At 67.3% G+C, this 56,933-nt stretch carries 49 protein-coding genes and 2 pseudogenes (1 of these 51 running past the window's edge); 18 read left to right on the forward strand and 33 right to left on the reverse strand.

What is annotated here, in order from left to right:
- Positions 1–130: 130 nt before the first annotated feature.
- Together O0J73_RS03135 and O0J73_RS03140 are read left to right on the forward strand one after the other, a co-directional pair.
- A complete protein-coding gene (locus O0J73_RS03135; protein ID WP_308307967.1) occupies positions 131–1,186 on the forward strand; it encodes an ATP-binding protein in 1,056 nt (351 codons plus the stop codon).
- Positions 1,179–1,820 carry a response regulator gene (locus O0J73_RS03140; protein WP_308307968.1) on the forward strand — a complete coding sequence of 214 codons (642 nt, stop codon included), beginning with the start codon at positions 1,179–1,181 and terminating at the stop codon, positions 1,818–1,820. The genes O0J73_RS03135 and O0J73_RS03140 overlap by 8 nt, the downstream gene beginning before the upstream one ends.
- A 63-nt stretch (positions 1,821–1,883) precedes the next feature.
- Here O0J73_RS03140 and O0J73_RS03145 read toward each other — a convergent pair.
- The 3 genes and pseudogenes from O0J73_RS03145 to O0J73_RS03155 form a co-directional block, all read right to left on the reverse strand.
- Positions 1,884–2,225 (reverse strand): annotated as a pseudogene (locus O0J73_RS03145) (EamA family transporter); the annotation flags it as partial.
- An 86-nt stretch (positions 2,226–2,311) separates the two neighbouring features.
- Positions 2,312–3,484 (reverse strand): low temperature requirement protein A, encoded by a 1,173-nt coding sequence (locus O0J73_RS03150; protein WP_308307969.1) that lies wholly within the window; start codon positions 3,482–3,484, stop codon positions 2,312–2,314.
- A gap of 9 nt (positions 3,485–3,493) precedes the next feature.
- On the reverse strand, positions 3,494–3,760 hold the full coding sequence (locus O0J73_RS03155; protein WP_006447934.1) for a hypothetical protein: 267 nt from the start codon (positions 3,758–3,760) through the stop codon (positions 3,494–3,496).
- A 203-nt stretch (positions 3,761–3,963) separates the two neighbouring features.
- On the opposite strand from O0J73_RS03155, the gene O0J73_RS03160 reads away from it, so the two are divergent.
- From O0J73_RS03160 to blaL1, 4 genes are all read left to right on the forward strand, one after another.
- Positions 3,964–4,488 carry an RNA polymerase sigma factor gene (locus O0J73_RS03160; protein ID WP_197563192.1) on the forward strand — a complete coding sequence of 175 codons (525 nt, stop codon included), beginning with the start codon at positions 3,964–3,966 and terminating at the stop codon, positions 4,486–4,488.
- On the forward strand, positions 4,485–5,336 hold the full coding sequence (locus tag O0J73_RS03165) for a FecR domain-containing protein (protein ID WP_197563194.1): 852 nt from the start codon (positions 4,485–4,487) through the stop codon (positions 5,334–5,336). The genes O0J73_RS03160 and O0J73_RS03165 overlap by 4 nt, the downstream gene beginning before the upstream one ends.
- Positions 5,337–5,416: 80 nt before the next feature.
- Entirely contained in the window at positions 5,417–7,840 is a 2,424-nt protein-coding gene (locus O0J73_RS03170) for a TonB-dependent receptor (RefSeq protein ID WP_308307970.1), read from the forward strand.
- Between the two features lie 95 nt (positions 7,841–7,935).
- Positions 7,936–8,808: a L1 family subclass B3 metallo-beta-lactamase gene (blaL1, locus tag O0J73_RS03175; RefSeq protein WP_308307971.1), complete on the forward strand. Its 873-nt coding sequence runs from the start codon at positions 7,936–7,938 to the stop codon at positions 8,806–8,808.
- A gap of 45 nt (positions 8,809–8,853) precedes the next feature.
- On the opposite strand, the gene O0J73_RS03180 is transcribed toward blaL1, so the two are convergent.
- The 3 genes from O0J73_RS03180 to O0J73_RS03190 form a co-directional block, all read right to left on the reverse strand.
- The gene (locus O0J73_RS03180) at positions 8,854–9,393 is read right to left on the reverse strand and encodes a DUF411 domain-containing protein (protein WP_308307972.1); all 540 of its coding nucleotides are present in this window, start codon (positions 9,391–9,393) and stop codon (positions 8,854–8,856) included.
- Between the two features lie 115 nt (positions 9,394–9,508).
- Positions 9,509–9,844, reverse strand: coding sequence for a hypothetical protein (locus O0J73_RS03185; RefSeq protein WP_308307973.1), 336 nt, complete (start codon positions 9,842–9,844; stop codon positions 9,509–9,511).
- 25 nt (positions 9,845–9,869) lie between these two features.
- Positions 9,870–12,155 carry an FdhF/YdeP family oxidoreductase gene (locus O0J73_RS03190; protein WP_308307974.1) on the reverse strand — a complete coding sequence of 762 codons (2,286 nt, stop codon included), beginning with the start codon at positions 12,153–12,155 and terminating at the stop codon, positions 9,870–9,872.
- Positions 12,156–12,400: 245 nt separating this feature from the next.
- Between O0J73_RS03190 and fdhD the strand changes: the two genes are divergently transcribed.
- Positions 12,401–13,249 (forward strand): formate dehydrogenase accessory sulfurtransferase FdhD, encoded by an 849-nt coding sequence (gene fdhD / locus O0J73_RS03195; RefSeq protein ID WP_197563204.1) that lies wholly within the window; start codon positions 12,401–12,403, stop codon positions 13,247–13,249.
- Positions 13,250–13,288: 39 nt separating this feature from the next.
- On the opposite strand, the gene O0J73_RS03200 is transcribed toward fdhD, so the two are convergent.
- Positions 13,289–13,825, reverse strand: coding sequence for a carboxymuconolactone decarboxylase family protein (locus tag O0J73_RS03200; RefSeq protein WP_197563206.1), 537 nt, complete (start codon positions 13,823–13,825; stop codon positions 13,289–13,291).
- Between the two features lie 106 nt (positions 13,826–13,931).
- On the opposite strand from O0J73_RS03200, the gene O0J73_RS03205 reads away from it, so the two are divergent.
- Positions 13,932–14,822, forward strand: coding sequence for an AraC family transcriptional regulator (locus tag O0J73_RS03205; RefSeq protein ID WP_197563208.1), 891 nt, complete (start codon positions 13,932–13,934; stop codon positions 14,820–14,822).
- 192 nt (positions 14,823–15,014) lie between these two features.
- On the opposite strand, the gene O0J73_RS03210 is transcribed toward O0J73_RS03205, so the two are convergent.
- From O0J73_RS03210 to O0J73_RS03245, 8 genes and pseudogenes are all read right to left on the reverse strand, one after another.
- The gene (locus O0J73_RS03210; RefSeq protein ID WP_006448274.1) at positions 15,015–15,572 is read right to left on the reverse strand and encodes a TetR family transcriptional regulator; all 558 of its coding nucleotides are present in this window, start codon (positions 15,570–15,572) and stop codon (positions 15,015–15,017) included.
- Positions 15,573–15,576: 4 nt separating this feature from the next.
- Positions 15,577–17,109, reverse strand: coding sequence for an MFS transporter (locus tag O0J73_RS03215; protein ID WP_308307975.1), 1,533 nt, complete (start codon positions 17,107–17,109; stop codon positions 15,577–15,579).
- Between the two features lie 152 nt (positions 17,110–17,261).
- A complete protein-coding gene (locus O0J73_RS03220; RefSeq protein ID WP_006448363.1) occupies positions 17,262–18,008 on the reverse strand; it encodes a hypothetical protein in 747 nt (248 codons plus the stop codon).
- Entirely contained in the window at positions 18,008–18,634 is a 627-nt protein-coding gene (locus O0J73_RS03225; RefSeq protein WP_308307976.1) for a DUF3299 domain-containing protein, read from the reverse strand. The genes O0J73_RS03220 and O0J73_RS03225 overlap by 1 nt, the downstream gene beginning before the upstream one ends.
- The gene (locus O0J73_RS03230) at positions 18,624–19,184 is read right to left on the reverse strand and encodes a DUF3299 domain-containing protein (RefSeq protein WP_197563212.1); all 561 of its coding nucleotides are present in this window, start codon (positions 19,182–19,184) and stop codon (positions 18,624–18,626) included. The genes O0J73_RS03225 and O0J73_RS03230 overlap by 11 nt, the downstream gene beginning before the upstream one ends.
- Positions 19,185–19,186: 2 nt before the next feature.
- Positions 19,187–20,439, reverse strand: a pseudogene (locus tag O0J73_RS03235) (ABC transporter permease).
- A complete protein-coding gene (locus O0J73_RS03240; RefSeq protein ID WP_308307977.1) occupies positions 20,432–21,127 on the reverse strand; it encodes an ATP-binding cassette domain-containing protein in 696 nt (231 codons plus the stop codon). Before O0J73_RS03240 ends, O0J73_RS03235 begins: the two are co-directional and overlap by 8 nt.
- Positions 21,124–21,657 carry a DUF2796 domain-containing protein gene (locus O0J73_RS03245; RefSeq protein ID WP_197563218.1) on the reverse strand — a complete coding sequence of 178 codons (534 nt, stop codon included), beginning with the start codon at positions 21,655–21,657 and terminating at the stop codon, positions 21,124–21,126. The genes O0J73_RS03240 and O0J73_RS03245 overlap by 4 nt, the downstream gene beginning before the upstream one ends.
- A 32-nt stretch (positions 21,658–21,689) precedes the next feature.
- On the opposite strand from O0J73_RS03245, the gene O0J73_RS03250 reads away from it, so the two are divergent.
- Positions 21,690–22,166, forward strand: coding sequence for a MerC domain-containing protein (locus O0J73_RS03250; RefSeq protein ID WP_308307978.1), 477 nt, complete (start codon positions 21,690–21,692; stop codon positions 22,164–22,166).
- A gap of 41 nt (positions 22,167–22,207) precedes the next feature.
- Here the strand turns inward: O0J73_RS03250 and O0J73_RS03255 are convergent, their stop codons facing one another.
- On the reverse strand, positions 22,208–24,340 hold the full coding sequence (locus O0J73_RS03255) for a TonB-dependent receptor (RefSeq protein ID WP_308307979.1): 2,133 nt from the start codon (positions 24,338–24,340) through the stop codon (positions 22,208–22,210).
- Between the two features lie 188 nt (positions 24,341–24,528).
- On the opposite strand from O0J73_RS03255, the gene O0J73_RS03260 reads away from it, so the two are divergent.
- On the forward strand, positions 24,529–25,377 hold the full coding sequence (locus tag O0J73_RS03260; protein ID WP_308307980.1) for an AraC family transcriptional regulator: 849 nt from the start codon (positions 24,529–24,531) through the stop codon (positions 25,375–25,377).
- Between the two features lie 65 nt (positions 25,378–25,442).
- Here the strand turns inward: O0J73_RS03260 and O0J73_RS03265 are convergent, their stop codons facing one another.
- The 4 genes from O0J73_RS03265 to O0J73_RS03280 all read right to left on the reverse strand — a co-directional run bounded on the left by O0J73_RS03265 (position 25,443) and on the right by O0J73_RS03280 (position 32,050).
- Complete coding sequence (locus tag O0J73_RS03265) at positions 25,443–26,336, reverse strand: LysR family transcriptional regulator (protein ID WP_308307981.1); 894 nt, start codon at positions 26,334–26,336, stop codon at positions 25,443–25,445.
- A 229-nt stretch (positions 26,337–26,565) separates the two neighbouring features.
- Positions 26,566–29,637, reverse strand: a complete 3,072-nt coding sequence (locus tag O0J73_RS03270) for a CusA/CzcA family heavy metal efflux RND transporter (RefSeq protein WP_308307982.1) — start codon at positions 29,635–29,637, stop codon at positions 26,566–26,568.
- Entirely contained in the window at positions 29,634–30,806 is a 1,173-nt protein-coding gene (locus O0J73_RS03275) for an efflux RND transporter periplasmic adaptor subunit (RefSeq protein ID WP_308307983.1), read from the reverse strand. Before O0J73_RS03275 ends, O0J73_RS03270 begins: the two co-directional genes overlap by 4 nt.
- Positions 30,803–32,050: a TolC family protein gene (locus tag O0J73_RS03280; RefSeq protein WP_308307984.1), complete on the reverse strand. Its 1,248-nt coding sequence runs from the start codon at positions 32,048–32,050 to the stop codon at positions 30,803–30,805. Before O0J73_RS03280 ends, O0J73_RS03275 begins: the two co-directional genes overlap by 4 nt.
- A 62-nt stretch (positions 32,051–32,112) precedes the next feature.
- On the opposite strand from O0J73_RS03280, the gene O0J73_RS03285 reads away from it, so the two are divergent.
- From O0J73_RS03285 to O0J73_RS03295, 3 genes are all read left to right on the forward strand, one after another.
- Complete coding sequence (locus O0J73_RS03285) at positions 32,113–32,787, forward strand: response regulator (RefSeq protein WP_308307985.1); 675 nt, start codon at positions 32,113–32,115, stop codon at positions 32,785–32,787.
- Positions 32,780–34,162, forward strand: a complete 1,383-nt coding sequence (locus O0J73_RS03290; RefSeq protein WP_308307986.1) for a sensor histidine kinase — start codon at positions 32,780–32,782, stop codon at positions 34,160–34,162. Before O0J73_RS03285 ends, O0J73_RS03290 begins: the two co-directional genes overlap by 8 nt.
- Positions 34,163–34,376: 214 nt before the next feature.
- Positions 34,377–35,348, forward strand: coding sequence for an SUMF1/EgtB/PvdO family nonheme iron enzyme (locus tag O0J73_RS03295; RefSeq protein WP_308307987.1), 972 nt, complete (start codon positions 34,377–34,379; stop codon positions 35,346–35,348).
- A gap of 58 nt (positions 35,349–35,406) precedes the next feature.
- Here O0J73_RS03295 and O0J73_RS03300 read toward each other — a convergent pair whose 3' ends face one another.
- From O0J73_RS03300 to O0J73_RS03315, 4 genes are all read right to left on the reverse strand, one after another.
- Complete coding sequence (locus O0J73_RS03300) at positions 35,407–38,496, reverse strand: DNA repair protein (protein WP_308307988.1); 3,090 nt, start codon at positions 38,494–38,496, stop codon at positions 35,407–35,409.
- A 27-nt stretch (positions 38,497–38,523) separates the two neighbouring features.
- Positions 38,524–41,160 (reverse strand): type VI secretion system Vgr family protein, encoded by a 2,637-nt coding sequence (locus tag O0J73_RS03305; protein ID WP_308308003.1) that lies wholly within the window; start codon positions 41,158–41,160, stop codon positions 38,524–38,526.
- A gap of 9 nt (positions 41,161–41,169) precedes the next feature.
- The gene (locus tag O0J73_RS03310; protein WP_308307989.1) at positions 41,170–41,331 is read right to left on the reverse strand and encodes a hypothetical protein; all 162 of its coding nucleotides are present in this window, start codon (positions 41,329–41,331) and stop codon (positions 41,170–41,172) included.
- A gap of 345 nt (positions 41,332–41,676) precedes the next feature.
- Positions 41,677–44,028: a GH92 family glycosyl hydrolase gene (locus tag O0J73_RS03315; protein WP_308307990.1), complete on the reverse strand. Its 2,352-nt coding sequence runs from the start codon at positions 44,026–44,028 to the stop codon at positions 41,677–41,679.
- A gap of 348 nt (positions 44,029–44,376) precedes the next feature.
- On the opposite strand from O0J73_RS03315, the gene O0J73_RS03320 reads away from it, so the two are divergent.
- The 3 genes from O0J73_RS03320 (at position 44,377) to O0J73_RS03330 (ending at position 48,076) form a co-directional block, all read left to right on the forward strand.
- Positions 44,377–46,743, forward strand: coding sequence for an autotransporter outer membrane beta-barrel domain-containing protein (locus O0J73_RS03320; RefSeq protein ID WP_308307991.1), 2,367 nt, complete (start codon positions 44,377–44,379; stop codon positions 46,741–46,743).
- 414 nt (positions 46,744–47,157) lie between these two features.
- Positions 47,158–47,403: a hypothetical protein gene (locus tag O0J73_RS03325; protein ID WP_008267939.1), complete on the forward strand. Its 246-nt coding sequence runs from the start codon at positions 47,158–47,160 to the stop codon at positions 47,401–47,403.
- Between the two features lie 76 nt (positions 47,404–47,479).
- Positions 47,480–48,076 (forward strand): NUDIX hydrolase, encoded by a 597-nt coding sequence (locus tag O0J73_RS03330; protein ID WP_308307992.1) that lies wholly within the window; start codon positions 47,480–47,482, stop codon positions 48,074–48,076.
- Between the two features lie 18 nt (positions 48,077–48,094).
- On the opposite strand, the gene O0J73_RS03335 is transcribed toward O0J73_RS03330, so the two are convergent.
- Positions 48,095–48,418 carry a thioredoxin family protein gene (locus O0J73_RS03335; protein WP_308307993.1) on the reverse strand — a complete coding sequence of 108 codons (324 nt, stop codon included), beginning with the start codon at positions 48,416–48,418 and terminating at the stop codon, positions 48,095–48,097.
- 5 nt (positions 48,419–48,423) lie between these two features.
- Complete coding sequence (locus O0J73_RS03340; protein WP_006448593.1) at positions 48,424–48,840, reverse strand: host attachment family protein; 417 nt, start codon at positions 48,838–48,840, stop codon at positions 48,424–48,426.
- Between the two features lie 182 nt (positions 48,841–49,022).
- On the opposite strand from O0J73_RS03340, the gene O0J73_RS03345 reads away from it, so the two are divergent.
- The gene (locus O0J73_RS03345; RefSeq protein ID WP_258010884.1) at positions 49,023–49,151 is read left to right on the forward strand and encodes a hypothetical protein; all 129 of its coding nucleotides are present in this window, start codon (positions 49,023–49,025) and stop codon (positions 49,149–49,151) included.
- Between the two features lie 190 nt (positions 49,152–49,341).
- Positions 49,342–50,829 (forward strand): glycine betaine/L-proline transporter ProP, encoded by a 1,488-nt coding sequence (gene proP / locus O0J73_RS03350; RefSeq protein WP_006448595.1) that lies wholly within the window; start codon positions 49,342–49,344, stop codon positions 50,827–50,829.
- Between the two features lie 37 nt (positions 50,830–50,866).
- On the opposite strand, the gene O0J73_RS03355 is transcribed toward proP, so the two are convergent.
- The 7 genes from O0J73_RS03355 to O0J73_RS03385 form a co-directional block, all read right to left on the reverse strand.
- The gene (locus O0J73_RS03355) at positions 50,867–51,493 is read right to left on the reverse strand and encodes an AAA family ATPase (protein WP_006448597.1); all 627 of its coding nucleotides are present in this window, start codon (positions 51,491–51,493) and stop codon (positions 50,867–50,869) included.
- A 3-nt stretch (positions 51,494–51,496) separates the two neighbouring features.
- Entirely contained in the window at positions 51,497–51,838 is a 342-nt protein-coding gene (locus O0J73_RS03360; protein ID WP_006448599.1) for a type II toxin-antitoxin system prevent-host-death family antitoxin, read from the reverse strand.
- Between the two features lie 71 nt (positions 51,839–51,909).
- Positions 51,910–53,496 carry a PAS domain-containing protein gene (locus O0J73_RS03365; protein ID WP_308307994.1) on the reverse strand — a complete coding sequence of 529 codons (1,587 nt, stop codon included), beginning with the start codon at positions 53,494–53,496 and terminating at the stop codon, positions 51,910–51,912.
- A 9-nt stretch (positions 53,497–53,505) separates the two neighbouring features.
- Positions 53,506–53,910 (reverse strand): response regulator, encoded by a 405-nt coding sequence (locus tag O0J73_RS03370; protein WP_006448602.1) that lies wholly within the window; start codon positions 53,908–53,910, stop codon positions 53,506–53,508.
- Positions 53,911–54,027: 117 nt separating this feature from the next.
- A complete protein-coding gene (locus O0J73_RS03375) occupies positions 54,028–55,482 on the reverse strand; it encodes a porin family protein (protein WP_308307995.1) in 1,455 nt (484 codons plus the stop codon).
- Positions 55,483–55,572: 90 nt separating this feature from the next.
- Complete coding sequence (locus tag O0J73_RS03380) at positions 55,573–56,337, reverse strand: Slam-dependent surface lipoprotein (RefSeq protein WP_006448604.1); 765 nt, start codon at positions 56,335–56,337, stop codon at positions 55,573–55,575.
- Positions 56,338–56,390: 53 nt separating this feature from the next.
- On the reverse strand, positions 56,391–56,933 hold the 3' end of the coding sequence (locus tag O0J73_RS03385) for a TonB-dependent receptor (RefSeq protein ID WP_308307996.1). Its footprint extends 2,580 nt past the window's final position; the window shows 543 of its 3,123 coding nt (coding positions 2,581–3,123); its start codon lies off the right edge, out of view; it ends in the stop codon at positions 56,391–56,393.

The following is a 56,933-nucleotide window of genomic DNA, read 5'->3' on the forward strand; positions in this document are numbered from 1 at the left end:
GCCGCTGGCCGGCAACCTCATGAACTCCGGGGAGACCCTGCAGATGCCGGCCAGCGGCCGGCACTACCGGTCGGCAACCGACCCATGCCCGCTTTGCTATCCTTTCCGCCCACGCCAGGGAGCTGTCCCGATGCCATCGCTGTCACCTCGTCGCCCGCTGGTGCTGCTGGCCTTGATCGTCGTGATGGCGGCGATCTTCCTGATCGACACCGTCACCGACTACGCCGTTGCGGCGGCGTGTTTCTACGCAGCGGTCATCCTCGCCGCCTCGCGCGTGCTGAGCGCACGTGGGCTGATCGCGCTGGCTCTTGCCTGCATCGCGCTGACCGCTCTCAGCTTCTTCCTGACCCGCTTCGGCACCTACCGCATCGGCCTGGTCAATTCGGTGATCGGCATGCTGGTGATCGGCATCACCACCTACCTGGCCTTGAACATGGAAGCGGCCAAGGCGGCGGTGCAGGAAGCACAAGGGCGATTGCTGCGGGTCGCGCGCGCGTCCACCGTGGGCGAGCTGACCACCTCCATCGCGCACGAGGTGAACCAACCGCTGGCGGCCATCGCCAGCAGTGCCGAGGCCTGCCAGCGCTGGCTGGCGCAGGACCCGCCGAACGTAGACAAGGCGCGGCAGACCGTGGCCCGCATCCTGGCCGATGCGCACCGCGCCGGCGACGTGATCGCGCGCATCCGCGGCCTGACCCAGGGTGCTGCGCCGGAGCGACGTGCCTTCGATCTGAACCAGGCGGTGGAAGAAATGCTGGCACTGTCGCGCAGCGAGCTGGATCGGCATGGCGTGGCGGTGGCGCTGCTGCTGGATGCCGACCTGCCACCGGTGCAGGCCGACCGGGTGCAGGTGCAGCAGGTGATCGGCAACCTGATCCTCAATGCCGTCGACGCGATGGAAACAGTGCCTGCCGCTGACAGGCGCCTGTCGCTGCTGACCCAGCGCGACGGCCAGCGGATCAGCCTCAGTGTGCGCGATCGCGGTGTCGGCCTCCCCGCCGACCATCCCGAGCGTGTGTTCGATGCGTTCTGGACCACCAAGTCGCACGGTCTTGGCCTCGGCCTCAGCCTCAGCCGTTCGATGATCGAAGCCAACGACGGCCAGATCCGCGCCGAGCGCCCGAGCGGCGGCGGGGCCTGCTTCGTCTTCGACCTGCCCATCGCCACGGATGTCGCTCATGCGTAAGCCCACTGCCCCGGTTGCCGATCCGACACCGATCGTCTACGTGATCGACGACGACCCCTCGGTGCGCGCGGCGCTTGAGGATCTGTTGGCTTCGATGGGACTGCAGGTAAGGGCCTTCGCCTCCAGCCAGGCGTTCCTGGACCACGAACTGGATGATGCACCGGCCTGCCTGGTGCTGGATGTGCGCATGCCCGGCCAGAGTGGGCTGGAGTTCCATCGCAGCATGGGCACGTATGGCCTGCAGCTGCCGGTGGTGTTCATCACCGGCCACGGCGATATTGCGATGGGCGTGAACGCGATCAAGGACGGCGCCATCGAGTTCCTGACCAAGCCGTTCCGTGACCAGGAGCTGCTGGATGCGATCCACAAGGGCATCGAGATCGACCGCCAGCGCCGCCGTGACGGCGAGGCACTCGATGCCCTGCAGCAGCGCTGGAACACGCTCAATGCCGGTGAGCGCGAGGTGGTCGATGGCGTGGTGCGCGGGCGGCTCAACAAGCAGATCGCCGGCGACCTGGCGGTCAGCGAGATCACGGTGAAGGTGCGTCGCGCACAGGTGATGCGCAAGATGGGCGCGCGCAATCTGGTCGATCTGGTGCGGATGTACGACCGCTTGCAGGCGGGCACGCCCTGACCCCGCAGCAAGGCAGGGCGGTCGGCAGCATCGCCCCGGATTCCGCCTGCGCTATTTCCGGGTGGCCAGCACGATCACCAGCACGACGCTGAACTTGTCGACCACCGCGACCTTGGCCAGTTCACCACTCTGCAGCGCGCGGAAGTAGACCAGCCATGAGGCGCCGGTCGCCAGGGAGGAGAGCACCCGGAACAGCTGGGTGCGCCCCGGCAGCAGCAGCGGGTTGGACCACTTGCCGGTGACCACCACCAGCGGCAGGATCACCGCCGCCACGATCAGGGTGCGGATGGCCATGGCAAGGTCCGAGTCGACGCCCTTGACGCCGATCTTGGCGAACAGCGCGGTCAGCGCCGCGAAACACGCCGACAATCCGGCCCAGACCAGCCACTGGGGAACATTCTGCATGTCGCGCCACTCCCGCGTCGAAGAGCCCTGCCGACAACGCTACTCCCATCGCCTGCCGGCGCAAGCCGTGCCGTACCAGCTGTGGATCAGGTGCGCTGCAGGCGGCGCTTCACGCGTGCATCCATCAGCCCCACCGCCAGCAGCACCGCGCTGGTCAGCCAGCCGGCGGCCAGCAGAGGGGTCTGCGGCAACAGTACGCCCAGCACGCCGAGCGCGACGGCACCGAACAGGTGCGAACGCGGCGCGTGCCCGTAGACCACGCGCTTGTATAGCGCGCTGCCCAGCAGATAGATCAGCGGGCCCGCCACCATCACGGTGGCGTACACCGTGGTGACGGCCGCCGCCGGGTGGTCCATCACCAGGTCGTTGCCCACTGCGGTGGCGATGATGCCGGCGATCAGCAGCGCGTGCACGTAACGGAAGTTGGCGCCCATCCGCCCGGGGTCTTCGGCATGGGTGATGGCCTCGGTGGCATCGCGGCTGGAGATGCCGAAGTACAGCCACCACATGGCAATCGTGCCGGCGAACGTGGCCAGCACCGCCGAGACCACTTCGCCGCTCCAGTGCTCGACTTCACTGAGCACGCCGCCGGTGGCCAGCAGGGTTTCGCCCAGCGCCACGATGACGAACAGCTGGCAGCGCTCGGCCAGATGCCCGCCCTCGATGGTCCAGTCGCGGGTGTGCGAGCGGCCCATGCCCGGAAACGCGAAACCGAACATCGGCGAGATGTACTCGCAGGCCACCGCCACCGCCCACAACGCCAGGCGCAGAGCGCCATCGGCCGCGGCACCGGCCAGCCAGAAGCACGCCGAAACGCTGACCCAGGCCAGCATGCGGCGGAAGTTGGGGGCCAGCGGATGGTTGCTACCGACCTCGAACAGGACGAAAGCCGTGCGCCCCACCTGCATCGTGGCGTAGGCCCCCGCGAACATCCAGGCCCGGTCGGCAAACGCCTCGGGAATGGACGAAGACATCAGCAGCGCCAGCAGCATGGTGGCAAACAGCAGGCCGCGGATGCGCGGCGCCTGCGGGTCGAACCAGTTGCTGACCCAGCAGGCGTACTGCCAGCCCAGCCAGACCGCGAACCAGAGCACCAGGGTCTGCAGCACGCCGGCCAGATCAAGGTGGTGCAGCAGGTGGTGGCTGAGCTGGGTGACCGCAAACACATAGACCAGGTCGAAGAACAGTTCTTCGTAGGTCACGCGGGCATGGTGGCCATCGCGATGGCGCAGCGCGGGCAGGCGCAGTCGGGTGCTCATGGCCGGCCTTCAGCGCGCCAGGCGCCAGTACAGCAGGCCCGCCAGCAGTGCCGGCACGGCGAACACCAGCAACAGGATCGGCAGTTCCTCGCGCACGCTGTAGCCGGCCTTGCTGACCCCTATCCACATGTTGACCACCGATACCAGCAGCCAGGTGGCGATGAACGCGATCAGCGCGGCAGGCAGCTGCGGGCTGCCCACGCTCCAGAGCCGGCCGAACAGCAGGAACACGCCCAGCAGCAGGACGCCGGCGGTGATCACCAGAAGCACATGCATATAACGATCTCCTTGGGCCTGCAGGCAGGCTAGCCCGCGCCGATTCTGCGCTCCAGCCGATGATCGTGGTTTCACTCTCCAGCCGCTGCGAACAATCAATGGCTGCCGGCACATAGCAAACGCGAACAGTTCCCATTAGTATTGCGTCATCGTGCAGGGATGCCCTCCCTGCGGCCGCCCTTCACCCCCTGTTGCCGGTCCGGATGTCCCAGCTGCCCTCGCCTCACCCGCCCGCGCTGCCGCTGGTGTCTTCGCTGGTGCGCCACTACGAGGAACTGGTGGACTACCTGCGCCGCCGCTTCCGCTCGCCCGGGCTGGCCCGCGAGGTGGTGCACGACGTCTGCGTGCGCCTGCTGGAGCGCCCGCCGCTGCACGATGCACGGCAGCCGATCGCGCTGCTGCGCCGGATCGCGCATGACGCGGCGGTTGATCGCTGCCGCGCCGAGGATCTGCGCCGGCACTGGGTGGAAGCGCGAGCCGAGCTGCCGGACGATGCCTGCCCCCGGCCCGGGCCCGAGCAGCAGGCCCAGGGCCTGCAGGCGCTGCAGCAATTGAGCGCGACCATCGAGCGCATGCCGTGCCGGCGCCAGCAGGTGTTCATCCTGCACAAGATCCACGCACTGCCCCAGGCCGAGGTCGCGCTGCGGATGGGTATCGGCCTGAAGGCGGTGGAACGCCACCTGCGCCTGGCCATGGCCGACTGCCGCCGGCAGGCCATGCAGCAATGAGGCGTACACCCGGGCCTCCCACGCGGCCGCAGCCGTCGCAGGCTGCCACCACCGATGAACTGCTCGACCAGCATCGCGATGCGCTGAAGGAACGGTTTCCGCTGCCGGATCCGAAAACGCTGCAGCGTCGTCGCGGCGGCCGTGCCGCCAAGGTCGTGCTGCCCGCACTGGCGCTGATGGCCGGCGCGCTGTTGCTGGTCGATCCGGCCTGGCAGGTGCAGGACCATCGCACGGCGGCAGGCGAACGCCGCGCTCTCGATCTGGCCGACGGCAGCCACCTGCTGCTCGATGCCGGCACCCACCTGCAGGTGCGTCGCCACCTGCGTTCACGGCAGGTGGTGTTGATCCAGGGGCGCGTCCGCTTCCAGGTGCAGCATTCCGCATGGCGACGCTTCGAGGTCGATGCCGGGCCCGTGCACGTGCGCAACTACGGCACGGTGTTCGATGTGGATCGCCAGGGCGATCTGAGCGAAGTGACCCTGTGGCGCGGCGAGGTGGGGGTACGCGCCGAGGGCAGCGATGCCGAGCAGCGCCTGAAGCCCGGCCAGCGCCTGCTGGCGCAGCCGGGGTCGATCTCTCCGCCCGAGGCGATCGACACCGACCCGGCCGACTGGACCACCGGGCGGCTGCAGTTCGATCGGCTGCCGCTGGTGGAGGTGTTGCGGATCCTGCAGCGCTATCACGACCGTCCGATCGTGCTGGATGACCCCACCCTGGGCCCGCTGCAGGTGTCCGGCGTGTTCGACGCCGACCGCGCCGACACCGCCGTGGCACTGCTGCCGGAGATCCTGCCGGTACAGGTACACGCCGCCGCCGATGGCAGCCTGCACCTGCGCAGGCGCGATTGATCGCGATTGATCACCTCGGCAAGGGTGGGTTGCGCGCCGCCCCATCCGGCAGGTGCGTGAACCCCTCAGAAGGACCCCGCATGACCCGCCCTGTTTCGCCCGCCGCACTGCGTCGGCTGGCGCCCTCCCTGCTCGCCGCCTGCCTCTGCGCTGCCCTGCCCACTGCCACACACGCCGCCGCGCCTGCACCGATGGAGCTGCATCTGCCCGCCGGCCCGCTGCAGTCCTCGCTCAACACACTGGCGCGGCAGAGTGGCATCCAGCTGCTGTTCGCCGCCGACAGCGTGAGCGGCCGCACGGCCCCGGCGCTGGATGGCCGCTACACCCCGCGCGACGCCCTGCAGCGGCTGTTGGCGGGACAGGGCCTGGCCCTGCAGGAACGTTCGCCGGGCGTCTTCGTGGTCAGCGCCGCGGCAGCGCCAGCGCCGGCAAAGGCCAATGCCCCGGCGCGCGCGCCTGCGGCTGCGACACCGACCTCACTGGCCCGCGTCACGGTATCGGCCTCGACCGCGCGCATGCCGCAGGGCGAGACCGCCATGCCCAACACCATCACCGTGCTGACCCGCGAAGACATCGTGCAGCAGCTGGCGCTGGGTTCGGACGTCTCGCGCGTGCTGTCCTCGCAGATTCCGGCCTTCGCGCCGGCGCGCGAGAAGATGTCCAACTACGGCGAAACGATGCGTGGCCGCGGCATCCTGTACATGGTCGATGGCGTACCGCAGTCGACGCCGCTGCGCGATGGCTCGCGTGACTCGCACACCATCGACCCGGCGATGATCGAACGCATCGAGGTCATCCATGGTGCCAACGCGCTGCAGGGCATCGGCGGCACCGGCGGCATCGTCAACATCATCACCCGCAGCGCGCCCAGCGAGCCCGGTGCATTCCTGCTTGACACCCACATCAGCTACAGCAGCGCCCTGCCCAGCCGCCGCGATGACAGTGGCCAGCGCGGTTCTGCGCTGGTCGGTGTGCGCGGTGAGCAGTTCGACCTGGTCGCCGGCCTGGCCTATGAGAAACAAGGCCTGTTCCATGATGGCGAGGGCCGTTCGATCGGCACCAATGCACAGGGCGAGCTGATGGATTCGACCTCGTCGAACGTGTTCGCCAAACTCGGCTGGACCATTGCCGAGGGCCATCGGCTGCAGGTGATGGCCAACCGCTACGAACTGCGCGGGCTGGACAACTACCTGGCGGTCAACGGTGATTACCGCACCGGCCGGCCGACGATTTCGGTGCGCGGTGACACGCCGCTGGAGCCGCCGATGAACCGCTCGCGCTCGCTGACCCTGGACTACAGCGCTGCCGACCTGCTCGGTGGCCGCTTCCAGGCGCAGGCGTTCGCGGTCGATTTCGAAGGCCGCTATGGCGCCAGCCAATGGGACCCGTGGGGCAACACCGGCGCCAACGCTGCGTGGGACCAGACCCAGAACGAATCGGACAAGCGCGGCTTCAAGCTGACCCAGAGCTGGACCCGCATCGCCGATACCACGCTGGACGTGACCCTGGGCCTGGACGGCCTGCGCGACCGCACCCACCAGGTGCTGCTGGCCAGTGGCATGAACTGGGTGCCGCAGACCACTTACCAGAGCCTGTCACCGCTGCTGCAGCTGCATTGGTGGCCGACCGACCACCTGATGCTGTCCGGCGGCGTGCGCTATGAAAAGGGCGAGCTGGACGTCGGCGACTACACCACCCTGCCCCGCTATGGCGCGCGCAAGGTGGCCGGCGGCAAGCCGTCCATGAGCGAGACCCTGCCCAACTTCGGCGCGGTCTGGTACCTCAATGATCGCCTCAATGCGTACGCCTCCTACTCGGAGGGTTACACGGTGGCCGACGTCGGCCGCGTGCTGCGCGCGATCAACCGTGACGGCCAGCGCGTGGACAGCCTGATCGACCTGTCCCCGGTCGTGTCGGACAACCGCGAAATCGGGCTGGAGTACGACGATGGCCGCTTCAGCGGTGACATCGCCTACTACACCTCCGAATCGAAGCTCGGCTCGGTACTGGTCTACGACCCGGGCATCGACGCCTACGCGGTGCAGCGCCAGGCCACCCGCGTGGAAGGCTTCGAGACCAACCTGCGCCTGCGCCTCGGCGACAGCCGCCTCGGCCTGGGCTACGCACGCGCCAACGGCCGCTACGATGCCAACCTCGATGGCCGCCTCGACAGCGATCTGGCCGGCGTCAACATCGCGCCGAACCGGCTGACCGCGTTCTGGGAGCAGAACTGGACGCCGCAGCTGAGCACGCGACTGCAGGCCAGCCGCGCAGTCGACCGCGACTTCGACCTGCAGGGCGCGCGGGTAGCCGAGTTCAAGGGCTACACCACCGTGGACCTGGTCGCGCGCTATGCGCTGGACAAGCACAGCTTCACCCTGGGCGTGCAGAACCTGGCCAACAGGCAGTACATCAGCTACTACTCGCAGACCACGCCGTCGAACCCGAGTTACTTCTCCGGCCGTGGGCGGGTGCTGACGCTGGGCTGGCAGTACCGCTACTGATCCATGGCGCCCTTATGGGAGCCATGAAATCTATGCGGAACGCGATGAAGGAGGCCCGTGCTAGTTTCTGGGCCTCCTTCAAGCGGACCTGGACCATGCGCTCTTCCCTGCTCGCCCTCACCCTGGCTGCTGCACTGCCGGCCGCCCACGCGGCGGCCGCCGAAACACCGCTGCCGCAGCTGCGGGCATACACCGTGGATGCGTCCTGGCTGAAGCCGATGGCACCGCTGCAGATTGCCGACCACACCTGGCAGATCGGCACCGATAACCTGACCGCGCTGCTGGTACAGACCAGCGAAGGCGCGGTGCTGCTGGACGGCGGCATGCCACAGATGGCCGGCCACCTGCTCGACAACCTGAAGGCGCGCGGCGTGGCAGCGCAGGACCTGCGGCTGATCCTGCTCAGCCATGCACATGCCGACCACGCCGGGCCGGTGGCGGAACTGAAGCGCCGTACCGGTGCACGCGTAGTGGCCAACGCAGAGTCAGCCGTCCTGCTGGCGCGCGGCGGCAGTGATGACCTGCACTTCGGTGATGACATCACCTATCCGCCGGCCAGCGCCGACCGCATCGTCATGGATGGCGAGGTGGTCACCGTCGGCGGCATCGCCTTCACCGCGCACTTCATGCCCGGGCACACCCCGGGCAGCACGGCCTGGACCTGGACCGACACGCGCGATGGCAAGCCGGTGCGCATCGCCTATGCCGACAGCCTGAGCGCGCCGGGCTACCAGCTGCGTGGCAACGTCCGCTATCCGCGTTTGATCGAGGACTACACGCGCAGCTTCGCCACCGTGCGCGGCCTGCCCTGCGACCTGCTGCTGACGCCACACCCGGGCGCCAGCCACTGGGACTATGCCGCCGGCAGCAAGGCAGGTGCCAATGCACTGACCTGCAAGGCCTACGCGGATGACGCCGAAGCGAAGTTCAACGCGCAGCTGGCCAAGCAGGCGGAAGCGCGCCCCTGAGGGTGAGGCGGCAACACTGCCGCCCCACCCGTGCTTCTATCGGCGTCAGCCTTCCTGCCCATGCTCGGCGAACGCCTCGATGCTGCCATCGGTGCGCACCAGCTCGACCGTGTACGGCTGCACGTAGCCATCCGGCATCTCCATGCCCGGCGAACCGGCTGGCATGCCCGGCAGCACCAGGCCGCGCACCGCCGGGCGCTCGGCCAGCAGGCGCTTGATGTCCTCGGCGGGCACGTGGCCCTCGACCACGTAGCCGCCGATCTCGGCGGTGTGGCAGGAGCCCTTCCCGGCCGGCACACCCAGCCGGACCTTGATCGGGTTCATGTCATCGGTATCGCGCACCTCCACCTGGAAGCCTTCGGCCTTCAGGTGGTCGACCCAGATGCCGCAGCAGCCGCAGCTGGCGGTCTTGTGCACGACAGCGATCGGCAATGCCGGATCGATCGAGGCCGGGCTGGCCGTGACGGGTGCCGCGGGGGCCTGTCCTGCAGGCGATGCAGCGCTGGCGTCTTCAGCAGCGCGTGCGCAGGCGGCGGTGGCAAGCACGGTGCCCAGCAGCAGGCCGAGGGAGAGAGAACGGTTCATGGGTTGATTCCTTTGCAGATGCGGGCAGTACCGCCCGCCACCGGCGCATCAATGGCGCAGGCAGGGTCGTAAGTAGAATGAGCAGCCATGGCAGGCGCTTGCGCGCCTGCAGGAATCAATCGATGGGTGGCCGCAACGGGTCCGGCAAAGGCGGCGGCGCGCGTTGCGCCGCGTTGAACGGCATAGGCGCCTCGCGCCAGGGCGACGCGGGCGTTCCATTCAACGTGGCCAGCATGCCCAGGCAGGCCGGTGGGCATTCGCACTCACCGCTTGCGCAGAGCGTTGATGCCGCTTCGTCGCAGCATCCGTCCATGGCAGTGGAATGCGGGGCGACGCAATGCCCTGCTGTAGGCACCGATGCATCCGGCAACGACGCAAGCGCCAGCGCCGGTGCATTCAGCGCCAGGGCAACAAGCAGCATCCATCGCAGCAGCAGGCCAGGCAGGTTCACGCGTCGATGATAGCCGATGCGCGCATCAGGCCGTCGCCGCCGCCATCGCACGCATTCTTACCGGAATCGACTTGGCCGCCGGGGTGCCGCTGATCCGGTCGTAGTAGTCCAGCGGCAGCAGTGGATTCAGTTCGGGGTAGTAGCCGGCCAGCGCGCCGCGCGGCATCGGGTAGTCCAGCACGGTCAGGCCATCGATGCGCCGGCTCACGCCATCGCGGCTGATCGTCTCCAGGCTGACCTGCGCTTCCTTCTGCAGCCCGCGCGCCAGCCGATCCTCGATGTTCATGAACAGCACCATGCGATCGTTGTACACGCCGCGGTAGCGGTCGTTGTAGCTGTAGATGGTGGTGTTGTACTGGTCGTGCGAGCGCACCGTGGCCAGCCGCAGCATCTCGGGGTCATCCACCGGCTCGTCCACGTCCAGGCCGGGCATCAGCAGGATGTTGGCCTTGCCATTGGGCGTGGGCCACACCCGGCGGCGCGGCGGAATATCCAGGTGGAAGCCATGCGGCTGCTGGATGCGCTGGTTGAAGCCGGTGTAGATCTCCGGGTACACCGCTGCGATCAGGTCGCGGATCGGGGCGTAGTCGTGCATGCACGCGGCCCAGTCGACTTTGCTGCCAGGCAGCGTTGCCATCGCCATGCGGCAGACGATCTCGACCTCCGGCAGCACCTCGGCACTGACAGGCTCCAGCACACCGCGCGAAGCAGTCACGTTCGACATCGCATCCTCGATGGTGACGAACTGCTCGCCGGCCGGCGTCACGATACGTTCCGAGCGCGCCACCACCGGCAGGATCAACGCATCGCGGCCATGCACCAGATGCCCACGATTGAGTTTGGTGGCGATGCCGACGGTCAGCTCGAGGCCACGCATCGCCTCATAGGCACGCGGCGTATCGGGCACGGCATGGATGAAATTGCCACCCAGGCCGATGAACACCTTGGCGCTGCCATCCAGCATCGCTTCGATCGACTCGACCACATGGTGGCCGTGCTCACGTGGCGGATCGAAGCCGAACACCTGCTGCACGCGGTCCAGGTAGGCCGGCTTGGGCTTCTCGTCGATGCCGACGGTGCGGTCACCCTGCACGTTGGAGTGGCCGCGGATCGGCCCGATGCCGGCACCGGGCTTGCCGAAGTTGCCGCGCAGCATCAGCAGGTTGGCCACCTGCTGCAGCAGGCGCGAGCCGTACTGGTGCTGGGTCAGGCCCATGCCGTAACAGATCACGGTGGCGTTGGAGCGGATGTAGATCTCCGCACAGCGGCGGATCTGCGCTTCGGAGATGCCGGAAACGCGAACGAGATCGTCCCAGTCCTGCGCCATCACATCGTCGCGCAGCGCATCCAGGCCCACGGTGTGTTCGGCCAGGAAGTCGTGGTCGAGCACACGCTCGCCCTGCGCCTCGCGCTCGAACATCACCTTCATCATGCCCTTGATCAGCGCCAGGTCGCCACCGATGCGGATGTGCACGAACTCGCTGCTGATTTCGGTGGAACCCAGCGTGGCCATCTGCACCACGTCCTGCGGCTCGGCGAAGCGGATCAGCGCGCGCTCTGGCATCGGATTGACGGCCACGATCGGAATGCCACGTTTGCGCGCTTCGACCAGATTGCTCATCATCCGCGGCGAATTGGTGCCGGTGTTCTGGCCGATCACGAAGATCGCCTCGGCATGCTCGAAGTCCTGTAGCACGATGGTGCCCTTGCCCACGCCGATGGCCGGCGGCAGGCCACGGCTGGTCGGCTCGTGGCACATGTTCGAGCAGTCCGGGAAATTGTTGGTGCCGAACTCGCGCACGAAGATCGAGTACAGGAACGCCGCTTCATTGGGCGTGCGGCCGGAGGTATAGAACTCGGCCTGGTGCGGGCTGTCCAGCGCCTGCAGGTGGCGGCCGATCAGCGCGAAGGCCTCGTCCCAGCTGCACGGCACGTAGTGATCGGTGGCCGCGTCGTAGCGCATCGGCTCGGTCAACCGGCCCTGCATCTCCAGCCAGTAGTCGGTCTGCGCCATCAGCTCGGTGACGGTGTGCTGCGCGAACAGCTCACGACCGGCACGGAACTGGGTGGCTTCCCAGGCCAGCGCCTTGGCGCCGTTCTCGCAGAATTCCAGCTTCCTGCGCTCGTCGGCATCGGGAAACGCACAGCTCGGGCACTTGAAGCCGCCCGGCTGGTTCATCGCCAGCAGCGCCTTCGAGCCCTTGCCGATCACGCTCTGCTGCAGCAGCACCTTGGCGGTGGCGCCGGCGGCACCCCAGCCACCGGCCGGCTGGTTGTAGGGCTTGTAGCGCGGCGGCTTCTGCTCGGACATGTTCGGGAACCTGGCGGGAGGAACGCAACAACAGAACGGCGCGGAGTGCGGGCGTGCTGCCTTTCGGCCGCTCGCCAAGCCCTACAGTCAAACACGGTCCATGCGGCTGCGCCAGAGGCTGGAACCGATTGCAGCGAAGCGTTTCATGACAACGGTTACCGCCGCGTCAGCGCTCGGCCACTGCGCTATTCTCGATGCCGTGGGTGGTCCACCACCTGCGTTTCTCCCTTGCCCGGATGCGCTGCATGCCTGACTCGACCCCGCCGCACACCCCGCCTGCCGGCACGGCCCAGCGCCCGATGCAGCGCTGGCGCAGCGAGGGGCAACAGCAGCAGGTCGACGTGGTGGCCGAGGAAGTGCCGGTCGCGCTGCGCTACAACGGCGCCGCCTTCGCGGTAATGATGGCCACCCCGTGTGACCTGGAGGACTTCGCGCTGGGCTTCTCGCTCAGCGAAGGATTGATCACTGCGCCGTCGCAGCTGTTGACCATCGATGTGCGGCCCCAGCTGGAGGGCATCGAGCTGCAGATGACGGTGACCGACGACGCACCCGGCGCCGATCTGGACCCGGCCAACGGGCGCCTGCTGCCCGGCCGTGGCGGCTGTGGCCTGTGTGGCACCCGCCAACTGGAGGACGTACTGCGTCCGCTGCCGCAGATCCGCGGACGCCGCACCTATCCGCATGCCGCGCTGCAACGGGCATTGGCCACCCTGTCGCAGCACCAGCCGATGAACGAAGTCAGTGGTTCCACCCATGCTGCGGCCTGGGCCGACGCCAGCGGGCGGATCGGCTGGGTGCGCGAGGATGTCGGCCGGCACAATGCGCTGGACAAGCTGATCGGCGCGCTGCACCACAACGAACACGTCATCGACGGCGGCCTGCTGGTGATCTCCAGCCGCGCCAGCTACGAGATGGTCAGCAAGGCGGTGCGTGCCGGCGCCAGCGTACTGGCCGCGGTCTCGGCGCCGACCGCGCTGGCGATCGACCTGGCCCGAAGCGCCGGGCTGTGCCTGGTCGGGTTCGCGCGCGAGAACGGATTCAACGTGTACACCCATCCCGAACGGTTGCAGGCGGACGACGACACGGCGGTCTGATACCGGCCGGGAGCACCTTGCCCCCGGCCGAGGCATGCCTCAGCGCAGCGCCACCTTCGGGAAATCCACCGGCACGTCGAACGCTACGTTGACGTAGTTGGTGAACAGGTTGAGTGCCACGTGGGCGAGGATTTCGACGATCAGCTCATCGTCGAAGCCCGCTGCGCGCAGCGCCTGCACATCGCCATCGGTGATCTGTGCGCGCTGCTCGACCACTTTCAGTGCGAAGTCCAGTGCGGCGGCCGTGGCCGGATCGCTGGACTGGCCGATCTGCGCGGCGGCCATCTGTTCGCCACTGGCGCCGGCCTTGCGACCCAGCGCGGTGTGTGCGGCCAGGCAGTACTCGCAGGCATTGCGGTTGGCGATGGCCACGGCGATCTGCTCGCCCAGCAACGGTGACAGGCGGCCAGCGCCCAGCGCGCCGAACGCCCCCCACATGCTCTGCAGCGCGGCCGGGGAATTGGCCACGGCACGGAACATCGCTGGGGTGGCACCGAAGGCGGCATGCACCTGGCCCAGCAGGGCCTGGCGGTTGGCGGTGGTGGCGGAGGCATCGATCAGGGGGACACGGGACATGGAGGATCTCCTTGGGAAAGCGCCCGGGATTGGACGACCCGGCCATCCTAGGTAGACTCCATGGACACATCAGGCCATATCGGCCGCTTGTATTGTCCATTCGTCCATGAACGCTTCTGCAATCCAGACAGATGCCTCCGCGCCTGACCGGCTGTCCTCGCTGCTGGAGCGTTTCCGCGTGCAGGCCGCGCTGTTCCACAGCGGGCCGCTGTGTGGACGCCATGTCTTCGAGCCGCAGCCCGGGCGCGCATTCCTGCACATCCTTCGCCAGGGCGAGATGGAGGTCCGCCATCCCGATGGCGATACCGCACTGCCACGACTGAAGATCGACAGCCCCAGCCTGCTGCTGTACCCGCAGCCGCTGCACCACGTGTTCCACAACGCGCCGCTGGAGGGCCCGGACTTCACCTGCGCCACGCTGGATTTCGATGGTGGTGCGCGCAATCCGATCGTGCAGTCACTGCCGCCGGTGATGGTGGTGCCGCTGGCTGCGATCAGCGAACTGGACGACACCCTGCACCTGCTGTTTGCCGAGGCTGATCGCCAACGCTGTGGTTCACGGCTGCTGACCAACCGCCTGTTCGAAGTGGCGTTGATCCAGATCCTGCGCTGGGTGGTCGATCACCCGGATGCGGCGGGTGTCAGCGATGGGCTGATGCGCGGCCTGTCCGATGCAAGGCTGGCGCGCACGCTGGTCGCAATGCACCAGGCGCCACAGCACGAATGGACGCTGCCGCGAATGGCGGCCACCGCCGGCATGTCGCGCAGCGCCTTCGCGGCAGTGTTCAAGGAGGTGATGCAGGCGACACCCGCGAGCTACCTGCTGGACTGGCGGCTGAGCCTGGCCTGCGCGCAGCTGCGTGCGGGCGTGGCGGTCAAGCAGGTCGCCATCGAGGTGGGGTTTGCCGATACCGCGTCGTTGTCGAAGGCCTTCCGCAAGCGGCTGGGGGCGTCGCCACGGGCGTGGTTGGCCGCGAGCGCAGCGCAGGCTGGGTAAATGGGTAAGGGGTAGAGTCGACCGCTGGTCGACTATCGCGCGAAGCGCAGGGGTTTCGTGGCCTGGCCGAAGAGCAGCCGACCAGCGGTCGGCTCTACCACGGGTGATGTCGGCGCGTTCGTGGCCTGACCGAAGGGCAGCCGACCAGCGGTCGGCTCTACCAAGAGCAATGCCCGCGCGATGGCCGATGGCCTAGCTGGCCGCCCCACCCGGCTTCGCCAGCAACCCGGCGATGCGTTCGACCACCTGGGCACGCACGCTTTCGTCCAGCTGCCCTTCGTACATCGCTTCGTAGATCCACAGGCCATCGGCCGCCAGCCGCGCCACGAAATTGTCCAGCGCGGCCGGGTCGTCCTGCCCGGGTGAAGGCGGCAACGGCGCCCAGCGTCGTACGGCCGGGCCCCACGGGCGCTCATCGGCATCCGGGTCAGCCGATTCGAGCATGAACATCAGCTCGGCACGGGTGGCGCTCTGCGCCGACACCCTCACGAAGGTCTGGTAGCGCTCCAACGCCGTCGCTTCGCCGGCGCGCTTGCCCAGCAGCGCTTCCATCGACGCTTCCCAGGCCTGCACCAGGTGCTCGTCGATGCCGCGCAGCAGCGCCTCGCGCGAAGGGAAGTGGTACAGCAGGCCGCCGCGGGTCAGCTGGGCCTCGGCCGCCACCGACTCGAAAGTCACCGCACGCACGCCGTCACGATTGATCACGTTGACGGCGGCGTCGAGGATGCGCTCGCGCTTGCTGGTTCTCATCGCATCATTTTACGCGATCGGCCGCGCCCTCGCGGCTGCCGACGCGGCCACGCAGCAGGCGCGCGATGATCGTCGCACCGACCGCCAGCATCACCGTGATCACCAGCAGCACGATCTGGTAGCCGCGGTCGTACGCGGCCGTGGCCAGCGTGAACCACTCGCCCTGCCCGCTCTCGCGTGCCACATGCAGGGCCTGGGTGAAGCCCTCGCGTACCAGCGCCGGCATGTCGGCCGAGGCCGGCAGGAAGGCGCTGTACATCGCCGCGCTCAGGCTGCCCAGCATCGCCACCGCCAGCAGGCCACCGAATTCGTACGACACCTCTTCCACCGACGAGGCCATGCCCGCGCGGTGTGCCGGCACGTTGTTGAGGATGGCGGTGGACGCCACCGAGATGGCCGAACCCATGCCGAAGCCGGTGATGGCCATGCCGGCCACCACCCAGCCCAGGCCGTGCGGGAAGCCGAACGCAACCACGCCGACACCCACCGCGCCTGCGGCCAGGCCACCGCAGATCAGCGGACGCAGGCCGACCCGGTGCAGGATGCTGCCGCCCAGCAACGCGCTGGGCAGGCTGCCCAGCGCCGCCACCGAGACCAGCAGGCCCGCCTGCAACGGGGTGAAGCCCGCCACCAGCTGGAAGCGCTGGGTGGTGACCAGCTGCAGGCCGGCCATCGCGAACAGGGTGAACACCGCCGACAGCGTGCCGGCCAGGAACGCGGGATTGCGGAAGATCGCGAAGTCCAGCAGCGGGTACGGCAGCTGCTGCTGGCGCCGCGCGAACGCCGCACCGCTGATGAGCGCCAGCAACAGCGCGCCGGCGCCCAGCGCGTACGACGGCGGCGTGGCGATCAGCGACTTGATCGCCAACACCAACCCGGACAGCGCAGCCAGCGCCAGCACCGACGACACTAGATCCCATGGGCGCGAGGTATCGCGCTGGCCTTCCGGCGCCAGCAGCAGCGTGGCCACGAAGGCGACCAGCACCACCGGCACGTTGATCAGGAACACCGAGCCCCACCAGAAATGCTGCAGCAGCCAGCCACCGATGATCGGGCCGAGCGCGGCGCCGACGATCGCCACCGAGCCCCAGATCGCGATGGCGATGTTGCGCTCGCGCTCTTTGTGGAAGCTCAGGCCGATCAGCGCCAGCGTGGCCGGCATCATCGCCGCCGCACCCACCGCCAGGAACGCGCGCGCGGCGATCAGCTGCGCGGCACTCTCCGCGAATGCCGCGGCCAGCGAGGCAACACCGAACACCACCAGGCCGATCAGGAACATGCGGCGGTGGCCGATGCGGTCGCCGAGCGTGCCGGCGCCGAGCAGCAGGCCGGCCATCACCAGCGGATAGGCATTGATGATCCACAGCGCCTGGCCGGCGCTGGCCGACAGTTCCTCGGTAAGCGTGGGCAGCGCGGTGTAGAGCACGGAGTTGTCCAGCGTGACCAGCAGCAGGCCGGCGGCCACGGTGAACAACAGCGCCCAGCGACGGGCGCGCGACAGGGCCGGAGCACCGGCCAAGGGCTGGGACAGAGCCATGGGGAAAACCTGATGGGGTGAAGTACCGTCATAACTATACCGGATATCCTGTATAGTTATGACGGTCGGAATCGATCGATTCAGCTTCTGTAGAGGCTAACCTGCTCGATCGGACACCCCAGCCAGGCATGGCCTGCTCTACGGCTAAACCCTCACCGGCAGTCTTCCGGCAATGCGGCCATCGCAGACACCACGGCCGCCTGCATGCCCTGCCCGACGGCCATGTCCAGCTCGCCGCCGATGCCGCCGTGCTGGCGGCGCAGTTCGTCCTCGCACAGGCCGCGCACCCGTGCACGTGCGTTGGCGCGCAGGCTGCTGCAGCGCCAGTCGGTGCCGCCCAGCGGCAGCACCGAATACACCACGCTGTTGCAGGCATTGCCCGCACGCTGCTGCAACGACAGGCCAGCGAAGTCACGCGGTTCACTGCTGCGCTGCGGATCGAAATAGCTGTCGGGGAAGGTGCGTGCGTACTGTTCGATGTCCACCTCCATGCTGCGGCCCGCCGCCAGCGGCATCTGCAACGGCTGGCCACAGCGCAGGGCATCGGCGCGATGCTGGATGTACTGGTAGATCGGCCGGTCGAGCGTGGGATCCTGCTGGGTCACCGCGCTGACCGCCGCCAGCACCGGCAACGATGCGCGATTGGCCATGCGCGCCAGCAGCCCCGCCTGTGCCGGCTGGCAGCGATCACGCAGCGTGGCCGCCAACAGGAACAGCACGTCGTTGCGAAAGGCCGGTTCTTCGATCATGCGCTGTTCGATGCGCTGGCGCGCGTCCGCCGCGGGCGCCGGGAACGCGATCGCCGGTGGCTCGGAGACCGCGGCACGCCGCTGCCACCACACGGCCGACACCACGCCGCTCACCAGCACGCCCGCAACGATGAGCCAGCGCGCACGCATCAGTTATGGATCGCGGTCAGCGTTGCCGCTGCGGCGTCGTAGGATGCGCTGGCAATATCCGCATCGAAGCGCTTCACCTGCAGGCGGCCAGCAAGCCGGTACGGGTCCCACAGGTCGCCCAGCGCGATCGGCGTGGCCAGGGTCACATGGATGATCTGGTTCGGCGGCGGTGGTGGCACATGAATGCACGCACCGTAGAACGGCACGAACAGCAGTTCATCGACCAGCCCGGCATCGTTGGTGCCCAACGGCACCACGTAGCCGTCCAGATCCACGGCGCGGCCATCGGCGGCATCGACCACCTGCGACGAGCCGAACTGCGTGGCGCGGTCGGGGCTGGAATGGTCGATCTCCTGCCCCGGCGGTGTGCCGGAACCGGTGTCGTCGATCAAACCGCCCACGCCGTCCATGCCATTGCGTGACAGGCCGATCTGCGGCGGCGGCCGCTGATAGGTCACCTCATCGGGCCGCAGCGCGTCCCAACGGTTGATGGGGGCATCGGCCACCGTTGGCTGCGCGGAATGCGTGGTCTGCGCGGTGCTGACAGGTGCGGCGTTCGGCACCGGCTGCGTACAGCCAGCCAAGCACAGGCAGCCCACCAGCATGGCGACGTGCTCACGGTTCATAGGGCCTCAGGTGCGCATCGCGCATGGTGTAGGCAGAGCCAGCCAGGTCGTCGTCCAGCCGCTCCGCGCGCAGGGTGCCGGCCAGGAAGAACGGCGAATACATGTCCGGCATGTCGATCGGGCGTGGCAGCACCACGTGCACGATCTGGTTGGGCGGTGGCGGCGGCACGTGGATGCAGGCGCCGTAATAAGGCACGAACAGGAACTCGGTCAGGCGCCCGTCCTGCGCGTTGGCCAGCGGCACCACGTAGCCCGGCAGGCGCACCGGTCGTTCCAGTACCGCGTCCACGGTGCGGAAGGTGCCGAACTGCGGCATGCGCCGGTTGCCGTTGTGTTCGACCTCGGGGCCCTCGCCCCGCTCCAGCGCGGCCAGCTCATCACCAGGCATCATCTGCAGCCAGTCCAGCTCCTGTTCTTCAGCCGTGCCCGCAGTCACGGCGCCACTGCCATCTACCACCGGAGACGGCGGCAGCGCCTGTACGCCGGTATCCACCGGCCGCTCGCAGGCGGCCAGGAGCAGCAGGATCGGCAGCATCCACAATCCACGCATGCTCAGCCTCCCGGCGACAGGCCATCGGCCAGCGTGCGCCGATAGGCCAGCAGCGCCGGCACCAGTCCGGCCACCGCACTGATCACCAGCACGCCTGCGGCCCATGCCAGCTCGCGAGCGTCTGCCAGACATGGGTGATCGACAGCCCGAAGCTGGCCAGCGCCCACGCGCGGCCCGCCAAGCTGGCCACGGCCAGCACCGCCAGCGCGAGCACACAGGCCAACGCGCTGGTCGCCACCGCTTCAACCACCAGCAGGGCGGCGATGTAACCCGGCCGCGCACCGATCGCACGCAGCACGGCCATCTCACGCCGGCGTTCCTGCAGGGTCGAAACCAGCAGCGCCACCAGCGACACCATGCCCAGCAGCACCACCATCGCGCTGATCAGCTGCAGGGCACGTTCGGCCGTGCCCAGCGACTGCCACAACTGCTGCAGGGTCACGCCCGGCAGGATCGCCAGCATGGCCTCGTCGGGGTACTCGTTGATCCTGCGCTGCACCGCGAACGTGGCAATGCGCGAGTTCAGGCCGAGCATGAACGCCGTGATGCTGGTCGGGGTCAGATCCAGATGGCGCGCCTGCTCGGCGCTGACCCTCTGGCTGCGCAGCTGCACACCCGAGCGCCAGTCCACATGGATCGCCTCGATGGCCGGCAGCGAGACCAGGACCGATGAATCCACCGGCGTGCCGGTGCGCTGCAGGATGCCGGCCACGCGGAACGGCTTGTCGGCATGGGTGGCCAGCGTAACCGCGCCGGTGCCGTGGGCCAGCACGATCTCATCGCCGAGGCCGACCCGCTGCGCAGCGGCCACTTCGGCCCCGATCACCGCATCGTACAGATCGTCGAACGGCCGCCCCTGCGCGAACGCCAGCAGGTGGCCGGCGCCGTAACGGTAGTGTTCGAAGTAACCGCCACTGGTGCCGACCACCCGGTAGCCGCGCCAGGAGTCACCCAGTGACAGCGGCACCGCCCACTTCACCTGCGGCAGCGCCGACAGCTCCTGGTAGGACTGCCAGGACACGTTGTTGGTCGGGTCACCGATATGGAACACCGAATACAGCAGCAGGTTCACCGGCCCCGAACGCGCACCGACGATCAGGTCGGTACCCGACACCGTGCTGGCGAAGCCCTCGTGCGCCTGTGCGCGCACGCGTTCAACGCCCAGCAACAGCACCACGCTGAGGGTGATCACCAGTACGGTCAGGCCAACGCTCAACGCGCGGCTGCGCAGGCTGGCCCAGGCAAGCTCAAGCATGGGCGCCACCTGCGTGGTTGATCTCCGCCAGGGCAATCGTGCGGTCGAACAGCGGCTGCAGGCCATCATCATGGCTGACCACCACCACGGTGGTGCCGGCCGCCTGGCATTGTGCGGACATCAACTGCAGGAAGGCCGTGGCGGCATCCCGGTCCAGCGCCGAGGTCGGTTCATCGGCCAGCAGCACCGCCGGCCGGCCGATCAGCGCTCGTGCGGCCGCCACGCGCTGCTGCTGGCCGACACTCAGGGTGCCCGCGCGCCGTTGCATCAGCGCCGGGTCCATTTGCAGGGCGCCCAGCAGGCGCGCGATCTCGGCGTCCAGCGGCCCGCTGATGCGCTCGCTGCGCAGGCGCGAGAAGCGCAGGCCCAACGCAACGTTGTCGCGCACGCTGAGAAACGGCAGCAGGTTGAACTGCTGGAAGATCACCCCCAGGTGGTCGGCGCGGAAACGGTCGCGCCGGGCGCCGCGCATGGCCTGCAACGCCTGCCCGGCCACCTCGACGCGGCCCTTGCCGGGCAGCAGCACCCCGGCCAGCAGTCCCAGCAGCGTGCTCTTGCCGCCGCCACTGATCCCGCGCAGCAGCACGCTGCTGCCCTGCTCGATCCACAGCTGCGGAATGTCCAGCACCAGGCGCAGGCCATAGCCGAACTGCACCTCATCCAGCCTGATCAGCGCAGCGCTGCTCACGGCGCCAGTACCACGCGCAGCTGGGTGGCGGTCAGCACGCTGCGGTCCTGGCCATGTTCGGTTGCGGAGTTGACGATGACTTCGTGCAGGCCCGGGAACACGGCTGGCAGGCGCATTACCAGGGCGCGCAACGCCGCTGGATTGGCACAGCGGTACTGCAGATTGGCACTGAAGCCGGCGTGACGGTGTTGTCCGGCCGCCGGTGCCGCGGCGGTTGCATCGAAGCCCTCGGCGCTGGCATCGCTGCGGGCCAGCCGGCAATGCGCCGCCGTCGGCAGCGTTACCCAGCTGCCGCTCTTCAGCACCGCGGTGGCGCGTGCCAGCGATGCCCGTTCAGCGGTGTTGGCCGGCGGTCGTTCGAAATCGAGGATGCCGATACCCGGCGCCTGCAGGGCCAGTTCCAGCACGCCCTGATCGAGCGCGAGATCAACAGTGGCCTGGCCGTGCACGTGCGCACCGAGCTGGCGGACGTCGTGGGCCTGCGCGGCGCTGGCAGCCAGCAGCAGGAAAAAAGCAGCGGGAAGCTTCATGGGGGAGACTCCAATTGTTACTATGTAACATTATGGACCATAACCCCTCGATGCCCGCAAGGGCCCTGGCCCAGCCGCCAGCTTCGGCACGCTGGCATCCCCGCCTCGATCTGGCCGGTGCCTGGCTGTCGCTGGCCTGCGCCGCCCATTGCGTCGCCCTGCCATTGCTGCTGGCGTTCGTGCCGGCCGCGATGATGGCGCTGCGCTCGTTCCAGCACCCCGGCCATGGCGCGATGACGCTGCTGCTGATGATGTCGCGCTGGGAGTGGCTGTTCGCGCTGGTGGCCTCGGCGTTGGCGCTGGCCAGCACCACGGCGGGGCTGCGCCGACATGGCCGCCGGTGGCCGCTGCGGTTGGCCTGCGTGGGCGCCGGCCTGCTGCTGTCGGCGTCGCTGTACCTGCCGCTGAAGGAATCATTGCTGTGGCACGGCGTGGCAACGGCCTGCGGTGGCGTGCTGCTGGCCGGTGCGCATGTCGGCAACCGCCGCGCGCTGCACCAGCACCGGTAGCGTTTCGAAGGTGCCGGCCGCTGGCCGGCGTCCCCGCCTCGTCAGAAGCGATAGCCCACTTCCGCGCCGAAGATGCGCGGGCTGTCGACCGGACCGTAGTAGTTGCCGTCGCGGCCGAACGCCAGGTTGTCGAATATCAGGCCGTTGATGCGGCGCTTGTTGGCAAGGTTCTGTACGAACACGCGTGTGCTCCACGGCCCGCGCTCATAGCCCAGCTGCGCGCCCAGCACCGCGACGGCCGGCTGGAACGCGCGGTTGCGCTCGTCCAGCGCGCTGGAACCGGTGAACTGCGACTCCAGCCGCGCGTAAAGGCCAGACTCGAACTGGTAGCGCGCCGCCAGATAGCCGGTGTAATGCGGGGTCAGCTTGACCCGCTTGCCGTCCAGGTTCTGGTCGACGCTGACCCACAGCCTGGTGTACTTCGCATCGACATAGCCCACATTGGTCATCAGGGTGAAGCCGGGCATCACCTCGAACACGCCTTCAAGTTCGGCGCCGCGCGAACGGATCGACGCATCCGAGCCCACGTAGTCCGACGAGATCGGGCGGCCGTTGGCATCGGTGGCGACCTGGATCTCCTGCCAGTTGTCCGAGGTGATGTGGAACAGCGCACCGCCGATGTGGCCACGGCCGCCGGCCAGGTTCATCTTGAAGCCCAGCTCATGGCTCCACATGCGCTCGGACTCATAGCGCAGCACCTTGTCGTTGACCACATCGCTCTGCGCTGCGGCCAGATTGAAGCCGCCCGGAATATAGCCCTTGGCCGAGGCCGCATAGAACGACAGGTCGTCGGTGGCGTCGTAGCGCAGCGACACCCGCGGCAGCGTGGCCGAGAAGGTATGCGCCAGCGCGGCATCGCGGTACAGCACGCGGCCACCGGCGCCCAGGTCCAGCGCACCGGCACGCTGCTCGGTGGAACGCCGCGCCTGCTCATGGCGCAGGCCCGCACTTGCGGTCAGCTGCGGAAGCGACGGGAAGGTGTAGCTGGCGGTGGCGAACACACTGTAGTCCTCCCCCTTCGAGGTCTGCCGCGGCGCCAGGTTGTAGCTGTCCAGCCCACGCAGCGCAGGACCGACGAACGTACCCAGGATCGAATCCTTGCTGTTGCGGTAGGTGGACACACCGGCCATCCAGGTCAGCGCCTGGTCACTGGGCGAACTGAAGCGCGCCTCGGCCGTCCATTCGTTCTTCCGGTCGTAGATGCGGCCTGCCAGTGCCGCGCTCTGGGTCATGTCGAAGTCGTAGCCGGCCGAGGTCACTTCCTCGTTCCGCCAGGAGGCGGCCACGTCCAGCGTGCCGGCCTGCAGCTGCCATTGCGCACTCAGGCCCGCCACCGACTCATCCTTCCCGGTGCGCTTGGGCGCGTCATTGATGTAGGTGAAATCACCAGCACGGCGGCCACCGTTGAGCGAGGTGCCATAGGTGCGGTTGTACAGGCCGGTATCCAGCGGCAGGTACTCGTACTCGAACATGCCCGGCGCACGGGTGCGCAGATGGTAGGCCAGTGCATTCACCGAAACGTAGTCGCTCGGCCGCCAGCGCAGCTTGCCCTGCAGGTAGCCCTCGCCCACCCTGCCGCGCGCACCGGAGGGCGTGAGGTTCTTCAGGTAGGCATCCTCGTCCGAGCCCATGAACGCCACCGAGCCGGACAGACTGCCATCGCGGCTCAACGGGCCGGCCAGGAAGCCATCCAGCGCCGTGCCGTTGCCATTGCCGAACCAGGTACTGCGCACATTGAGTTCGCCTTCGCGCGCATCGGCCGGACCGCGCGTGCGCACCAGCACCAGGCCGGACTCGCTGTTGGCGCCATACAGCGTGCCCTGCGGGCCGCGCAGCACCTCCACCGACTCGACCTGGTTGAGCACGGCATTGCTCAGTTCACGGAACGGAATGCCATCGATATAGACCGACGCACGGTTGACCAGGAACGGATTGGACTCGATGCCGCGGATCGAGATGAACATGTTGCTCAGCTGGCCCATCGCATTGAACTTCACGTTCGGGGCGAGCTTGTCGAGGTCACGGAACTCGGTGACACCGGCCTCCTTCAGCGCTTGCCGATCGAGCACGGTGACCGACAGGTCGCTCTTCAGGTACGGGGTATCGCGCTTGGAGCCGGTGACACGGACACCGTCAAGCGTGGCCGGGTCGGCCTGCTGGGCAAGCGCGGGCATGGCAGGAATGAGCAGGGATGCCGCAACAAGAGCGGCAGCAGACGTGGACGACTTCAACGGACAGACCTCAACGGATGGAAAGGCGGACGCGCGGGCGGCGGCAGCGCGGGTCAAGAGTGTTATCCTGTAACATTCATGCCATCCCGCCACTCCATTCGCGGCAGCGCCGCTCCATTTCCGGATCCGTGATGCCCGCCCTCGCCGACCAGTTGCTGCGCGAAACCGGCCCCCAGCCTGCGGCCGCCCACGTCAGCCCGGACGGGGCGGTGGTCCTGCTGCGCCACCGCTTCGAGGCCAGCGAAGGCGAGATGGGGCATCCGCAGCAACTGCGACTGGGCATGGCCATGGCCGGCGGGGGTTGGCTGCAGCAGCGCACGCTCACCGGCGTGCTGCAGGCCCCGTGGCGACCGGGCCAGTTCAACCTGGTCCTGCCTGGCGACAGCGGCACCTACGCCAGCCCCGCTGTGGACGTGCTCGGCATTGCCATCGACACCCACGCGTACCCACATGACGCGCCCACGCTGCAGCACCTGCAACCGCTGGCGGCGCGGCTTCACCACGACCCGGTGGTGGCCTCGGTGCTACAGGCGCTGTGGTGCAGCGCGCAGGCCGGTGCGTGCCTGCCCGGTTTTCTCGAACACGGCGCGCAGGTGCTGCTGCGTCGCCTGGGCCAGCTTGCCGGCCAACGGCGCGAGGTGAGCGGCACCGCCACACCCCTGTCGGCACAACGGCTGCTGCAGCTGAAGCACTACATCGATGCACAGCAGGGCCAGCCGCTGGGCGTCACCCAGTTGGCTGCCGCCGTGCAGATGCAGCCGTCCAGCTTCAGCCGCGCCCTGCGCGCCGCCACCGGGCTGCCACCGTATGCGTTCCTGACCCGGCATCGCATGCACTGGGCTCGCGCCGCACTGGCACAGGGCCGCACCGTCACCGACGTGGCCCTGGCCAGCGGATACGCCAACCCCAGCAAGTTCAGCGCGGCCTTCCGCCGTGTGCTTGGCTGTTCGCCCTCGGCCTGGATCGCGCAGGCGCGGTAGTGCCGGCCGCTGGCCGGCTTCTGCATTGCATTGACCAGTCCCGGGTTGCCGGCCAGCGGCCCGCACTACCCTGCCCGCTCGAACAGCGCCGCCACCCAGTCGATGAACACCCGCAACCGCGGCGAGGGCGTGCGGTTGCGCGGGTAGACCAGGTTCAGCGGGCTCGGCGTTGGCGGCATCTGCGGCAGCAGTTCGACCAGCTCGCCCCGCGCAATGTACGGATCCATGCGGTAACGCGGTGCCTGGATGATGCCCAGCCCTGCCAGCGCGGCGCCGAGGAACGCATCGGCACCGGACACCAGCACCCGTGCCGGCAACGGCACGTAGCGCACCTGCCCGTCCTGCTGGAACTCCAGGGGAATCAGCTGGCCAGTAGCGCTGGAGCGATAGCCGATCATGTCGTGACCGTCCTTCAGCGAGTCGATATCCACGGGCAGGCTCCGGGCCTGCACATAACCCGGCGAGGCCACGGTGACCTCGCGCAGCAGCGTCAACCGTCGCGCCGCCAGGTCGCTGTCGGCCAGCGTGCCGACCCGGATCGCCGCATCCACGCCTTCGCGCAGCAGGTCGACGTAGCGGTCTCCCTCGCTGACGTCCAGCTCGATGTCCGGGTAGCGCTGCAGGAAATCCGGCAGGTGCGGAAACAGCAGATGCCGGCCCAGCGTGCCATGCACCTCGATGCGCAGCAGGCCACGCGGTGGCACGTCACGGAACGCCGCCTCGGCGTCGTCCATGTCGGCGATCAGGCGCAGGCAACGACCGTAGAAGGCTTCACCCTCCAGGGTCGGCACCACCAGCCGCGTGGTCCGGTGCAGCAGCCGCACGCCCAGCCGCAGTTCCAGCGCCTTGATCGCGTCGGTCACCGTGGCCCGTGGCAGGCCAAGGTCCTCGGAGGCGCGGGTGAAACTGCGGCGCTCGACGATACGGACGAAGGCGCGCATGGCCGTAAAGCGGTCCATTGTTCGGCTGTCCGGATGGTGTTGGTTGATTATGCACGATTGTCCGCCGCCACCCGGTGCTGCATGCCCACCAAGGTTGGCATCTACCGGAGCACGGAGTACCGGTAGCCGCCCACCTTGGTGGGCGACTGGCGGCATGCCAGCCGAGGTTGGCATCTACCAGGGCACGGCGCACCGGGTAGCCGCCCACCTTGGTGGGCGTTCCGCGCATGCCAACCAAGGTTGGCATCTACCGGGCCTCGCGGCGGCGGTGCACCCAGTAGTACAGCGTGGGCAGCACCAGCAGGGTCAGCAGCATCGCCGACAGCAGGCCGCCGATCACCACTACCGCCAGCGGCTTCTGGGTCTCGGCACCGATCGCGTGCGAGGTCGCCATCGGCAGCAGGCCGAACATCGCCAGCAGCGCGGTCATCAGCACCGTGCGCAGGCGCTGCAGCGAACCCTGCACCACCGACTGCAGCAGGTCCATGCCCTGTTCGCGTAGCTGGGCGAAGCGACTGAGCATTACCACCCCGTTCAATACGGCTTGCCCGAACAATGCAATGAAGCCGATCGCCGCCGACACCGACAACGGAATGCCGGTCAGCCACAGCGCCAGGATGCCGCCGATCATCGCCAGTGGCACGTTGGCCAGGATCAGTGCCGCACTGCTGATGTCCTTGAAGGCATCGAACAGCAGCACGAAGATCAGCAGCACCGACAGCGGAATCACCCAGCCCAGGCGCTTCATCGCGCGCTGCTGGTTCTCGAACTCGCCGGACCACTCCAGCCGGTAGCCCTCCGGAAGCTGCACGCTGGCGTCCACGCGCTTGCGCATGTCGGCCACCACGCTGCCCATGTCGCGCCCGGCGATGAAGATGCTGACCGCCTTCACCCGCTGCGCGTTCTCGCGCGAGATGTTGATTGCGCCGCTGGCCATCCGGAACTCGGCCACATCGGACAGCGTCACCGCGTGGCCGTCACCGATGCCGACCGGCACCGTGCGCAGCCGCTGCAGGTCGCGGTCGGCGTCGTCCAGCCGCAGCGTGATCGGAAAACTGCGATCCCCCTCCCACAGTTCGCCGACCTGGCGCCCGCCCAGTGCGGTCTCGATCACTTCGTCGATGTCGCGCACATTCAGGCCATAACGCGCAGCCCGGTCACGGTCGATCTCGATCTGCAGCTGCGGCAATGCGCCGTCGCGGTCGATGAAGGCACTCTCCACGCCGTCCACGCTGCGCACCTGGCCGAGGATCGCCTGGGCCTGCCGGTTCAGCACGTCCAGGTCCGAGCCGCTGACCTTGATCACCACCTGCCCCTTGATCTGCGAGATGCTCTCCAGGATGTTGTCGCGCACCGGCTGCGAGATCGAGAATTCCGGCCCCGGTATGCGCTGCTCCAGCGTTCGCTGCAGGTCGCTCACCAGCTGCCGCTTGTCCACGCCCTTCGGCCATTCCTTCTCCGGCTTCAATGCCACCAGCGCCTCGATCTGGTTGGCACCCTTGGCGTCGGAACCATCTTCCGGGCGCCCCAGCTTGGCCACCACCGTCGATACCTGCGGGAACGTGCCGACCAGTTCGCGGATGCGCCTCGACTGCTGCTGCGCCTCGGCCAGGCTGGTGCTGGGGTCGAGCGTGGCGGTCAGCCAGATCGACCCCTCGTCCAGCTCGGGCAGGAACTCCGAGCCCAGCCGGGTGCCCAGTGCCAGCGTAGCAACCAGCAGCGCTACCGCGGTCAGCACCACCGCCCGCGGGCGGGCCAGCGCACGTTCCAGCACCGGTCTGTACCACCCGGTCAGGCGGTCCATCAGCGGGTTGCCGTCGCGCATGCGGTCGCGCCGCAGCCACCAGTAACAGAACAGCGGCACCACGGTCAGCGCCAGGATCAACGCGCCAATCAGCGCCGAGGTCACCGAATAGGCCATCGGCGCGAACATGCGGCCTTCCTGGCGCTGCAGGGTGAAGATCGGGATATGCGCGGCGATGATGATCATCATCGAGAAGAACGTCGGCCGCCCCACTTCCGATGCCGCCGAGAGAATGGTCGAGAACCGTGTCTTCCTGTCTGCCGTGGGGGGCAGCTTCGACAGCCGCGAGACGATGTGCTCGGTGACGATCACCGCACCATCGATGATGATGCCGAAGTCCATCGCCCCCAACGACAGCAGGTTGGCCGGCACGCCCCACAGGTGCAGGCCGAGGAAGGTCGACAGCAGGGCCAGCGGCATCATCGCCGCCACGATCAGCGCCGCGCGGGCGTTGTACAGAAACAGCCACAGCACCAGGAACACCAGCACGGCGCCTTCGAGCAGGTTGCGGAACACCGTTTTCAGCGTGGTCGAGACCAGCCAGGAGCGATCGTAGAACGGCTCGATGCTGACCCCGGCCGGCAACTGGTTCGCCTCGATCTCGGCGATGCGCGCATGCAAGGCGTCGAGCACATCGGACGGATTCTCGCCCTTGCGCATCAGCACCATGCCGAACACCGCATCGTCGTTGTCATCCTGGCCAACCAGGCCCTGCCGCGGCAGCCCGGTGTCGGCGATGCTGGCCAGGTCGCGTACCAGGATCGGTGTGCCGCCGCGCTGCCCGACCACCACGTTGCCGATGTCGGCCGGTGAGCGCATCAGGCCCACGCCGCGGATCAGGAACTGCTGCTGGCCGCGCTCCACGTAGCCGCCGCCGGCATTCGAACTGCCCTTCTCCAGGGCCTCGGCGAACTCACCGAGGCTGATGCCGCGGTCGCGCAGCTTGTCCAGGTCCGGCTTGACCTGGAAGGTACGCGCGAAACCGCCGAAGCTGATCACATCGGCCACGCCCGGCACGGTGCGCAGGCTGCGCTCCATCGTCCATTCCTGCACGGTCCGCAGCTGGGTCGAGGTCAGGTGCGGGCCTTTCAGTACGTAGCGGTAGATCTCGCCCACCGCCGAGCTCATCGCCTCCAGCTCCGGCGTCACCCCTTCCGGCAGCTCCACGCCCTGCAGGCGCTCCAGCACCTGCTGGCGCGCGAAATAGTCGTCGGCCTTGTCATCGAAGGTCAGGATGATCATCGACAGGCCGAACTGGGTATGCGAGAACACCCGCACCGAATGCGGAATGCCGGACAGCGCCACTTCCAGTGGCATCGTCACTTCGCGCTCCACCTCTTCAGCGGCGCGGCCCGGGTGCAGCGAGACCACCGTCACCTGGGTATCGGACACATCCGGGAAGGCTTCCACCGGCAGCACGCGGAACGCGGCGATGCCCGCGCCGATGAACAGCAGCAGCGCCAGCATCACCATCAGCGGCTGGCGCAGGCAATAGGCAATCAGGCGATCGATCATGGGGCGGCGTGCTCCGTGCCGCTGCTGGCCGCCGTCGGCGCACTGTCGACCAGCTGCTGCAGCAGCAGGCCACCTTCGACCACCACCCTGCTGCCTGCCGCCAGGCCCTCACGCACCCACAGGCGGCCATCGCCCAGTCCTTCGGCATGCACGGCGTGGCGCACGAAGCGGCCCTTGCCTTCCTCCACGAACACCACCTGCGTGCCGTTGATCAACAGCACCGCCGCATCGGGCAACGAGACGCCGCCCTCGGCCGGCAGCGCCACCTGTGCGCGCACGTACTGCCCGGCCTTGAATGCGCGGGTGCGGTTGTCCAGCTCGGCGCGGGCCTGCACCACGCGACGCTCGCTGTCGACGAAGTCATCCACATGCTGCAGCGTGGCCTGCAGGGGTTTGCCATCGGCGCCGGGCACGCTCACCGGCATGCCGGCCTTCAATCGCCCGCCCAGGCTTTCGGGAATGTCCAGCAGCAGCCACAGGCGATCCGGATCGCCGATCACCGCCAGCGGCTGTTCGCTGTCGGGGCTGACCGACATGCCCGGGCTCATCCGCCGTTCCACCAGCAGACCATCAATGGGCGCACGCAGCGGCAGGCGTTGATCGACGTGTTGGCCGTTGCCATAGGCCTTGGCGAAGGCGGTTGCGCGCGCATGATCGGCCTGGCGGCCGGCGAAGTTGGCCTCGGCCTCGTCCAGCTCACGGCCGGACGCCACGCCAGCGGCGTGCAGCTCGCGGGTGCGCTGCAGCTCCTTGCGCGCCTGCTGCAGCTCGGCGCGGCCGCGTGCGCCCTCGACCTGGGCCTGGCCGAACTCGGGCGAAGTGATCCAGGCGATGACCTGGCCCGCCTTTACCTGCTGGCCCGGCTGCGCCTCGATGCGCGCGACCTGCCCCGGCAGCGGCGTGCGCAATGCGCTGGAGCGGGTCTCATCCCAGACCACACGGCCCGGCAGCTGCAGGCTGGCACTGGCACCGGCGGTCACCACCTCGCTGCGCAGCACGTCCAGCTGGCGGCTGTCGGCCGGGAACTGGATCTGGCCGGCACTGACCTGCGGCGCATCTTCGGTATACGACGCCGGCTCGCGGCCACAGCCGCTGAGCAGGGCCAGTGCCAGCAACACCGGCAGCAGCGCTGGGCGCGCGCGCGGGCGATGGGCGACGGTGGACTTCATCGGGACTCTCCTTCGGCAACGGATGTGGCGGCTTCCCAGCGCGCCAGGGCAATGGCATGGTCGGCACGCGCCTCGATCAGCGCGGCCTCGAAGTCGCGCCAGCTGCGGCGCGCATCCAGCAGGTCGGTCAGGCTGGCGGCACCGCGGCGGTAGGCCAGTTCGATGCCCTGCAGCGCCTTGCGCGCTGCATCGGACTGCAGCCCTTCGTAATCGGTGCGGCGCTGCGCGGCGGACTGTGCCCTGGCCTGCAGCTGGTCCAGCTCGGCGCGCGCTTCGCGCTGCAGCACCTGCAGTTCCAGTGCGGCACTGTCCCGATCCGCTTCAGCGCGCTGGATGGCGCCGCGTGCGCGCGAGGGGCCGCCGAGCGGAATGGTCAACGACAGCCCCCAGGTGACACCGCTGATGTCGGTCGGCTCACGCTCGGCCTCCACGCCCAGCTGGATGTCACGGTGGCGCTCGCTGCGGGCCAGCGCCACACCGGCATCGGCGGCGGCCAGGCGCGACTGTGCGGCACGCAGATCGGCACGCTGCTGCGGGTCGAACGCGCGCGTGGCGGCCACATTGCGGGTGTCGGGCCACGGGTCGTCGGCACTGAGGTTGCTGCTGTCATCGCTGCCGAGCAGCAGCCCCAGCGCGTGCCGGGCGTCGCGCAGATCCAGCGCCGCCTCCCGCGCGGCATCGGCCACGGCAAGATCGTCCACCGCCAACCGCGCACGATCCACCGGTGCCATCGCCCCGGTTGCGACCTGCTTGTCCGCCGCCGCCATCTGTTCGTTCGAACTCTGGCGGTTGGCCTCGGCAATCTGCGCCTGCTCCTGCGCGCTCTTCAGGCCGAAATAGGCCTCGTGCAGCGCCACCTGCTGGCGGCGTCGGGTATCGAGCATTTCCAGCCCGGCCACCTGCAGCAACGCGTCCGCCTGGCGGATGCGCAGCGCTCGCTTGCCACCACGCTCCCAGGTCCAGCCCAGGCCCAGCGTGCTGTCTACCCGCTTGTCCTGCCAGCGGCCGGGGCCGATGCCATGCTTGGGGCTGATCTTGCTGCTGCCGATCGACAGCTCGGCCGCGGGCCGCAGGGCGGCGGTCTGCGCATCACCCTGCACGCCGCGCAGCTCCAGTGCCGCCGCACGCAGGTCCGGGTTGTGCGCCTCCATGGCGCGCTGCGCGTCCGCCAGGGACAGCGCCGAAGCTGCGGGCGCGCACACGAGGGCGGCCAGCACAGCCGCAAGTCGAAGGGAGAAATTCATGCGCGTCACGGTAAGGTGACGCACTTGCGCCAAACTTGCCCCAACCTTGCACGAAACTTGCAATGCGAATCCTGCTGATCGAAGACGATGCCGCCCTGGCCGATGGACTGATCCGCGCCCTGCAGGGCGCCGGGCACCTGTGCGACCACCTTTCGCGCGGGTTGCATGCGCCGGCCGCGCTGGCCAGCGCGCCGTATGACGTGATGGTGCTCGACCTGTCGCTGCCCGATATCGATGGCCTCGACCTGCTGTCGCGGTTACGCAACGACGGCGTCATCCTGCCGGTACTGATCCTGACCGCGCGCGATGGCGTCGACGATCGCATTCTGGGGCTGGACCGCGGTGGTGATGATTACCTGGCCAAGCCTTTCGCACTGGGTGAGCTGGAAGCGCGGCTGCGTGCGCTGTCACGCCGCCGCAGCGATGCACCGGCGCAGAAGCGGCTGGGTCGGCTGTGCTTCGACAGCATCCGCAACGAGGCACAGGTCGATGGCCAGCGCATCGAACTGACCGCGCGTGAGCTGGCGCTGGTCGAGGCGCTGATGCAGCACCCAGGCCGTACCGTCACCAAACAGCGCCTGTTCGATGCGCTGTACAGCTGGGACCACGAGGCCAACCTGTCGGTGATCGAAGTGCATGTCAGCCGCCTGCGCCGCAAGCTGGAACAGGGGCGTGCCGGCGTTGGCATCCGCATGCTGCGCGGCCTCGGCTACCGGCTGGAGGCCGGCGGTGACTGAGCGCGTGCACAGCCTGCGTGGCCTGCTGCTGCGGCGCCTGTGGCTGCCGCTGCTGGTACTGATGCTGTGCAGCGCGGTGGGTTCGTTCGCACTGGCGCGCTTCTACGCCGGCCAGGTCTACGACCGCTGGCTGCTGGACTCGGCGATGTCGCTGTCCGAACTGGTGGAGGTGCAGGATGGACGGGCCTCGATCGAGATCACGCCGGCGGTGTCGCGCATGTTCACCTGGGACACCACCGATGAAGTGCATGGTGAAGTGGTCGATGCCGGGGGCGGACGCTTGTACGGTGACCTGCCCGAAGCATTGCCGCGCCCTGCCGTTGCCGCCGCACGCGATGACGAGGCCGTCTACTACGACGCACGGCTACGTGGGCAGCCGGTGCGCATGGTCGAAGTAGTGGTCAGCGCCGGGCCCGGCCACGAGATCCGGCTACGCGTGGCCGAAACACTGCGCAAGCGCCACCGGCTGGAGCGCAAGCTGCTGATGACCAGCATCCCGTTCCAGGCTGCGATTCTCGCGCTGGCGGCGTGGCTGGCGTGGTCGGGTACCGGCGCCGCCGCGCGCCATGCCAACCAGGTGGCACGCCGCTTGGCCAGCCCTCGCCCGGACCCGCTGGCGCCATTGGAGCCTGCACAGGAGGCGCCGCGCGAACTGTGGCCGGCGGTAGAGGCCTACAACGCGCTGCTGCAGCGCCTGGACGCGATGCAGGCCGCGCAACGGCGCTTCGTCAGCAATGCCGCGCATCAGCTGCGCACGCCGCTGGCGGCAATGCAGGTGGAACTGGAGAGTTCACTGCGCCAGCATGATCCACAGGCGCAGCAGCTGGCGTTGTCCGGCACGCTGGGCGGACTGGCGCGGCTGCAGCACCTGGTCAACCAGCTGCTGATGCTGAGCCGTTCCGAAGATCCGCAGGGCAGCGCGTTGCCGCTGCAGCCGGTGGATCTGGCGGTGCTGGCGCGCGGTGTGGTGGAGCGCTATGCGGACAGGGCGTTGGCCGCAGGCGTAGACCTGGGTTACGACGGGCCCGACGAGGGCGTGTCGATCGCGGGTGATCCTCAGCTGTTGCGCGAAGCGCTTGGCAATCTGCTGGACAATGCGCTGCGCTATGGCAGCGTGCGCGGGGTGATCACGCTTGGCCTGCAGCAGGACGCCGAAGGCCTGCAGGTCTGGGTGGACGACGATGGCGCCGGCATCGCCGAGGCCGAGCGCGGGCGTGTCACGGAACGCTTCTACCGGGCCAGCAGCGAGGGCGACGGCTGCGGTCTGGGGCTGGCGATCGTGGCAGAGATCGCACAGCGGCATGGTGCGGCATTGGTGATCGATACCGCCCCGATCGGCGGCGCGCGGGTCGGATTGCGGTTTCGCTCCCGGTAGATGCCCACCTTGGTGGGCATCCGCTGCGACCGTAGCGGGACATATCGGTGGACGCCAATCTTGGTTGGCGCTGCCCATCGGCAGCCCTTGATTACGAAGCGACCAGCCGTACCCGGCTGCACCTGGCGCGATGCCTGAGCCGTGGAGCCGCCACGCGCCTTGCGGCAGCGTTGTTACGCTGATTCAGTCCATCCAGAACTGATCGGTGCTTCTCATGCCGCTTCTTCGACACGTCCTTCTGAAATCCCCTGTGCCAACAGCACTTCTGCTGACGGCGTGCCAAGGTTCGACCGTCAAAACGCCCCAGAAGCACTCAACTGAGCTCACAGCGCGCATCGAAGCACTGTCGCAAAAGACCAAAAAAGACCTTGTGGAGGTAGAAGGCGGCACCTTCATCATGGGTGATTTCGGCCCCATTGATCCGCGCGCGAAGATGCCTTACAGCGGTGAGCGCGACGACGACGTACTGCGTGAGGTAACACTGAGCAGCTACGCGATCGGTGCGAAGAAGATCACCTACGCCGACTTCGATGTCTACACTGATGCGACGGGCCAGCCTCGGACCGCGCAGTACCCGATGGATCTGGAGTACCGGAACCTACCGGACGATCTACCGGTCGGCGTGAGTTGGGAGGCCGCGCAGCAGTACTGTGGATGGGTCGGAAAGCTGATTGGGCGAAAGATGGAGCTTCCGACGGAGGCGCAGTGGGAGTACGCGGCACGTAACCGGGGCCAGTTCGTGATCTGGCCCACCGATGATGGCAGCGTGGACGATGGAAGGAATGTGGGGGACTTCGAGACAATCGGTCGCTACGCCTCTCAGCATGGCTACACGATCGGCCCAACCCCGCTGGGCCAGTACCCGCCCACCCCGCTGGGTCTGTACGACATGATCGATCATGGATTTGAATGGATCTTTGACTGGTATCAGGATCCCTACGACATTTCCGACACACAGGACCCTCGTGGACCTGCACATGGGGAGGAGAAGGTCCAGCGCAGTCACAGCAACCGCGGTGGAGATTCTCTATTCATCGTGTCGATGACGTTCACTCGTTTCAAAAACGAACCTGCCCCTGGCCCCGACCCCCTTCTCTCTGAGGAAGGGAGGCGACTGTTCAATCCCAACGGCTTTAACCGATTCCGCTGCGCAGCAGCCGATTCTCCCAGTTCAGAGAACAGCTGAAACGACGCAGCAACAGCCTTTCGCCGGAGGTCACCTTTGGAGCGCATCCGCCTGCAAACTACGATGTGCTTGCAGGCGAGCCACCACGACCAAGCAAAGCAACAAGCCGTTGTTCCTGATCCCGGGAACGAAGGTAGTCGCCATCAAAACTTGCGAAGCTAGGGGCGTCCATGCCGTCAAGCGCCAGGAGTGCATCGAGGTCCATCCGCTGCAACTGCGCCACCTCATACCCCTTTGGAAAGCTACCCAGCAGTCTCTTGCGATGGGCAAGGAACTGCTCAAGGTAGCTGCTTCGAAGTCCCTCTGAAGGTGCATCACCCTCGGTATTGATTGGATCAATGACCTTTCCTTTGAGATCACCGGACAACCAACGGCCGTAGTTCAGGAATCTAACCACATCCCCCTCCAGCTTGCCTGGCGGCTCATTGCTGAGATCTCCCTCGGCAGTCATATGCTGGAACGTGGCCAGCCACTCACTGACAAGACTGATGCCCTTGATGACACGAAGAACTGCCTTCTTGTGATCGGGAAGATAGTGCATCTGGGGATCGAGCAGTCCCTCGACGTTGGCTGGGTTCTCCATGTGCGTCATCCAATCGTGGCGAGTGATGGCGTACAGAATCATTCCACGAGTCATTGGTGTTGCGTATAGAAGCCATGCGTTCTTGCGATCTGCAGCTCCCACGGCAGAGTTGATTCTTCGAACTAGTTCAACGCGATTCTGCGCAACCTGAACCTTGCGGATCTGTTCTTTGACAGTCATCTTCGCGCGGTCGATGCTTTGGATGAGAAATCTCTCCACAGACCCTTCAGTGGAAGTCTCCAGGAATGCGATCTTGGAAAGATACTCCAGTGCATCCCCCGCAATGAACAACAACTTCCTAAACCCAGCATGTGCCAACTGGTAATACACCCACTTGGCGAACTCCAGCATCCCCTCCACCCCCACCACAAAATCCAGCGCCCCTCTGCAGCCAATCCCCAGGCACAACCGCGCACTGACCTTGATCCTGAAACGTCCCTTCGCGTAGTACACATACAGCTGCGCCTTGGCGCCCACGCCCGCAGAACCCGCCGTATCCAAACTCAGCTTCGCAAGCGTCACCGGTGTTCCCTGCTGGGGCGGCAGCCATTGCAATTCACCCGCAGGCGTCAAGCCCGCCTCAACACCCACAAACGCCTCGGCATTCACCCGCATGCCATTCAGGCTCTCCGGCGGCTTCTCGCCCACCGCGGCCATCACCACGCGTCTCGACGGCCGGCCGTCCTCGCCCGGCGGATCGCCCATGTCAGCCCGCGGCATGCCGCGCACGATATCGAAGCTGGGCACGAAGCTGTCATCACGATCGCGCGGCTGCGCCTCGACCTTGACAGTGCCGCGATCGATGCTCACGCCGGCAGCGCCCATCAAGGCCCGCTTCACGCCGGCAAAGCCGTGCAGTTCCAGCGACATCTGGAATACGATCGCGCCCAGGTCGATATCGCCGTAGCGCTGCATCCACCCGGTACGCGAGGGAATCGACCACGTATGCACGGCTTTTGCTTCAAACAGCGCCAGTTTGTAATGCGCACTCGCTTCAACCTTGGCGCTGGCCTTGCGGTGCAGGGGATCCCACTCCGCCTGGGCACTGGCCCCGGCACCCGCCACAAACCGCAGCCACTGCGCGGAGGTCTCCACCGAGTAGGTCTCCGACGCGCGCACCAGCTCGGAGAACTGGTTCCCACCCAGCTCGATAAGGTCGAACTGGATGTTCGGCGCCTTGACGCTCCGGCCAATCTGGGCCTTGATCGTCATCAGCGACTGCATGAATTTTCGTGAATCAAAGTTCTGGAAGGCCGGCCCCTTCTGCCGGGCCGCGCTGCCCACGGACATCCCGCTGTCGCCTGCCCGTGTCGACATGCCCACATCCACGTGGGTAGGCACGCCCATCACCCGGCGGCCTTTGAATTCATCGTATTTGAACCGTGGCAGGTAATTGCGGCGAAGGCCCACCTCCTGCTGTGGCTGGCCGTCGCTTTTGCGGCTGTAGCTTTCAAAGGTGATTACTTCGACCAGGTCGGTTTTTCGGGCGAAGTCCCCGTTGAGCATGGCCGCTGCACGGTCCTCGGCCATGCCGAGGTTCTTCTCGGCCTGGGCCACCGCCTCCAGGCTGCGGCCGGCCAGCGCCTCTTCCAATTGCCAGCGGGCGCGCGGCACGGCGGAGAGGCTGCCTTCAATGGATCGTGCGACCTCGCGGAACTCCTCCCATACTTCCGGTGTCAGCAGCAGGAGTTCTTCGTCGGCCACATTCAGCAGCGCCGGTGCACTGATCTTCCCGGCCAGCTCCAGCGTGGCGCCTTCGCCGGGGCCGCTCACCACCGCATGCATCTTCACCGGCACCACCGGCACCAGGCGCGGTTGCCCGACGACCCGTGGCTCGGACAGCGCGCTGCGCAGTTCGCTGCGGCTGCCCGGCAGGGTGAACACCAGCCGCAGATCCTGTTCGCAGAACAGGCGCGGGGTCATTCCCTGCCTATCCGTTACGCCACGGACCGGCCGCCCGTGCACGTCGAGGGCGACCACCTCAGTTCCATCGCGGTCGCGGCGGTAGCCCACAAAGCCGGCCTCCGGCACCGGTGTTGGCGGGCTCTGCCGCTGCAACTGCAGCTGGTGGAACGGTCGCAACCGCAGCCGCCGCACCTGCAATGCAGGCCGCAGCGAAGCTTCGGCCCGTGGATCTTCGCTCCAGGGGCCCAGCTGCGCGGGCTCATGGCAGTCCGGGTGCAGCAGCGGATCGGTCCACTCGCCGCTGGCGTCATCGCGGACCTGCAGCTGGTATCGATGTTCACTGTGCGGCAGGCGGGCGCCATGCCCGGCCCCGGCAGCTGCGTCCGGCACGTTGCGCCGCGGCCAGGGCAGCTTCAGGCCGGCCGGCCCGGCGCCGAGGTTCGGCCAGCCTCTGCGCCAGTCGGGAAGGACCGGTGGTGCCGGGGTCTGCACACGCTCCGGCAGCGTCACCAGATCGGTGTCGCCGAGCGTGTCGGTCGTGCCGGAGGCCACGACGGCGAAGCCATGCAATACATCGCGGATACGATAGGTGACGTCCGCGCAGGGCACCACGTTGCCATGACCATCATGGCGGAACAGCGTGAACTTTCCAGAACTCATGTACCAGATTCCTTTCTTCTGACCCTCTCAGCTGTTGCCTGCGTCGCGCAGGTAGCCTTCGTGCCGTTCGTCATCCACGAACAGGCCCACCTTCTCCGGGCCATCGGTGACGACCTCCTCGGTGAGTCCGTCGCCGTCGGTGTTTCCACTCAGCCAGCGGCCATCAGGCAGCTGCATCGAGTAGGCCGCCCCCACCAGCGGTGCACCGGCGTGATCGCGTACAAGGAAGCGGGCACGGCAGGGTGCGGTGCCCAGCGTGTGCAGCGGATAGGCCAGGGACGCCGGACCGATGAAGCTGTGTTGGCCCGCGTGCACCGTCAGGGTTCCCGGGCAGTTGAACTGGATGTTGCCGCCTTCGATCGTCAGGCTGGCACCGCCTTCAATCTGTATGACCAACGCACGTCCCGCAGCCAGTTCGACCGCCGCATGCGCACTGGCCAGGCGCTGTGATTGCCGCGACTGCAGCTTCACCGCGTCGCCCTGCGCTTGGATGTCGACCGGCTGTTGCCCGGCAGCGATGGTCATGCCGGACGCACTGCCAGAAGCAGAGGCCGAAGCCAACACGCCGACAGACTGCGACGCATGAAGCCGCGCGCGGCCTTTCACCACGGCCTGCCCGGCAGCGCCTGCTCCCAGGAGCAGGCTTTGCCCGGCCTGCCAGAACAGACCCTGCCCCGCCACCAGCGCCTTGCGTGGCGCCACCATGCCCAGCAGGGGTGCCGTGCAATGCGGGACACCACCGGCTGCAGCTGCGTCACCGGCAGCAACATGCGCCCGGCCGAAGTCATCGGCCGCAACCACGCCCATTGCCGCATCGCGCAGGGGCGTCAACGCAGTCGACGCATGTAGCCCGGCAGTACCGTGCAGGCGAGCGCTTTGGCCGAACGCAGCGGCCAGCGTCCCACACTGGGCCAGCAACGCGCCGGCCTGCACCGCCGTACCTGCGGGCTGGGCAGCCCCTGCCGGATACGCACCAAGCCACAGGCCGCGCTCGCTGCGCACCACGCCCGCCGCGTCGCTGCGCAGCTCGAAACCCTGCCCACGCAGGCTGCCACGATAATTGCCGCGTTGATGGATGACGTGGCCCAGGTTCAACTGGGTGCTGGCCTGTGTTGTGGCCAATTGCAGGCGGAGCTGGTGGTCGGTGTCGTCGAACTGGAGCGTAGTGCCGCCTTCACCACCCCACTCGCGGGAGCTGATACCCCACAGCGCACCAGGATGGCGATGCGCCTGCTCGCCAGCACCCGCTGCGTGCCAGGCCGGCGCGTTGCCACCGGCAAGGTTGCCGGTGCCGCCGACGCGCGTATCGCAGGCCTGCGCGTGCAGCGATGGATCGTTCTCACCGCGTCCGTTGTACAGGGCACCCAGTACGATCGGGCGTTGCACATCCCCTTCCAGAAAGCCCACCAGCACTTCCTGGCCCACGCGCGGCAGGAACTGGCTGCCCACCCCCGGGCCCGCAAACCGCTGCGCCACGCGCAACCATGCGCTGTGCGCTGGCCTGCCGGTCGCATCCATCAGTGGAAAGCGCACGCGGATCCGCCCGAGCGCGTCAGCGTGCACCTGATCGCCTTCGGCTACCCCGGTGCGATCGTCAGGACCGATCACGATGGCCGTCTGCCGGCCCACCACCTGGGCTTCGCCCTCCTGCTCCGGTGCGCGCGGCCGCCACGGGCGCTGGCGGTCAACGGCATGGAATGCAGCCGCATAGCCCAGCTGCTGGGCTATGCGCTGCAGCGCGTCGGGCAGGACCCCATCCCGCTGCAGGGCGTGCTCCGGACGATGCTGGTTCAGCCGCGCGGGCAGGGTGTTGACCCCGGCATGCTCCACCGAGGTGAGCAGCAGCTCGGGCACCTGCTGCGGCGACCATTGGCTGATGCTGGACCACGTGCCGGCGCCTAGGCAACGCACCGTGGCAATGCCCTGCCATCCCTGCCGCTCCGCTTCATGGCGTTGAGCCAGAAGCGCGGCACGCCGCTCGGCCTCGGCATGCGACTCAAAGGCCTGGGCACCGCACGCCAGATACTGCTCGACAGGCGAATGACCGCCGCCGTCCATCGGCAACTGGACGGCCAAGGTACGGTCCTGCCGAAAGTCATCGCTGACCATGCTCAACCGGCGCGGGCCAAGCCGCGCATGCCGGGCCAGCTGTACTACGCTGTCTTCCTGCTCGGCCGCGTGGCCGCGGTGGAAGCGCAGGGCACCGTCGCGTGCCGACAGCGGATCCTGTGGCAAGGCCACGCTGTCGAAGAACAGGACGATGCGATGCAGCGCGGGCGCCTCCGCATCCGCCTCGACACGCCAGCCGATGCCTTCCTCGGCCAACAGGCAGGCCACGAAATCCATATCCGACTGGCGGTACTGAGCGCAGTAGTGACGCGGCGGGAGGGCGTCCAGGCGGGCCCGTGCATCATCGCTCCAGTGCCAGCAGGCACGTGCCTGATGCTCGGCGAACACGGCATCCACGATCTGCCTGACGGCTGCGTCACGGAAGACGCGGCTGTTGCGCTGCTGGCCCAGCCACCAGGTCCATGCCGCCAGGCGTATACGGTAGCGGGTGAATTCCCGATCACCGTCCAGCCGACGTACCTCGCGCACCAGCCCTGCCCGTGGAATGTCGCGCCTCTGCGCATCACGCGTGTGCAGCGTTGCAGGCCGGCCCAGCCAGTGTTCTCAGGCAGCATCCGCGCGCGCCGCAAGTACATCGATGTGGTAATCCAGACCTTCCGACAGTACTTCGCGTCCGTGCCAGCGCTCCACCAGCAGAGACCCTGCGCCGGGCAGTTCAAACCGGTGCAGCAGCGCTGCATCCTCATGCGCATGCAACGTGTGCATATGACCTACACCCCGTGCACCACCCTGGCGCACTTCTGTGCGCAGGACCCTAGCAACGGGATGAGCGGGGTGAAATCAGAATGCTATGAATGTGGCCTGGAACGGCCCGACGGCGACGCTGCGTCACCGATTCCGGGGTGAATCCTTCCGTTGAATCCTGATCCGCACTCGACAAATCATGCAGATCGCGACAGGTATCCGGGCGATACATCGCCGACATTCACGGCCCGCAGCGATCGGGTTCCGGTAGAGGCCAACCTTGGTTGGCGATGTTGACCTCCCGCGTGCCAACCAAGGTTGGCACCTACCAGAAGCGGGAATCACCGCATGCCGCCCCAGTGCGCATCACCGGGTCATCGAATACGGCGCCTGCGCGCCCTGCCCCGGCCAGTCCTTGTTCGGCTCGGCCTGCATGCTGAAGCGCAGTTCGCCACCGGCCAGGATCTCGTCGTGGCGCAGGAATGTGCGCTGCAATGGCGTGCCGTTGAGGCTCACGCTGCCCACGTAGGTGTGCTTGTCGTCCAGCCCGTCGGCCACGATGGTGAAGGTCTTGCCGTTCGGCAGACGCATCGCGGTCCTGGGCAGGAACGGACGGCCCAGGATGTACTCGCCCGAACCCGGCGCCACCGGATAGAAGCCCAGCGCGGTGAACACGTACCACGCCGACATCTGGCCGACGTCATCGTTACCGGCCAACCCGTCGGGGCGATCGGCGTACTGGGTGTCCATGATCTGCTTCAGGCGCGCCTGCGTGCGCCACGGCTGGCCGGCATACGCATACAGGTAGGCCACGTGATGGCTGGGTTCGTTGCCGTGCGCGTACCAGCCGATCAAGCCGGTGATGTCTTCCATGTGCTCGAAGATGGACGGATCGACCTTGGCATTGAAAACCTCATCCAGCCGCGCAAGCAGTTTGTCGCTGCCCCCGTGTGCAGCGGCCAGGCCGGCCACGTCCTGCGGCACATACCAGGAATACTGCCAGGCATTGCCTTCGGTGTAATCGGTGCCGTAGCCGCTGGCACTGGGGTCGAACGGCGTGCGGAAGCTGCCATCGCGCTTGCGTGCGCGCATGAAGCCGGTGTCCTTGTCGAAGGCGTTGCGCCAGTTGCCGGCGCGCTTGTCGAAGGTGGCCGCAACATCGGCCTTGCCCATGGCCTGCGCCATGCGCGCGATGGTCCAGTCGTCGAAGGCGTACTCCAGTGTCTTGCTGGCTGCTTCGCCTTCCTCGTCGATCGGCACATAGCCCAGCTCGCGATACTGCGCGATGCCGTCATAGGGACCGTAGTTCGCGGTCTCGACCATCGCCTTCAGCGCCTTGTCTGCGTCGAAGCCGCGGATACCCTTCACGTACGCATCGGCGATCACCGGCACCGCGTGGTAGCCGATCATGCACCAGTCTTCCAGGCCGTGGAACGACCACACCGGCAGCATGCCGTACGGGCTGTGCTCGTGATGGGCGAGCATGGAATTGACGAAGTCGCTGTTGCGCTTCTCCGGCTGCACCAGGGTCAGCAACGGATGCAGCGCACGGTAGGTATCCCACAGCGAGAACGTGGAGTAATTCGTGTAGCCCTCTGCCTTGTGCACGGCGTTGTCCGAGCCGCGGTACTGGCCGTCGGCATCCATGAACAGCGTCGGCCCCAGCATCGTGTGGTACAGCGCGGTGTAGGCACTGCGGCGTGCATGTTCCGACGCCTCAATATCGAGCACCGACAACGCCTGCGTCCATTCCTGCTTGGCCTGCGCACGCACGCGGTCGAAATCGAAGTCCGCCACTTCGGCGTCGAGGTTGGCGATGGCGCCGGCCTCGCTGACCGGCGAAATGGCCACCTTCACCACCAGTGGCGCGTCCAGCTTGCCGAAGGCGAACGTGCCGACCAGCTGACGACCCTCGATCTGCGCACGCTGCGCCGGGTTCTTCTCGCCCGGCGGCGGAAAGCCCTTGTAGACGATGTCCTGCTCGGTGTTGTGCAGTTCATGCCCGGCCAGCGGGCGCGAGAAACGCATCGCGAAGTACAGCTGGCGGCCCGGCGCCCAGCCGCGGGTTTCGCGGAAGCCGGTCACCGTGCCATCGGCGCGCACCCGCACCCGCGACCACAGCACCTTGCCCGGGTAGTCGTACATGCTGGTGCGCATGTCCAGCAGCACCTTGGCCTCGGTGCCCTTCGGGAACGCATAGCGGTGCACGCCCACGCGCGCACTGGTGGTCAGTTCGGCGCGCACCTTGTAATCATCCAGGGTGACCGCGTAATAGCCCGGCTCGGCCTTCTCATCGTCGTGGCGGAAGCGCGAGGCATAGCCGCTGCGGGGCTTTTCCGGATCGCCGCGCTCCAGCCCCGGTGTGCCGGTGAACGGCATCAGCAGGATGTCGCCCAGATCGGAATGACCGGTACCGGAAAAATGCGTGTGCGAGAAACCCACGATGCTGCTGTCGTCGTAGCGGTAGCCGGCCGCCCAGCCATAGGCCTTCTCGCGCGGCTGGATGCGCGTGTCCGGGCTGAGCTGGACCATGCCGAACGGCACCGTGGCACCGGGATAGGTGTGGCCTTCGCCGCCGGTACCGATGAACGGGTCGACCGCCGCGTAGGCGCGCTCGGCAGCGGATTCCGGCGTGGCGGCCAGGGCGGCACCGGAAGCCAGCATGGCAGTGGCGGCGACGGCGATCAGGAAACGACGGTCCAGCGTGGGCATCGGCATTTGGATCGATTCAGGCGATGGCCGATGCTAGCACCGGCATTCAGGCATCGCATGTTGCGCTGCGGCTGAATGAATCCAAAGGCGACAGAAGTTGTCTGATTTCCTATGCAACTAATTGCATGGTTCGGGTCGCTGACGCTCACCAGACTGGTGCCAAGCCCAAAAGCGGCGCGAGAAGGTGTCCTGCGACATTCACGGTCGCAACGTGACCCTTATCACGCTTTTCGCACGCAGGGCAGGAAAGCGCACCGGAATCACTTTGTCTTCACGCAATCACAGCGTTTCATTCACACCGACGAAGTGAATGCGGTTCCTTTCCTGAAGTTCGATACCCCCAGGAGTTCCGTCATGAAGATTGCAGTTCGTCGTTCCCCCATCCAGCTTGCACCGTGCCTGCTGGCCACCGCGCTGTCACTCTGCACGGCAGTGCCCGCTTCCGCCGCACGCAACCTTGGCGGCGGTGCCAGCCATACGGTCGTCGCTGGCGATGCGAAGGAAGATTGGAATGTCTCGGGTGCGTCTACCCTCAACCTGGCTGCGGGTGCGACCGCCGGGATCGTCAGTATCGGTGCACAAAGTACGCTCAATGCTACCGATGCCCAGTTCTCAGGCAGCACGCTCGGCGAACTGATCAACATCTCCAATTCCACTGCCAGCTTTCTTCGCAGTAGCATCCGTAATGACACCCAATGGGGCCTCTCACTGGGTGCGGATCTGGGTAGCCCAAACGCACCCCACTCGATAGTAACGCTGGATGCCTCAGCCGTAGAGGGACTGGAGGCCGCCGTGCTGGTCAATGGCAACGGTCAGCTGACCGTCTCTGGTTCCACGCTGATCGGCAAGACCGACACCAGCCTGCCCAACGATCCGAATAACGGTGTCGGCCTGTGGGTAGAGGCAGGCGGCGCGGCGATCCAGAGCAACTCTTCCGTCCGTGGCGATCTGCACGGTGCTTACCTAGTTTCCACCCATATGCCCGGGTTCACCACGCAACCGTCAACGCTGGTCGTGAATGGTTCACGCCTGGAAGGCACGACGGGCAGCGCGATCTACGTGGGGCCCAGCTTCAGCAATGACACTGATGTGGACATCACGCTGCGTAACGGCGCCGAGCTGATCGCTGGCAACGGCGTACTGATCGACATCCAGCCCAACACCAGCACCCCGGCACTGAAGGTCCGCGCCGACGTGGATGCCAGCAACAGCCAATTGCGCGGCGACATCCGTGCCGGTGCCGGTGCCACCGGTTCGCTGGCACTGCGCGACAACGCATCGCTGGTCGGCGGCATGACCGGGGCAATCGACGTCGCGCTCAGCCAGGGCGGCCAATGGCAGCTCAACAAGAACAGCGATGTGGCCAACCTGGCCGTCGAAAACGGTGGCGTGGTCTCCCTCGGCGACGGCTCCGCCTTCCACACCCTCAACGTGGCCGGCAACTTCACCGGCAACGGCGGCACCCTGGCCTTCAACACCGTGCTGGCCGGCGACGATGCGGCCACCGACAAGCTGATCATCGGCGGCGACACCAGCGGTACAGCCAACGTGCGCGTCAACAACGTGGGCGGTGCCGGTGCGCAGACCAACCAGGGCATCAAGTTGATCCAGGTCGGCGGCGCGTCCAATGGCCAGTTCAACCTGACCGGCCGTGCCGTGGGTGGCCAGTACGAGTACTTCCTGCACAAGGGCACGGGTGCCGATGGCAACTGGTACCTGCGTTCGCAGCTGCCGACCCAGCCGGACCCGTGCGATGTGGACCCGACCCTGCCCGAGTGCAACCCGGACATTCCGGACCCGGTGCTGCGCCCGGAACCGGGTGCCTACCTGGCCAACCTTCAGGCCGCGCAGAACATGTTCCGCCTCGGCTACCACGATCGTCATGCCGGCCAGAACAGCGGCCGTGCCTGGGCACGCGTGGATGGTTCGCGCAATGGCTTCGATGCCATCAGCCGCCAGCTCGACATCCACGGCAACAGCCAGGCGCTGACCGTTGGCGCCGATCTGTGGCGTCACGAATCGGGCAGCAGTGCGGGCGTGATGCTGTCCAGTGGTAATGCCAGCAGCACCTCCACCAATGAACTGAGCGGCTACTACGCCCGCGGCAAGGTGAAGGGCGAGGCTCTGGGCATCTACGGCACCTGGCGTGGCGGCAACGGCGCCGACCCGTATGCGGGCTTCTATGTGGATGGTTCGCTGCAGCGTGCGCAGTTCCGCAACCGCGTGGAAGGCATTGGCCTGGCTGCCGAGCGCTACGACAGCCGGGCATGGCAGGGTGCGGTGGAAACCGGCTACGCGTTCCGCGTGGGCGGCGCCAGCAATGGCGGCATTTATCTGGAGCCGCAGCTGCAGGTGGGCTACAGCCGCTGGGACAGCAACCGCCACACCGAAGCCAACGGCACGGTAGTGGGCGCCGAGAACGCCAACGGCATGTTCGGCCGTGCGGGCCTGCGCCTGTCCGGCGTGACCCGCTGGGGCAACGGTGCCGCCGAGGTGCAGCCGTACCTTGCTGCCAACTGGCTGCATACCCGTGCCGAATCGCAGATCCGCATGGATGACGAGCGGGTGGATGCACGCATCCCGCGCAGCCGTGGCGAGTTCAGCGGCGGTGCCTCGGTGAAGTTCAGCAACGGCATCGGCGCCTGGGGCGGCCTGTCGCTGCAGCGAGCCAGTGGCTACCACCAGACCAGTGCGCAGGTGGGTGTCAGTTACAGCTGGTGACAAGACGTCTTCGGCCCGCCGCCAGTTCGATCGAGGGCTGATAACGGGGCGAGAGGTGTGGCCGTTGAACAGGCGTTCTCGGCCATTGCATGGAAGGCGCGACAGGGAGAGTCGCGCCTGACAGGTTTTTGTAGGAACCTGATGTGGTGAATGATGTGATCTTTCGATCCTGCCGGTTTGGCAGAGACAATCAATGGGCGTTCGCACCGTGACGTGTGCAGGATGGCGCCGCAGCGGGCATACCGCTGCCGGGATTGGAACCCCCGAAAAACAAAGAAGAGATTGCTCGACGTGATTACGGCGGGCGCTGCGTGTGGCCGTCAGGCCCTCCGGCTTTCTCTTTTTTGTCCGGGAGTTCCAAGCACGCATCGCCCGCCACCCTCGCGGTGGCCATCACACCCAGGGAGTTCCCGCATGATCCACGAACGTCCGCTCAGCCCGGCCATGGAGTCGCTGCTCCATCGCATCGAACAGGCCTTCAACAGCGCCGAGGGCATGGCCATCCTCATCGGCGAGCAGTATGGCCCGGAGCCGAAACCGCCCGCGCCGATGGGCTACAACCCGAAGCAGATCGCCACCGCGATGATCATGCTGAGCCAGCACGGGCGCTGCCTGCTGCAGGCGCTGCGTGAGGAAGCGGAGAAGGTGACGCTTCACTGACCCCGACGGGGGTGAGCCGGCACTTGCCCGACGCTCTGGGCCGCCCTACCCTGCGCCCAGACCAGGGAGACCCCGCATGGCCCGCCGCGCTGCACGATGGATCGCGATTGCAGGAATGATCGCCGCCGCCTCTGCCGTCCATGCCGATCCGCCCCCACCGCCACCCGCCGTTGCCCGCACTGCGCAGGACGACTACACCATCCTGCGCCTGCTGGTCACCGACGATCAGGGCCGCCTGTTGCTGGAACACAACCGCAGCGGCTGGATGACGCCCGCTGTGCGCGCCAACCGCAAGCAGAGCGTGCAGGAAGCATTGCGGCAGCTTGCAACGGAGCTTGGCCTGCAGGTGTCACCGTTCACGCTGGCGGCCCTCTACAGCTATCGTTTCAGCGAGGACCCACCCGACCCGACGCACGACGCGGTGTCGTTCCGCCAGCACTATCGCGCCACGCTGCGCAGTGGGCAGCCACCGGCCACGACGGCGGACAAACAGTACCGCTGGGTGAGCCGCGACGAAGCCGCGCATCTGATCGGAATGCAGGCGTTGCGCATGGAAACCCTGCAGGTGCTCGACCACCCCGAAACGCTGTGGGGTGGCGCTTTCGAGTTGTCGTTCAAGGGCGATGAGGCCACCGGCACCGAGCTGATCGAGCCGTTCTACCCGTTGCGCTAGCCTCGCGCGTAGCCGCGCTTAATCCGGCAGTGCCGCCTGCAGGGTTGCCAGGTCGGCACTGTCCAACGGCCGCACCACCCGTGCCACCTCGTGGCCGTCATGCAGCAGCACGGCGGTCGGCCACAGCTTCACCTTGAACGCACGGCCCAGCGGCTTGCCCTTGCCATCCTCGATTTTCCAATGCACCAGATCGTTGGCATCCACGAAGGCCTGCAGCGCCGCCTGTGCGGCTTGGCAGTGGCCGCACCACGGTGCGCCGAACTCCAGCAGTTGCCAGCCCGGCTGTGCTTCCACATCCGCATGGGCCGGCTCTACCGAGAGGTGATCACGCATGAACGGCATGTGCGTTACGCCGCCAGCGCCTTCTGGATATCGGCCAACGGTGCGTTGGTCAGATCCTTGGCGATATCACCCAGCAGGCGCGACTGAACTTCCTTGTGCAGCAGCGGCCGGATGCGGCCCAGCGTGGTCGGGTCGGCGACCAGCACCAGGTGCGCGTAGCGGTTGTTGAGGGCATCGTCGTTGAGCTGCTCGGCCACCTGCTTGGCGAAGGTGGCTTCATTGAGCTGCGAGATCGACATGTCCTTGGGCACCGCGCCGGCCGGCCCCTGCCCCGAGATGCCTTGTTCGCTGATGTCCTGCAGGCGCAGCTCACCTTCCTGCTTCAAGCTGAGCTGATGCTCGCTGCCAACGTTGGTGAACACCCGGGCAGAGCCGCCATCGGCGACGATGATGAGGGTGCCCTCGGGAATGCGACGGGTCATGCGATGTTCCTTGTGGATTGCGTTCACCTGCACCGTAGCCAGCCGTGCGTGAGCGGCGCGGCCACAGTTCGTTCAACGCATGTCATCGCCGACGCGCTGCAGATGAACAGGCGCGATGGAACACAGCGTGCAGCTCAGCCTGCTTCGCTGCATGCTCACGCCGATGCCGTTATGATGAACGGATGATCGACACGACCCACTACGTGACGGGCGCACCTGTTACGTGGGAAGCACTGCCGACCGGCGCTTCGCTTGCCACGCATGTTCCCGCCCAGCATTTCCATCGCCTCGCGCTGGACCCTGGCGGCTGACGCCCGCAGGCCCTTCTGCCTGCACTCCCCACGCTGATGTGACACCCGGCCGCTGACAGCGCTGCCGCGGTGATCCCGTTTCCGTGTTTCCGCCCCTGCGGCGGTGCCGTGCCGTGCGCGTGGCATCGCGCCCGCGCCTGTTACCGGAACACACCCCATCGCTCATTCCCCCACCTGACAGGGAGCCTCCATGCAGGACACCCCCGATTCACATGCTCATTTCGGCTGGTTCAAACGCCGCCGCCACCTGAAGGTCGATGAGATCACCGTTGTCGACAAGCCCATGCTCAAGCGCGCCGTCGGCGCCGCTGCACTGGGCAATGCCATGGAGTGGTTCGATTTCGGTGTGTACGGCTATCTGGCCGTCACCATCGGCCAGGTGTTCTTCCCCTCCAGCAATCCCACCGCACAGGTGATCGCGGCCTTCGCCACCTTCACCGTGGCATTCCTGGTGCGGCCGCTGGGCGGCCTGGTGTTCGGCCCGTTGGGCGATCGTTACGGCCGCCAGAAAGTGCTGGCGTTCACCATGATCCTGATGGCGCTGGGTACCTTTGCCATCGGCCTGATTCCCTCCTACGAGCGCATCGGCATCTGGGCGCCGGTGCTGTTGCTGCTGGCGCGCGTGGTGCAGGGCTTTTCCACCGGCGGTGAATATGGCGGTGCAGCCACCTTCATCGCCGAGTACTCCACCGACCGCAACCGTGGCCTGATGGGCAGCTGGCTGGAGTTCGGCACGCTGGGCGGCTACATCGCCGGCGCCGGCACCGTCACCGCACTGCACATGCTGTTGAGCAGCGAGCAGATGCTGGACTGGGGCTGGCGCATTCCGTTCCTGGTGGCCGGCCCGCTGGGCCTGCTCGGCCTGTATATGCGCATGAAGCTGGAGGAAACCCCTGCGTTCCGCGCCTTCGCCGAGGAAGCGGAGAAGCGCGAACATGACCGGCCCGGGCTGGGCGCGTTGTTCCAGGTGCACGGCCGCCAGCTGCTGGTGTGCATGGGCCTGGTGCTGGTGTTCAACGTCACCGACTACATGCTGCTGACCTACATGCCCAGCTACCTCAGCGTCACCATGGGCTATGCCGAGAGCAAGGGCCTGCTGCTGATCATCATCGTGATGCTGGTGATGATGCCGCTGAACATCGTCGGCGGATTGTTCAGTGACAAGCTGGGCCGCCGCCCGATGATCATCGGTGCGTGCATCGCGCTGCTGGTGCTGGCGGTGCCGTGCCTGCTGCTGGTTGGCAGCGGCAACGACTGGATGATCTTCCTGGGCCTGATGCTGCTGGGCCTGGCGCTGGTGTGCTTCACCAGTTCGATGCCGTCCACGCTGCCGGCGCTGTTCTATACCCCCGTGCGCTACAGCGCGCTGTCGATCGCCTTCAACGTGTCGGTGTCGCTGTTCGGTGGCACCACGCCGCTGGTGACCGCGTGGCTGGTGGAGCGTACCGGCGATCCGCTGGTGCCGGCCTACTACCTGATGGGCGCGGCGGTGATCGGCCTGGTGACCATGCTGTTCGTGAAGGAAACCGCCGGCCTGCCGCTGCGCGGTTCACCGCCGGCCGTGGGCAGCGACAAGGAAGCGGCCGCGCTGTTGAAGAGCGACGCGCCGGTGACCGTGGACCCGAGCTTGCCGCCGTTGCCCGACGTTGCGGAGCCCGAGCAGGGGAAGCCGGCCTGAGGCCCAGCGCGAAACGCGATCCACGAATAACGTGGATCTACGGTGTGGCGTTCAATTCCATCGCGCGCATCACGATGGGCTTGGCCCAGTCCGGGGTGTGCAGCAGTTCGGCCACCGACACCGGGTATTGCAGCTGGCCCTGCGCCATTGCCAGCACCGGCAGCGGTTCGACACAGCCCTCGGCATCGGCCGGGGCGCTGTTGTCGTAGACATGCAGTTCGGCCAGGTGCGGCAGCAGGTCCAGCAGGTTCTCGCGCGCGGAATCAAAACGCGCGCGGATCTTCTCGACCGGAATGTCGTGACCACCAGCAGCCACCCGCGCGGCCACGCGGGCGATGTGCAGCTCGACGTTGGCCAGGCCACAGAACCAGATCGCGACGTGGTGCCGTTCGCAGGCCTCGCGCAGCAGGCGCGGAATGGTGTTGCCGCCCAGCGTGGTCTCGAAAGCGAAGTCGGTGCCGTCGGCCATCGCCTGGCGCAGGCGACGGGTGCCTTCCTGCCAGGCTTCGGCGTTGGCCTCGGGCAACGGCCAGCCAGCTTCCACCAGGCGCCGGGTGAACGAATCCGGGTTGAACCAGCTCAGCCCTTCGGCCTCCAGCCAGGTGCCCAGCAGCGAACTCTTGCCGGCGCCATTGACGCCGGCCAGCACCAGGATCCGCCCCATCGGTCAGAGCGGACGGCCGAGGGTGACCTTGCGGCCGCGACGGATCGGCTGGCCCAGCACCTTGCCCAGCCCCTCGCCGCGCTGCAGGCCGGCCAGGGTCTGGTCGAACTCGCTGCGCAGGCGCATCAGCTGTTCGCTGCGTTCACCGGCATCACCGCCGGCCGCCTTGGCCAGCAGTTCCTGGTAGGTACGGATGTCCACGATCACCGCTTCGGGGTGGTTGTGGTTGGTGATGACCAGCGCCTGCTTCTCGCGCACGGTGCGCATCAGGCTCGGCCAACCGCGGGTCTTCACCGACGAGGCCGGTGCCTTTTCAAGGCCGGGCAGATCCAGCGGCAGGGTCATGGCACAGCTCCGGGTAGAGGTGGACTATGGCCACTATACCCAATTTGGCCAAATTGGGGATAAACCGGGTTTCACCGGGCCGGCCCGGGCTGCGGCGCATCGGTCTGCAGCAGGCTGTCGCGCTCGCGCAGCGGGAACCGGATCCAGGCATCCAGCCCCTGTGGGCTGAAGCGCAGCTCGCCAGTCCCGGCCAGTTCATACGGCACGCGCTGCTCGATCAGGGTACGGCCCAGGCCGCGCTGCCGGGGCAGCGCCCAGCCCTCTACTTCGGCATGGCGCTCGCACCAGTGCAGGCCCAGCCAGGGGTGTTCATCCTGTACCTGAAGATGCCAGGACACCTCGACGCGGCCGCTGTCATGGCTCAGCGCACCATGCCGGAGTGCATTGGTGGCCAGCTCATGGATGGCCAGCGACAGCACTTCGGCCGCCTTGGGCGGCAGCAGCACATCCTCGCCCTGCAGGCAGTAGGCGGCCATCGACGGCGTCTCCGCCGCGATTTCCTCGTTGAGCATGCCGCGCAGGCAGACCCCGGCGTTGGCGCCGCGGGTCAGCAGGCTCTGGGTACGCGCCAGCGACATCAGGCGCCCGCACAGGCGCTCGGCATATTCATCCACGCTGCCGACCGACGCGCGGGTGCGCCAGGCAAGGGCGTGGATGGTCGACATGATGTTGCGCACCCGGTGTTGCAGTTCGGCCAGCAGCACCGACTGGCGCTCGGTGGCGCGCTTGAGGTCGTCGATGTCCACGGCAATGGCGAACACGCCGCTGACCTCGCCATCGGCATCGCGCAACGGCGCAGCGGCAACCCGCGTCCAGCGCGCGCGCCCATCGTCATGCAGGTACTGGAACTCCAGCCCCGGCACCACGGTTTCACCGCGCATCGCCCTGGCAATGGCGAAATCATTGGGCCCGATCGCGCTGCCGTCGGCGTGCCAGCCCCGCCAGCGGTGCTGGTTGTCTGCATCGGCCGAGGGCACCTTGCCGGTAGGCAGATAGGCGCGCATCTGGTCGTTGGACAACAGCATGCGACCGTCCAGATCGACAATGCACAACCCCACCGGCAACATCCTGAAGGCCAGCTCGAGGCGACGCTCGCTCTCGCGCCGACGCAGTTCTTCGCGCTCGCGTGCGGCCTGTGCCAGATGCGCGGCGGTGGTCTCGAACATGGTCACCAGCACGCCGTTGATGCGCCCTTGCTCGCCGCGGATCGGGCTGTAGGTGATGGTGAACCAGACATCCTCCAGGCGGCCGTGCCTGGCCAACGGATACAGCTTGTCCTCGAAGGTGAGGGTTTCGCCCTGCCAGACCCGGGTATAGAGCGGCCCATTGATGTGCCAGACCTCGGGCCAGCACTCGCGGGTCGGCTGGCCGAGCCCGGCCGGATGCCTGTCGGCGAGGATCTCGGCATAGCCGTCGTTGTAGAGCTGCACCAGCTGCTCGCCCCACAGCACGATCATCGGGAAGCCGTGGGCCAGCATCAGGTCCACCGTGGCGCGCAGGTGCGGCGGCCAGCGGTCCATCCCGCCAAGGGGCGTGGACGCCCAGTCATGGCGGGCAATGCGCGCAGCCATCCCATCGAGTCGGGCGTGCAGTCGCAGCGCCGGCGGCATGCCGGCCTGCCGGTCGGCGGTGTGGAAACCTTCGATACGGCGCCCCATACAGCCCGGTCAGGCGATGCCCGCAGACGCCTGCGGTGCAGCGACAAGCCCGGCCAGCTGCTGGACCAGGGCTTCGATGTGATAGGGCTTGGTGCAGCGCGGGGCCGTGGCGAAACGGCTCGGCAGGTTGTCGTCGTAACCGGAGGTGAGCAGGAACGGCGTCCCTGCCTCCGCCAGGCGATCGGCCAATGGATAGACCTGTTCGCCGCCGAGATTGATGTCGAGCAATGCGACGTCGATCGGATGGGTGTCGACCAGCTGCCCCAATGCCTGCAGGTCACCGGCAGGGCCGATCACCTGTGCGCCCTTCAGTTCCAGGTAGTCGACCAGGAACATCGCGATGGCGAATTCATCTTCCGCCACCAGCACGCGCAGCCCTTTCAGGCCCTCTGGTTTGTTACCGGCTTCCAGCACGCCCTGCACTCCTCGATGCACGCGACCCGCCTGCGGTCGCAACGAGGGCAGGATGCGCGATCCGGCCTACAAGAGCACGTGACGATCGATGAAGAGCGGAGACTGCCGGCCTCTATCTCAGAACGCGCGCTCCCACTTCAGGCTGAGCAGGCTGCGGTCGTGGCTGTACAGCCAGCCGACATTGCTGTCGATGCGCGCGTAACGCAGGCTCAGGCTGGGCACCAGCCCGGCGACCGCCAGCCGTTCGCTGCGCACAATGGCGATGAGGTTCTGTTCGCTGTCCTCGCGCCGCGCCTCCAGCAACGGGCTCCAGGCATCGTAGTCACGCTCGCGCAATGAAACGAACACGGTGGCGGTGGTACCCGGCCACTGGCGCGCGGCCCCCAGGCGCAGGCCTCGCTGGCGGTACCCGTTGGCCGGATTGGCGGCACGGCTGTCACTCAGGTCCAGTCCGGCAAAGAGGGTCCAGCGCGGGTTGAGCGCACGGAACCAGGTGGCATACACCGCAGCCAACTCACCGTCGTAATTGCTGGCCAGGCCACGCTGGCGATAGCGCTGGCGCTTCCAGTCAGCCTCCAGCTTGAGCAGGCTGCGCGCGTCCAGCGCATATTGCCATTCGCCGTGCAGCCCGCTGCCGCCCTGCAGAGCTCGATTGCCCAGGCCCTGGTAGTCATAGCTCGGCGCGATCTGCAGGGTATGCCGGGCGCTGCGCCAGCTGTAGCCGGCCTGCACACTCGCATTGAGCTCGTTGTAGGCGCTGTGCCCGCGCCATGCCTGGCCGAACGCAAGCCCGCGCACATAGACGCCATGATGACCGGCCAGCGCCCAGCGACGTTCCAGGTTGCCGTCGTAGTCCAGGCCCATCGCGCGTTGGGCATCGGGAAGATTGCGCTGGATGATGCAGGTCTCGCCCATGCCGAACAGGCAGGTGCGGCTGGCCGAGCTTCGGTTGATGTTGTCGCTCCATGCCGGGCCGGCGGCCAGCGCTCCTTTCCAGCGCTGGCGCGCCTGCAGCGCAGCCAGGTAGGCGTCCACCCGTCCGCGCACACCTGCGGTGGCGGGGTCGTCGGCATTGATGCCACCAGCGATGGCCGTGAACAACGCCACGGCATCGCGGTCGCGCTGATCTTCGGCATAGACCCGCGCCAGTTCGAGGCGGGCCGGCAGGAAATCCGGTTGTGCCTGCAGCAGCGCCTCGTATTCGTTGGCCGCGCGGCGGTGGTTGCCGGCTACCCGCGCCAGGCCGCCCTGCGCGTAGTGGCGCAGCAACGGGTCGTGGCCGGGCAGTTCGATGTATTCATCCAGGAAGCGTTGCGCGGCGCCCCATTGCTGATGCTGCAGCGACAGGTACAGCGCCTGGCCCAGATCGTCGACGGTGCGCTCCACGCGCAGGGTCTGGCCGTCGATGGTGATGGTCGGCCGCTCCGACTCGGCCTGCCGCAGGCGCTGCTGGTCCTGCTGCTGGTGGCGCAGTTCGCTGCCCTGCTCAAGCACGCGACGAAGGTCATCCTGCTGGGCGCGCACATCGGCAGCGGCCAGCAACAGGATCACAAGGAAGATGGGATGGCGCATGGTCGATCCGTGGTGGTGCATGCAGCGGGCCGAAGCAGGGACTGGCGGATCGCGGCTTGTCCCTGCCCTGCCCCGTCAGGGGCGTGGCAATCAGTTCTTGCTGCCGCCGAAGGCGGTGTCGTACTGGCTGTTGCCGGCGAAGGTGGCGATGCCGGCCAGGGTGGCGGCGTTGGCGCCGAAGAACTGGCCCTGGGTGGTGCCGTTGACGCTGCCATTGACGTTGGCCGAACCGGCGAACGATGCGTCGGCACTGTTGATGTTGGCAACGATGGCCAGGTTCAGGCCATTGCCGGACAGTGCACCGTCCAGGGTGCCGGCACCGAAGTCGGCATCGAACGTGCCGCTCAGCAGGTTGCTGCCGTTGAACTTGTTCAGACCAGCCACGGTGTAGGACGCCACACCGGCGGGCAGCGTGGTGCCGGCGCGGTCACCGACGAAGTAGACCTGGCGGTTGTTGAAGCCACCGGCGGCGCCATCCTTGGACCATTCACCAAACCAGACATCGCCACTGCCGACCTTGACGAAGTTGAAGTGGCCCATGCCGGCGTGGCTGCCCGGTGCGCCGGTGATCGGCATGGCCAGGGTACGTACCGTCACGCCATTGACGGTGGTGGGTGCCGAGTAAGCGCTCAGGCCCTGGAAGTCCACCGGCTTGGCCTGGGACACGGTGCCGACACCGATACCGGCCTTGCCAGCGCGGTGCGGGCCGCCATTGACCTGCGATTCGCCCACCGCCACGTACAGCTCGGCATCGGTCTTGGCGCTGGCGGCACCGACGATATCGGCAGCATGCGCGGCACCGGCCAGAGCCAGCGAGGCGGCAACGGCGAGAACCGAACGGGAGATCATTTTCATGGTATTGCTCCTTGATTGAGGGAACTACGGGTACAACGCTTGAAAGTGGGAGATCAGAAGCGCGCGGTGACGCCGAGCTTCAGGGTGCGGCCCGGCGCCGGCAGCGTGGACCGTGTGGCCGGATCGACGTAGTAGCGGTTGCCGAGGTTGCTGCCGACCAGTTCGACGCTGGCATGCTCGTTGAAGCGCCAGCGCGCATAGGCATCGACGGTGGTGATGTTTCCCCAGGTGAACGGCACGTTCTGCCAGAGCAGGCCGCTGCCGCCGCTCAGCAGGCGGTCACGGTAGGCCTGCAGGTCAGGGTTCTCGTGGCGCTGGTAGTGCACGATGCGGCTGCCCAGTTCCAGGCGCTCATCGAACAGGCGCGTGCCCAGCGACCAGTTGATCGACAGCTTGGGAATGGCCTGGGTCAGCAGGTAGCCACCGACGAAGCCGTCCTGCACGCAGTTCGGCACCAGGCCGCGGTTCGCGTCCAGCAGCACCGCCGTGCTCTCGTCACACACTTCGTTTTCCAGCGTGCGGGTGATGCCCAGATCGGTGAAGAAGCGCCGGTTGTCGAAGCGCGCCTGCAGCTCGATGCCGCGGATGGTCTGCTT

This window comes from Stenotrophomonas sp. Sm6012, from assembly GCF_030985895.1.
Lineage (GTDB): Bacteria > Pseudomonadota > Gammaproteobacteria > Xanthomonadales > Xanthomonadaceae > Stenotrophomonas > Stenotrophomonas forensis.

Coding starts and splice junctions, on each gene's coding strand:
- O0J73_RS03225 (WP_308307976.1), bottom strand. CDS start 18,634: ATGAACCGTGAGCACGTCGCCATGCTGGTGGGCTGCCTGTGCTTGGCT.
- O0J73_RS03140 (WP_308307968.1), top strand. CDS start 1,179: ATGCGTAAGCCCACTGCCCCGGTTGCCGATCCGACACCGATCGTCTAC.
- O0J73_RS03275 (WP_308307983.1), bottom strand. CDS start 30,806: ATGAAGTCCACCGTCGCCCATCGCCCGCGCGCGCGCCCAGCGCTGCTG.
- O0J73_RS03265 (WP_308307981.1), bottom strand. CDS start 26,336: ATGGACCGCTTTACGGCCATGCGCGCCTTCGTCCGTATCGTCGAGCGC.
- O0J73_RS03205 (WP_197563208.1), top strand. CDS start 13,932: ATGAACGCTTCTGCAATCCAGACAGATGCCTCCGCGCCTGACCGGCTG.
- O0J73_RS03150 (WP_308307969.1), bottom strand. CDS start 3,484: ATGAGCACCCGACTGCGCCTGCCCGCGCTGCGCCATCGCGATGGCCAC.
- blaL1 (WP_308307971.1), top strand. CDS start 7,936: ATGCGCTCTTCCCTGCTCGCCCTCACCCTGGCTGCTGCACTGCCGGCC.
- O0J73_RS03215 (WP_308307975.1), bottom strand. CDS start 17,109: ATGGCTCTGTCCCAGCCCTTGGCCGGTGCTCCGGCCCTGTCGCGCGCC.
- O0J73_RS03330 (WP_308307992.1), top strand. CDS start 47,480: ATGGCCCGCCGCGCTGCACGATGGATCGCGATTGCAGGAATGATCGCC.
- O0J73_RS03165 (WP_197563194.1), top strand. CDS start 4,485: ATGAGGCGTACACCCGGGCCTCCCACGCGGCCGCAGCCGTCGCAGGCT.
- O0J73_RS03270 (WP_308307982.1), bottom strand. CDS start 29,637: ATGATCGATCGCCTGATTGCCTATTGCCTGCGCCAGCCGCTGATGGTG.
- O0J73_RS03380 (WP_006448604.1), bottom strand. CDS start 56,337: ATGAAAATGATCTCCCGTTCGGTTCTCGCCGTTGCCGCCTCGCTGGCT.
- proP (WP_006448595.1), top strand. CDS start 49,342: ATGCAGGACACCCCCGATTCACATGCTCATTTCGGCTGGTTCAAACGC.
- O0J73_RS03230 (WP_197563212.1), bottom strand. CDS start 19,184: ATGCGTGGATTGTGGATGCTGCCGATCCTGCTGCTCCTGGCCGCCTGC.
- O0J73_RS03295 (WP_308307987.1), top strand. CDS start 34,377: ATGCCGCTTCTTCGACACGTCCTTCTGAAATCCCCTGTGCCAACAGCA.
- O0J73_RS03245 (WP_197563218.1), bottom strand. CDS start 21,657: ATGAAGCTTCCCGCTGCTTTTTTCCTGCTGCTGGCTGCCAGCGCCGCG.
- O0J73_RS03160 (WP_197563192.1), top strand. CDS start 3,964: ATGTCCCAGCTGCCCTCGCCTCACCCGCCCGCGCTGCCGCTGGTGTCT.
- O0J73_RS03260 (WP_308307980.1), top strand. CDS start 24,529: ATGCCCGCCCTCGCCGACCAGTTGCTGCGCGAAACCGGCCCCCAGCCT.
- O0J73_RS03155 (WP_006447934.1), bottom strand. CDS start 3,760: ATGCATGTGCTTCTGGTGATCACCGCCGGCGTCCTGCTGCTGGGCGTG.
- O0J73_RS03300 (WP_308307988.1), bottom strand. CDS start 38,496: ATGAGTTCTGGAAAGTTCACGCTGTTCCGCCATGATGGTCATGGCAAC.
- O0J73_RS03335 (WP_308307993.1), bottom strand. CDS start 48,418: ATGCCGTTCATGCGTGATCACCTCTCGGTAGAGCCGGCCCATGCGGAT.
- O0J73_RS03170 (WP_308307970.1), top strand. CDS start 5,417: ATGACCCGCCCTGTTTCGCCCGCCGCACTGCGTCGGCTGGCGCCCTCC.
- O0J73_RS03280 (WP_308307984.1), bottom strand. CDS start 32,050: ATGAATTTCTCCCTTCGACTTGCGGCTGTGCTGGCCGCCCTCGTGTGC.
- O0J73_RS03355 (WP_006448597.1), bottom strand. CDS start 51,493: ATGGGGCGGATCCTGGTGCTGGCCGGCGTCAATGGCGCCGGCAAGAGT.
- O0J73_RS03310 (WP_308307989.1), bottom strand. CDS start 41,331: ATGCACACGTTGCATGCGCATGAGGATGCAGCGCTGCTGCACCGGTTT.
- O0J73_RS03180 (WP_308307972.1), bottom strand. CDS start 9,393: ATGAACCGTTCTCTCTCCCTCGGCCTGCTGCTGGGCACCGTGCTTGCC.
- O0J73_RS03360 (WP_006448599.1), bottom strand. CDS start 51,838: ATGACCCTGCCGCTGGATCTGCCCGGCCTTGAAAAGGCACCGGCCTCG.
- O0J73_RS03320 (WP_308307991.1), top strand. CDS start 44,377: ATGAAGATTGCAGTTCGTCGTTCCCCCATCCAGCTTGCACCGTGCCTG.
- O0J73_RS03135 (WP_308307967.1), top strand. CDS start 131: ATGCCATCGCTGTCACCTCGTCGCCCGCTGGTGCTGCTGGCCTTGATC.
- O0J73_RS03255 (WP_308307979.1), bottom strand. CDS start 24,340: ATGCCCGCGCTTGCCCAGCAGGCCGACCCGGCCACGCTTGACGGTGTC.
- fdhD (WP_197563204.1), top strand. CDS start 12,401: ATGCCTGACTCGACCCCGCCGCACACCCCGCCTGCCGGCACGGCCCAG.
- O0J73_RS03345 (WP_258010884.1), top strand. CDS start 49,023: ATGATCGACACGACCCACTACGTGACGGGCGCACCTGTTACGTGGGAA.
- O0J73_RS03365 (WP_308307994.1), bottom strand. CDS start 53,496: ATGGGGCGCCGTATCGAAGGTTTCCACACCGCCGACCGGCAGGCCGGC.
- O0J73_RS03210 (WP_006448274.1), bottom strand. CDS start 15,572: ATGAGAACCAGCAAGCGCGAGCGCATCCTCGACGCCGCCGTCAACGTG.
- O0J73_RS03200 (WP_197563206.1), bottom strand. CDS start 13,825: ATGTCCCGTGTCCCCCTGATCGATGCCTCCGCCACCACCGCCAACCGC.
- O0J73_RS03375 (WP_308307995.1), bottom strand. CDS start 55,482: ATGCGCCATCCCATCTTCCTTGTGATCCTGTTGCTGGCCGCTGCCGAT.
- O0J73_RS03340 (WP_006448593.1), bottom strand. CDS start 48,840: ATGACCCGTCGCATTCCCGAGGGCACCCTCATCATCGTCGCCGATGGC.
- O0J73_RS03315 (WP_308307990.1), bottom strand. CDS start 44,028: ATGCCGATGCCCACGCTGGACCGTCGTTTCCTGATCGCCGTCGCCGCC.
- O0J73_RS03325 (WP_008267939.1), top strand. CDS start 47,158: ATGATCCACGAACGTCCGCTCAGCCCGGCCATGGAGTCGCTGCTCCAT.
- O0J73_RS03285 (WP_308307985.1), top strand. CDS start 32,113: ATGCGAATCCTGCTGATCGAAGACGATGCCGCCCTGGCCGATGGACTG.
- O0J73_RS03220 (WP_006448363.1), bottom strand. CDS start 18,008: ATGCGTGCGCGCTGGCTCATCGTTGCGGGCGTGCTGGTGAGCGGCGTG.
- O0J73_RS03250 (WP_308307978.1), top strand. CDS start 21,690: ATGGACCATAACCCCTCGATGCCCGCAAGGGCCCTGGCCCAGCCGCCA.
- O0J73_RS03190 (WP_308307974.1), bottom strand. CDS start 12,155: ATGTCCGAGCAGAAGCCGCCGCGCTACAAGCCCTACAACCAGCCGGCC.